At 64.5% G+C, this 57,389-nt stretch carries 22 protein-coding genes and 3 pseudogenes (1 of these 25 running past the window's edge); 6 read left to right on the top strand and 19 right to left on the bottom strand.

The genetic code is table 11. The features are described from left to right. The 4 genes from GE253_RS06895 to GE253_RS06910 form a co-directional block, all read right to left on the bottom strand. Positions 1 to 1,049, bottom strand: the 5' portion of a protein-coding gene (locus tag GE253_RS06895; protein ID WP_153203370.1) for an ABC transporter ATP-binding protein. It extends 688 nt beyond the left edge of the window; only the first 1,049 of its 1,737 coding nucleotides appear in the window; the start codon lies at positions 1,047 to 1,049; its stop codon lies beyond the left edge, outside the window. Next, positions 1,049 to 6,520, bottom strand: a complete 5,472-nt coding sequence (locus GE253_RS06900; RefSeq protein ID WP_153203371.1) for a non-ribosomal peptide synthetase — start codon at positions 6,518 to 6,520, stop codon at positions 1,049 to 1,051. The genes GE253_RS06895 and GE253_RS06900 overlap by 1 nt, the downstream gene beginning before the upstream one ends. Before the next feature lie 119 nt (positions 6,521 to 6,639). Further along, entirely contained in the window at positions 6,640 to 8,151 is a 1,512-nt protein-coding gene (locus GE253_RS06905) for an MDR family MFS transporter (RefSeq protein WP_153203372.1), read from the bottom strand. 20 nt (positions 8,152 to 8,171) lie between these two features. Further along, positions 8,172 to 9,266 (bottom strand): HlyD family secretion protein, encoded by a 1,095-nt coding sequence (locus GE253_RS06910; RefSeq protein WP_153203373.1) that lies wholly within the window; start codon positions 9,264 to 9,266, stop codon positions 8,172 to 8,174. 214 nt (positions 9,267 to 9,480) lie between these two features. On the opposite strand from GE253_RS06910, the gene GE253_RS06915 reads away from it, so the two are divergent. Then, on the top strand, positions 9,481 to 10,362 hold the full coding sequence (locus tag GE253_RS06915; RefSeq protein WP_153203374.1) for an ABC transporter ATP-binding protein: 882 nt from the start codon (positions 9,481 to 9,483) through the stop codon (positions 10,360 to 10,362). After that, complete coding sequence (locus GE253_RS06920; RefSeq protein WP_211101371.1) at positions 10,359 to 13,508, top strand: hypothetical protein; 3,150 nt, start codon at positions 10,359 to 10,361, stop codon at positions 13,506 to 13,508. The genes GE253_RS06915 and GE253_RS06920 overlap by 4 nt, the downstream gene beginning before the upstream one ends. Here GE253_RS06920 and GE253_RS06925 read toward each other — a convergent pair. The 6 genes and pseudogenes from GE253_RS06925 to GE253_RS06950 form a co-directional block, all read right to left on the bottom strand. Continuing rightward, entirely contained in the window at positions 13,451 to 14,188 is a 738-nt protein-coding gene (locus GE253_RS06925; RefSeq protein WP_153203375.1) for an alpha/beta fold hydrolase, read from the bottom strand. The genes GE253_RS06920 and GE253_RS06925 overlap by 58 nt on opposite strands. Next, positions 14,185 to 15,390: an MFS transporter gene (locus tag GE253_RS06930; RefSeq protein ID WP_153203376.1), complete on the bottom strand. Its 1,206-nt coding sequence runs from the start codon at positions 15,388 to 15,390 to the stop codon at positions 14,185 to 14,187. Before GE253_RS06930 ends, GE253_RS06925 begins: the two co-directional genes overlap by 4 nt. Before the next feature lie 10 nt (positions 15,391 to 15,400). Then, complete coding sequence (locus tag GE253_RS06935; protein WP_153203377.1) at positions 15,401 to 17,548, bottom strand: TonB-dependent receptor; 2,148 nt, start codon at positions 17,546 to 17,548, stop codon at positions 15,401 to 15,403. Positions 17,549 to 17,598: 50 nt separating this feature from the next. Continuing rightward, positions 17,599 to 24,108: a non-ribosomal peptide synthetase gene (locus GE253_RS06940; RefSeq protein ID WP_211101372.1), complete on the bottom strand. Its 6,510-nt coding sequence runs from the start codon at positions 24,106 to 24,108 to the stop codon at positions 17,599 to 17,601. Beyond that, positions 24,108 to 27,119, bottom strand: coding sequence for a salicylate synthase (locus GE253_RS26470; RefSeq protein ID WP_153203378.1), 3,012 nt, complete (start codon positions 27,117 to 27,119; stop codon positions 24,108 to 24,110). Before GE253_RS26470 ends, GE253_RS06940 begins: the two co-directional genes overlap by 1 nt. A gap of 442 nt (positions 27,120 to 27,561) precedes the next feature. Next, positions 27,562 to 28,524 (bottom strand): annotated as a pseudogene (locus GE253_RS06950) (IS481 family transposase). A 236-nt stretch (positions 28,525 to 28,760) separates the two neighbouring features. On the opposite strand from GE253_RS06950, the gene GE253_RS06955 reads away from it, so the two are divergent. Together GE253_RS06955 and GE253_RS26475 are read left to right on the top strand one after the other, a co-directional pair. Beyond that, complete coding sequence (locus GE253_RS06955) at positions 28,761 to 29,882, top strand: phosphatidylinositol-specific phospholipase C1-like protein (RefSeq protein WP_153203379.1); 1,122 nt, start codon at positions 28,761 to 28,763, stop codon at positions 29,880 to 29,882. Between the two features lie 13 nt (positions 29,883 to 29,895). Next, complete coding sequence (locus GE253_RS26475; RefSeq protein ID WP_153203380.1) at positions 29,896 to 31,677, top strand: metallophosphoesterase; 1,782 nt, start codon at positions 29,896 to 29,898, stop codon at positions 31,675 to 31,677. A 726-nt stretch (positions 31,678 to 32,403) separates the two neighbouring features. Here the strand turns inward: GE253_RS26475 and GE253_RS06965 are convergent. Both GE253_RS06965 and GE253_RS06970 read right to left on the bottom strand, forming a co-directional pair. Next, positions 32,404 to 42,825, bottom strand: a complete 10,422-nt coding sequence (locus tag GE253_RS06965; RefSeq protein ID WP_173012536.1) for an Ig-like domain-containing protein — start codon at positions 42,823 to 42,825, stop codon at positions 32,404 to 32,406. Positions 42,826 to 43,327: 502 nt separating this feature from the next. Then, complete coding sequence (locus GE253_RS06970; protein ID WP_153203382.1) at positions 43,328 to 45,181, bottom strand: tetratricopeptide repeat protein; 1,854 nt, start codon at positions 45,179 to 45,181, stop codon at positions 43,328 to 43,330. A gap of 220 nt (positions 45,182 to 45,401) precedes the next feature. Here GE253_RS06970 and GE253_RS06975 point away from each other — a divergent pair, with 220 nt between their 5' ends. Both GE253_RS06975 and GE253_RS26480 read left to right on the top strand, forming a co-directional pair. Beyond that, the gene (locus tag GE253_RS06975) at positions 45,402 to 47,135 is read left to right on the top strand and encodes a methyltransferase domain-containing protein (RefSeq protein WP_153203383.1); all 1,734 of its coding nucleotides are present in this window, start codon (positions 45,402 to 45,404) and stop codon (positions 47,133 to 47,135) included. A 216-nt stretch (positions 47,136 to 47,351) separates the two neighbouring features. After that, positions 47,352 to 47,633, top strand: a pseudogene (locus tag GE253_RS26480) (transposase); the annotation flags it as partial. On the opposite strand, the gene GE253_RS06985 reads toward GE253_RS26480, so the two are convergent. The 7 genes and pseudogenes from GE253_RS06985 to GE253_RS07015 form a co-directional block, all read right to left on the bottom strand. Beyond that, entirely contained in the window at positions 47,563 to 48,423 is an 861-nt protein-coding gene (locus tag GE253_RS06985) for a hypothetical protein (protein WP_153203384.1), read from the bottom strand. The pseudogene GE253_RS26480 and the gene GE253_RS06985 sit on opposite strands and share 71 nt — an antisense overlap. Further along, positions 48,423 to 48,770, bottom strand: a pseudogene (gene trxA / locus GE253_RS06990) (thioredoxin); the annotation flags it as partial. The gene GE253_RS06985 and the pseudogene trxA, both read right to left, overlap by 1 nt. Positions 48,771 to 48,783: 13 nt before the next feature. Continuing rightward, complete coding sequence (locus tag GE253_RS06995; RefSeq protein ID WP_153203386.1) at positions 48,784 to 50,244, bottom strand: metallopeptidase TldD-related protein; 1,461 nt, start codon at positions 50,242 to 50,244, stop codon at positions 48,784 to 48,786. Next, on the bottom strand, positions 50,241 to 51,593 hold the full coding sequence (locus GE253_RS07000) for a metallopeptidase TldD-related protein (protein ID WP_153203387.1): 1,353 nt from the start codon (positions 51,591 to 51,593) through the stop codon (positions 50,241 to 50,243). Before GE253_RS07000 ends, GE253_RS06995 begins: the two co-directional genes overlap by 4 nt. After that, positions 51,590 to 53,389, bottom strand: a complete 1,800-nt coding sequence (locus GE253_RS07005) for an ABC transporter ATP-binding protein/permease (protein ID WP_153203388.1) — start codon at positions 53,387 to 53,389, stop codon at positions 51,590 to 51,592. Before GE253_RS07005 ends, GE253_RS07000 begins: the two co-directional genes overlap by 4 nt. Positions 53,390 to 53,405: 16 nt before the next feature. Further along, positions 53,406 to 55,736 carry a TonB-dependent receptor gene (locus tag GE253_RS07010; RefSeq protein WP_153203389.1) on the bottom strand — a complete coding sequence of 777 codons (2,331 nt, stop codon included), beginning with the start codon at positions 55,734 to 55,736 and terminating at the stop codon, positions 53,406 to 53,408. Positions 55,737 to 56,021: 285 nt separating this feature from the next. Further along, positions 56,022 to 56,969: a LysR family transcriptional regulator gene (locus tag GE253_RS07015; RefSeq protein ID WP_211101373.1), complete on the bottom strand. Its 948-nt coding sequence runs from the start codon at positions 56,967 to 56,969 to the stop codon at positions 56,022 to 56,024. Positions 56,970 to 57,389: the final 420 nt, after the last annotated feature.

Here is a 57,389-nt window from a genome sequence, read left to right on the forward strand (position 1 = left end):
CCGTCTGGATACTGGAAACTGACATTTTCAAAACAGATGGTGGCATCGCGTGGCAGCTTGGGATGCACTGCCCCCGGCAGTTCCGGCGTGAGCAGCAGCGTATCGATGCGGCTGGCCGCTGCGGCGGCCTTACGCTCGGCCATCAGGCCCTGGTTCAGGGTCAGCAGGCTTTGCGGCAGGATCACCGCCACCATGATTTCGGCCATCAGGTCCATCGGCGCGATCTGACCATTGGCCAGCAGCCAGGCCCCGCCCGACAGGCTGACCAGCAGGATCACCGGCACCGACAGCGCCATGGAGGTCAGCGCCTCCAGCCGCAGCAGCGGGCGTACCCAGCCGGCATAGCGGTCGGAAAAACCATCCACCGCCGCGCGATAGGCGCTGTGCGCCTCACCCGCGCGACCGAAGCCTTTCACCACGACGATGCCATGGACAAATTCCACAATGGCGGCGTTCACCTGGGCAAAGCTGGCATCCAACTGCGCCATCTTGGCCGCGAAACCGCGCATCATCCAGCCATAGGCGAGCGCATAGATCGGAAAGCTGGCCACGGCCAGCAGGGCCAGCCGCCAATCCAGCCAGACCAGATAGGCGATACCCCCCAGCGGCAAGGCGATGGCGGCGGTCAGATCGACATAATGATGGGCCACCATATGGTGCAAATCTTCCAGATCGCCCTGCACCGCCTTGCGCACGGCCCCGGTGGTATTGTCCGCGTACCAGCCCAGCGGCACCCGCCCCAGCTTGGCCACCAGGGCGCGGCGCACATCGGCCTGGATGCGGTGGTCGGCAATATGGGTCAGCCACAGGGCAGCCCCATTGGCGGCCCAGCCGATGAACAGGCCCGCCACCACCAGCGCCCCCAGCCCGGCCAGGGCCGCCCTGTCCGGTGGGGAACCCGCCAGCAGCAATTCCCCCAGCCGGGCGATGAAGATGAAGGGCAGCAGTTGCGACAGTGCCCCCACCGCCCCCAGAACCATGCCCAGCCGCACCAAACCCATGGCAGGGCGGCGCAGGGCTGCCAGGGGGGAGTAAACGCCTGCCGCCATCACCGCCCCCGCAATGCGGCGGCCAGATGGGCGGTGACGATGTCCACATGTGGGGGTTCTACGACGCTGAAATGGTTGCCCGGCACATCGATCACCTTGAAATCGCCCAGGCACACCCCTTCCCAGAAGGGCACGGCCAGATGGCCCACCCCGGCGGTAATGCCGAAGGATTGCTGTTCCAGGCAGCGCAGATAGGTCATGTCGCCGACATAGGGCGGCGGGTCGAAACGGGCGGCGCGCATGGAATGGCGGCAGACCCGGAACAGGCCCGGCACCAGTTCCGGCCCCACCGGAACACCGGCCTGATTGCCGATGGCGGCGGCGTAACCAGCCAGCCGCTCGGCCTGTGGCACCGCCATGCGCCGCCGGGCGGCCGCCGCCACGGCATCCAGCCCCGGATCGCCGGTCAGGGCCGCCATGGCCCCGGCGGGGATGTGGCGCGCATGATCCAGCGTCAGCTTTTCAATGGCGCGATAGACATCGGTCGCTGGCACATCCGGGCCGAAGACGGCGGCCACCGGGTCCAGGTTCAGGTTGGGCACGAAAATGGCCTCAAAGGCCAGTTCCTCCTCCGTTTCGATGAACATGGGGATGCTGTCCACCAGCGTCAGGTCGCGCACATCCATGCCGCGATCCAGCAGGCGGCGCGCCACCTCCGTGGCCAGCAGCCCGCCCAAGCAATAGCCGACAAGCTGAAAATGTCGGTGTCCGGCGGCGATCAGCCGGCTGGCATAATCATCGGCCACCGCCTCGATCAGCTTTTTCGGCTCCAGCGCCAGATAGCGTTCAATATCGGCCACGGCGATGCCGATCACCGGCCCTAACCCTTGGGCCGCCATCGACCGGCCCAGATGCTGGAAATAATCCATGGTGCCCAAAGCCGCATGGAACATCACCCGCGCCACCGGCCCCTCGCCGCCGAACGCGATCAGCTTGGCGTTCGATCCTTCCACCTGATCCGCCGGCAGGGTCGGGCTGGCCGCCCCCGCTGCCGTGGTTTCCGCCAGTTCCCCCCGGCGCAGCGCCTGGACCAGGGCGGCCACAGTCGGTTCGTTCAGCATCTGGCGCAGCAGCGTGTCATAGGGGAAGGGGGCAGCCTCCGCCATCTCCTCCCGCAGCCGGCCAGCGACACGGGCCAGAATCAGGGAATCCGCCCCCTTGTCATAGAAATTATCTGTCGGTTCCAGCCGGGGCAGCCCCAAAGCCTCCGCCCACAAGGCACAAAGCTGGCTGGTCAAGCCGTCATCGCCATCGGCCCTGTCGGCCTCGCCTGCCGCCTGTGCCAAGGTGGCGGGGCGCCAGCCGGCCAGCCGCTTGCGGTCCAGCTTGCCATTGCCGGTCAGGGGCAGTCGGTCCAGTACCTGGATATGGCCGGGCACCATATGGGTGGGCAGGCGGCGGCCCAGGAAGCTGGCCAGTTCCGCCGCCTGCACCGGCATCCGGTCGCGCTTGAAGCGGGCGGCCAGCATCCGCATTCCGCAGGCGGCCAGCGCATCGCCCTCATCGGGCAGGCAAAGCGCCAGTTCGCCGCCTGCCGCCTCAATCACTTCGCGCCAGCCGGCGACATTGCGGAATTTGGTGCCGCCATGCCGGCGGTCATCGCCCGCCGGGTCCATCATGAAACCTTGGGTCAGCAGGATCTGCGGCAGGTCGGCCACCGGTTCGGTCAGGATCAGCCAGCCATCCGGGCCCAAGATTTCCGCCAGATCGGCCACGGCTTTCGCCGGGTCATTGGTGCTGTTCAACATGCCGGCGGCGATCACGATATCGGCACTGTTGGGGGCGATGCCCTGGTCGCGCGCCTCGCGGTTCAGGTCGAACAGGGCCGGGCGCACCCAGGGCCAGCGGGCAAAACGCCCCCGCGCATCGGCCAGGAAAAAGGGCGTCATGTCGGTGAACAGATAATCCGCCGACAAGCCATCCAGCAGGGGGATCACTGCCTCGCTGGTGGCACCGGTGCCGGCCCCCACCTCCAGCACCCGCAAGGGCGTGTCGGCGTCGCGGCTGCTGGCGATGCGGTTCACCAGGGCGGCGACGGCGTGGTTATTATGCCGGGCGATGGCATCATCACGATAAATCGCCCGCGCCAGATGCGGGCGGCCTTCCGGGAACAGCAGGTCGAACGGGTTCTGCCGTCCGGCCAGCAGGTCGGCCAGCCGTTCCACATGCGCGCGGTGATAGGCGATCAGGCTGTCATTGCCGCCGCCGGCCAGCGCATCCCAGGCGGCGTTGACGCTTTCGCCATCGACCAGCCGGCGGCGACGGTAAAGCCCGGCCCCGTCACGCGACAGCAGGTCCGCCGCCACCAGCAGCCCCAGCCAGCGCCGCACCAGCCAATGGTGCCGCTCCACGGCCCCCACTTGGCGGATGATGGTTTCATCATCATGGGCGGCCTGATCGCTGTTGAACAGCCCATGCCCGCACAGGCAACCCAGCATGGTCAGCAGTGATGCCTCCTGCAAGGCCCTGGCCTGGGAGGCGGCGGCATGGTCATCCGCCACCTGCCGGGCCGCAAAGCGCCGCACCGCCGGCACCAGCTTTTCCGGCGTCAGGCGCGGATCATCGGGCGGCACCGGGCGGCGCTTGGCTTCCACAAAGCCCAGCAGGGTGCGGTCCAGCCGGTCGGTACCGGCCACCACGGCCGCCGCCGCGCCCACGGCGGGGTGGGCCTGCAAGGCGGCCTCCACCTCCCCCAGTTCGATCCGGTGGCCACGGATTTTCACCTGGCCGTCTTCCCGGCCCAGGAATTCGATCTCCCCACCCGGCAGATAGCGGCCAAGGTCGCCCGTGCGGTAAAGCCGCTGCCCGTCAACCGGATGGTGGATGAAGCGGGTTGCCGTCAGGTCGGGGTCGCCCAGATAGCCCAGCGCCAGCCCCTGGCCGGTGATGCACAGCTCCCCCGCCGTCCAGACGGGCACATCCCGCATCTGCCCATCCAGCACCCGGAACCCCTGGTTGGCCAGCGGCACGCCATAGGGGATGCTGGTCCAGGCCGGGTCGATGCCCTCAATCCGGTGGAAATTGGACCAGATGGCCGCTTCGGTCGCCCCGCCCAGGCCGATCAACTCCAGGCTCGGCAGGTGGCGGCGGATCTGGCCGGGCAGGGAAAGCCCGATCCAGTCGCCCGACAGCAGGGCCAGCCGCAGGCTGGTCAGGGGCGACGGTTCGGCATCCAGGTATGAGGCCAGCATCTGCATCTGTGCCGGCACGGAATTCCAGAAGATCACGCCATGGCGGGCGATCAACCCGGCCCAGTGCGACGGGTCGGCCCCGCGTGCCGGATCGGGCAGCACCAGCGTGGCCCCGGTGCCCAGCAGGCCGAAAATATCATAAACGGAAAGGTCGAACCCCAGTTGCGCCAGCCCCAGCCCCCGGTGCTGCGGGCCGATGCCGAAACGGCGGTTGATATCCTGTATCGTGTTCAGCGCGGCGCGATGGCTGATCATCACCCCCTTGGGCGCCCCGGTGGAACCGGATGTGTAGATCACATAGGCCAGCGCGTCCGGGTCGCCCGTCACGACCGGGGGCATGGTGCTGGCCGGAGCCACGGTGGCCGGATCAATGGCGATGATGCCGGGCGGCAGGTCGGTGCTGCTGGCGGCCAGCACATGGGTGATGCCGGCATCGGCCAGCAGCCGGTCCCGCCGCAATGCGGGTTGCTGCACATCAATGGGCAGATAGGCCCCGCCGGCCAGCAATGCCCCCAGCACTGCGGCCACCTGTGCCGCCCCCTTTTCCAGAATGATGGCGACAGGGGCGGCACCCTGGTAGCCGCTGGCCGTCAGCGTGTCGGCCAGACCGGCGGCCCACAGCATCAGGTCGCGGTAACAGATGCTGCCGTCTCGGTCGATCACGGCCACCGCATCCGGCGTGGCCTGTGCCTGTTCCAGGATCGGGTGATGCAGCAGCCCATCGGGCAGGGGGGCCGCCGTTGCGTTCACCGCCGCCCGTTCCGCCCCCTGCCACGCCGGCAGCGGCACCGGTTCCCGGCTGTCCCATGCCGCCGCATCCCCGGCCAGCCGTTCCAGCAGGTCCATCAGGGCGGCGAACATGTCGGCTATCATGCCATCGGGGAAAATGCCCTGGCGAATGTCCCAATTCACCTCCAGCCCGTCGGCATCATCCATCACCTGGCAATCCAGCAGTACCTGCGGCGTCTGGGTGATGGCATGGCCGGGGCGGCGGCCGCTGACCGGATGCTCACGATTGCCCAGGCCGATGGCGCTGGTGAAGATCACCGGCATCAAGGCGGCTTCCCGTCCCCGGCGGCGGGTGATTTCGCGCAGCACCTCCACCCCGCTGAACAGCCGGTGGTCCAGATCGCTGAAAAGCTGCTGGCCGATGGCGGCCGCATGGTCGGCAAAGGGCCGGCCCGCCGCCGATTCCACCGCCAGCAGGCTGACGGCGGTGAAATCCCCCACCAACTGGTTGACCTGCGGGTGCAGCGGGAAACGGTTCAGCAGCGTGACATTCAGGCTGAATTGCGGCTGGCGCGCCCAGCGGCCCAGCACGGCGGCATAGGCGGCCAGCACCGGCGTGGTGGCCGTCAACCCGCGCGCGGCGGCCTGCGCCTTCAGGCTTTCCCAGGCGGCTTTTCCCAACCGGCCATGGTGACGGTGGAACCGTACCGCCCCACCTTGGGGGGCGGTGCGCTGGACCAAGTCCGGGGCGGCGGGCAGATCGTCGATCCGGTCCAGCCAGTAACGCCGGTCGCGCCGGTACCGGCTGGTCTGGCGCAACCCCTGTTCGGCCAGCAGATAATCACGGAAGGTGATCTCCAGCGCCGGCAGTTCATCCCCGCGACCGGCCAGGATCAGGTCCAGTTCATTGAACAGGATGCCAGCGCTGGCCCAGTCGGCAATCAAGCTGTCCAGGGAGACATGCAGGATATCCCCGTCATCCGTGCGGGTCTGGCGCAGGGTGAATAGCGGCCATCGGTCGGTCGGATAAATCTTGTGGTCCAGTTCGGCCCGTGTGTCGGCCAGGGCCTGATCCAGCAGGGCCGTCCCTTGGCCGCGCAGATCCTGCGCCGTGATCAGATAGGCGGGAACGCTGGGCAGCACCCGCTGCCAGCCATCGGCGGCGATGGTGGCGCGCAGCATGGGGTGGCGTGCGATCAACCGGTTCCAGGCCGCTTCCAGCGCCGCCGGTTCCAGGTTGGGGTAATGCATTTCCAGATAGCCATGGCAAGCGACGCCGCCATAACCGAAACTATCCCCCCGGCCCAGCAGATAGGCCGCCTGCACATCGGTCAGCGGGAATGGTTCATGTGTCTGGGCCGGGTCGGCGGTGACGGCGGGCAGTTCCGGGCCGGCCAGATGGTCAAGCAGCGCCTGCTTGTGCTGGCGCAACTGCTCCCGCCGTTCTTCCGTCAAGGCCCCTTTCGGTGCCCGGAATTTCAGTTGCCCATCCTCGGCCCAAAGCTCAACCCCCAACAGGTCCAGTTCGGTGATCAGCGTGGCGACATCCATCAGGCAGCTCCGGTGCAGGTATGCGATTGCAAGCGGTTCGCAAACGGGATGCGCAGCCTATGGCGACAGGGGGGGCGGTCACTCGCCCAACCCGTATGGCGATGGCCCGGATCGGGATTTTATTGGGCGGACCGTTGCGGGCGCAGGATGAAGGCCAGCAGGCTGACCGCGCCAGCCCCGGTGCCCAGCAGCCAGAACAGGTCGTTGAAGGTCATGACCAGCGCCTGCTGGCGGATGATGCCGCCCAGCAGGCGCATTCCCAGGGCGAGATTCCCGTTGCCCAGATGGCTGATATAATTGCCCGTGGCGGGGGCGTTGGCGGACAAGGTCTGTTCCAGATGCCGGCTGTGCAGCCACATCCGCTGATCCTGCAGCATGGCGATACCGGCCAAAGCCAGGGAACCGCCGATGTTCCGGGCGGCGTTGAACAGGCCGGCGGCATCGGCGGCCAGATCGCGCGGAACCGACCCCATGGCCGCCTGGTTCAAAAACAGGATGGCCAGCACCTGCCCCACCCCGCGCATGATCTGCGACAGCACGAAATCGGCCCCCACCGCATCCGCCGTCAGCTCTGATTCCAGCCAGCAACTGGCGGCCATGATCATCATGCCGGTGAATACCGCCACCCTTGCATCGAACAGGCGGAACAGCAGGGGGGCCATCGGCATCATGATCAGGCTGGGCAATCCAGCGATCAGAACGATGCTGCCAGCCTGGAAGGCATTGTAATGGGCCAGGGCCGCCAGGAACTGCGGGATCAGGTAGGAGGTGCCGTACAGCACCATGCCCATCAGCACCCCCATGGCGGCCACCGCCCCAAAGGCGCGGTCGCGCAGCAGCGACAACCGGATCACCGGCCGCACCGCGTGTTTCTGCCCCAACAGCAGCAGGACCAGCCCCAGCAGGCTGGCGACGGTCAGCCAGCGGATCAGGCTGGATTCAAACCATTGTTCGCGCTGCCCTTCCTCCAGCACCAGGGTCAACCCGCCCAGCGCCAGGGTCAGCCCCGCCACGCCCAGCCAGTCAGCCTCCCCCAGCCGGTCCAGTTGGGCGCGTTCATGGTGCAAGGCCGTCAACAGCAGGAACAGCAGCACCAGCCCGATGGGCAGGTTGATGAAAAAGGCATAGTGCCAGGACAGATATTCCGTCATCAGGCCACCCACCAGCGGCCCCAGCACCGGCCCCAAAATGGCCGTCATGCCGAAAATGGCATTGCCGATGGGCTGGCGGGCCGGTGGCAGGCGGGTGGCGATGATGGTCATGGCGGTGGGGATCATCGCCCCGCCGGTAAGCCCCTGACCGGCACGGGCGAACACCATCAGCCCCAGACTGTCCGACACGCCGCACAGCATGGAAAAGCCGGTGAAACCAAGGGTCGCCCCCAGCAGGAAACTGCGCAGCCCGAACAGACGCGACAGCCAGCCGCTCAGCGGGATGATGATGATTTCCGCCACCAGATAGGCGGTGGCGATCCAGGTCGCCTCTGTCGCCGTGGCCCCGATTTCCCCCTGGATGGTGGGCAGGGCAGCATTGACGATGGAGATATCCAGCGTCGCCATGAAACTGCCCAGCGCCCCGGCGATAACGGCCAGCCAGGCCCCCGGCTCCACCGTGGCGGGTGGCGGGGCCATGGGATCGGCTATCCCCCCGCTCACGGTGCCGCCCCGCTGGCGGCCACCTGCGGTGCGGGGTTGGTGGCGTTGCGCGTGTCCACCGATACGGTCACCGACATGCCGGGCACCAGCCGGGCGGCCCCGGCGGTATCGGTCAGGGTGATGCGCACCGGCACGCGCTGCACGATCTTGGTGAAATTGCCCGTGGCATTCTGTGGCGGCAGGATGGAGAATTCAGCTCCCGTACCGGGGGCAAAGCTGGCGACACGGCCCTGGACCGGCTGATCGGGGAAGGCATCCACCATCACCCGCACCGGCTGGCCCGGCTGCATATGTGCGACCTGGGTTTCCTTGAAATTGGCTTCCACATAGCGCTGCCGGGCCGGCACCAGCGTCAATAGCCGCTGTCCTGCCTCCGCATATTGGCCGGGGCGGGCGGTCAGGTCGCCGATAATGCCATCGATCCCGGCGCGGATCAGGCAGGCCGCGACATTGATTTCCGCCGCCCGCCGTTGGGCCTGGGCGGAACGGGCCTGGGCTTCGGCCTGCAAAATGCCGGCTTCCAGCGACTGGATATGCTGCTCTGCCCCGGATACTGCCGCCTGCCGGGCGGCCAGGGTGGCGCGGGCCTGGCGTTCCTGGTTGCGCAATTGGTCCATCTGCTGGCGGCTGCCGGTACCGCTGGCGGCCAGCGGTTCATAGCGGTGCACCTCGGCCTGGGCGAAATCCAGTTCCTCCCGCGCCACGGCCAGTTCGGCCGTGGCCTTCTCCACCAGCGCCTTCTGTTCGCCCACCTGGGCGCGCAGGCTGTTGGCCTCGGCCTCTGACACGGCGATCAGGGCCTCCGCCTCCGCCATCTTGGCCTCGTGATCGGCACTGTCGATGCGGGCCAGGGGGCTGCCGGCGCTGACTGTCTGGTTGGCAACCACAAATACCTCGGCCACGATCCCGGCCACCTTGGGCGCGATGATGGTGAAATCCGCCTTTACATAGGCATTGTCCGTCGTCTGTTGAAACCGGCCATAGTGCAGATAATCCCAACCCAGCCAGCCACCACCGGCCAGCAGCGCGCAGACGACCCCCAGCATGATGATCTTGCGGCGGCGGTGATTGGGTCTGGTGTCACTGGCCATGGGGCATCCGGGGGAGAGAGGGCAAGGGCCGGAGTGATAATCACCCGTAATCTTACCGCTACCCCGATCGGGGTAGTTTTCACTCTGATCGGGTCAATTTTCCAGCCGCCACGCAGTTTCAGCCCGATCCGGGTAGCGGTCGCACCGAACCGGGCAGCGGCTGGCGGGAAAGCCCCTATCGTCAGCCGCTTCACCATTCTGGGGGAGTATCGGCATGGCACTACCCGGCCTGCATATTGTCGATCTGCACAAGACCTATCGCAACGGCGTGAAGGCGCTTGACGGGGTGTCGCTGCATGTGCCGCCCGGCATGTATGGGCTGCTGGGGCCGAACGGGGCGGGCAAAAGCAGCCTGATGCGCACGCTGGCGACGCTGCAGCGCCCCGATGCCGGCCAAATCCTGCTGGATGGGGTGGATGTGCTGGCCGATCCCCAGCATCTGCGTTGTCGCCTGGGCTATCTGCCGCAAACCATCGGTGCCTATCCCGGCGTTTCCGCCCGCGACCTGCTGGACCGGTTCGCCTGGCTGAAGGGCCGCACGGACAAGGCCGAACGCCGGGCAGAGGTGGGGCACCTGCTGGAAAAAGTGAACCTTGCCGAGGTGGCACATCGGGCGGTTTCCACCTATTCCGGTGGCATGTTGCGCCGGTTCGGCATCGCCATGGCGCTGATCGGCCAGCCGCGCCTGTTGATTGTCGATGAACCCACCGCCGGGCTGGACCCGGCGGAACGCAACCGCTTTCACCATGTGCTGGCCGATGTGGCGGCGGATGCGGTGGTGTTGCTCTCCACCCATATTGTGGAGGATGTAGAGAATCTCTGCGCCCGCGTCGCCATCCTGGCCGGCGGGCGCATCCTGGCCGAAGGCACGCCGGATGAGCTGGCGGCGACCTGCGCCGGTCGCCTCTGGTCCCGGCTGGTGCCACGCGGGGAGGCGGTACCACCGGCCCTGCATCTGGTGGCCACCCGTGCCGGTACGCGGGTGGTGGCGCTGGCCGACACCCCGCCCGACCCCGCCTTCACCCCGCACTCGCCAAGGCTGGAGGATATTTATTACATGGCCCTGTCGCAGGCCGGTTGGGGGGAAGCGGCATGAGTGGCTGGGCGGTCGTGCGGCGGGAAGCGGTGGCGGAATTCCGCGCCGGCCTGCACAGCGGCATTGTGCCGCTGATCTTCATCGGCCTGACGCTTTATCTGCTGATGTGCCTGACCAATGCCGGCTATGTGGAGAAGATGGGCGGCGGGGAAATCCCCCGCAATGCCGCCAGCCTGATCTATCTGATGGCGTCGGGCTGCATGTTCTTTCTGTTCTTCGCTTGGGCCTGGGTCTTTGCCCGCCCCCTGCTGCGCGACCGGTCGGTGTTCCTGCATGAGGTGGTGCTGGCCCTGCCGGTGAACCTGACGGCCCTGCTCTGGGGCCGCTATCTGGGGGCCGCACTGCTGGCGGTGCTGCTGTCAGCGTCGATCCTGGTCGGGTTCCTGGTGACGCCGGTGCTGGCATGGCTGTCGCTGGTGCCCGAGGGTGCCATCGGGCCGATGCCCTGGATGGCGCTGGGCTTTGCCTTTCTCTGGCTGCTGTTGCCGGCGGCCTGTGGCTTGGGCGCGCTTTACTTTCTGGCAACGCTGCGCGGGCGGGGGCTGGCTGCCCCCTTTGCCGTGGCGGCGGGGTTGATGCTGCTCTGGATGTTCGCCGTGGCGGTGCTGAAGGAAGGGCATATCAACCCGGTGCTGGGGGCTTCCATCGACCCGTCCTTGTTCACCCATGCCTTGCAGACGGTGGAAGGCTGGGGGCCGGCGCAGAAATCCACCGGCCTGTTGCCGCTGGATGTGCCGTTGCTGGTCAACCGGGCGCTCTGGTGCCTGTTGCCGCTGTTGGCCCTGGCCTGGGCGTTGGCCCGCACAGGGCGGGAGGATCTGGCGCTGGAACGCCCCAGCCGGCAGCGGATTGGTGGCAAGGTGGCGGCGCTGTCGCCAGCCGGGTCGCTGCCCCCGCCTTTGCACCGGGAGGGCCGCCTGCATTGGGGCCGCGCACTGTTGGCCGAGGCGGTCTGGCAGGGGGGCAGGCTGCTGCGGGGGCGGGCGTTCCGGGCCGGCGCCCTGTTGCTGCTGTTGCTGGGCGTGCTGTCTGCCTTCATCCATGTCGTCTGGCACGCCGAAGGGCCGATGGTGCCCCGGCTGGAACTGTCGCTGCCGCTGTTGAAAGGCGCCATTTTCCTGGTGATCGCCTTTGCCGTGGCAGCCCTGGCCGGGCTGCTGGCGCGGGCCGATGATCTGCCCGGTTTCGGTGAAATGCTGGATGCGGCCCCCGCACCCGACTATGTGCGCCTGTTTGGTCGTGCGCTGGCGGTGTTGGCGGTCACGCTGGTGCTGTCGCTGCTGCCCGGCTTGTCGGGCCTGATCGTGGCGCTGCTGGCGGCCCCCTGGGCTGCGGCCGATCCCGGCTTTGCCCTGCTATATCCGTTATTGCTGCTGGCCCCGCCGCTGCTGGAACTGGCGATGCTGGCGCTGTTGCTGCACGCCGTCTGCCGGCGGGCGGGGCTGGCCTATGCCGCCTCCATGCTGCTGACCTTCTTCCTGGTGCTGAACCACGAGTTGGAACTGGTCAGCTTCCCGCTGGCGGAAATCGGCATTGCGCCCAAGGCCAGCCTGTCCGGGCTGACCGGCTGGGGGCCCTGGCTTTCCTACCTGCTGGCGCTGGATGGGTTCAAGCTGGCGCTCTGCCTGCTGCTGGTGGCGCTGGCCGGGCTGGCCCTGCCGCGTGGGACGGAGGAACGGCGCCTGTCGCTGGCGGGCGTGCGTCTGCGCGGGCCGGTGGGGCTGATGGGGGCGGGGGCGTTGCTGCTGCTGGTTGGCATCGGCCTGCCCTTTGCCAGCCGGCTGGCGGCCGATGATGGCGGCCATTCCCGGCACAGTGCGGAAGGGGAGGGGGCGGCGTGGGAACGGCTATGGACGGCCGATCTGCTGCCATTGCGCGTGGCCGGCGGCGAGTTGCGCCTGGCCATCGACCCCACCAGCCGCCTGGTGCGGGGGGAGTGGCGGCTGCATGGGGTGCAGGGCCGGCGGCTGGATGCGGAATTGCCGCCTGGGTTCCAGTTGCAGGCGGCCAGTATCGGGGGCACCCCCGTGCCGGCGCGGCAGGAAGCCGACCATTTAGTTCTGGAGCTTGGGGATTGCAGCGACTGCAGCCTGGAACTCCGCTGGACGGTGCAGGTGCCGCAATGGTCGGCAGAAGGGAGCCCCACTTGGCTGACGGGGGCCGGTCTATGGCTGCGTGAAAGCGATATCGCCCCCCGGCTGGGGCTGGACCCGGCCCGGCTGCTGCGGGCCGCCTTGCCCCGCCAGCGCCAGGGGTTGCCCGCTGATATCCCGTCGTTGCCTGCAGCCCTTGCCGTGCCGGCGGCGGGGCTGGCACCGGCGGGCAACTGGCGCTGGCAACTGCTGCTGGGGGAAGAACTGATCGGTCAGGGGCGCAGTAATGGTCCGCTTGCCTTTGCCGCCCTGTGGGCACCGGGGGCCATCACCCAGCGGCTGGACGGGGTGGAAGTCAGCCATGATGCCAGCCGTACCGGCATGGTGCCGGCCCTGATACAGGATGTTGCCGCGATGCGCGCCTGTGTCGCCAGCCGGTTGGGTGGGGTGCCGCCGGTCACCCGGCTGGCACAATGGCCGCGAGGCCTGGGGCAAACGGCGCGGGTGGATGATCTGCTGCTGCTGGCCGAAGCACCGGGCTGGGATGTGGCCGATCAGGGCACCGGTCGCCTGTTGCGCCGGGTGGAGATCGCCACTGCCCTGGCCCGCGCTGAACTACTGGCCCGGTCCGACCTGCGGCGGGGGCAGGGTTCCGTCTGGCTGGCCGATGGGGTGGCCGGTGCCATCGGCCTTGCCTGCCTGCGGGAAACAGACGGCGCAGAGGCCTTCGCCCAGGTGCTGACCCGCCAGCAGGAAAAGGCCCGGCTGGCCGTGGCCGGCAGCGATGTGCCTGTTGGCCCGCTGGACAGTGCCGCCCCCAACGGTTGGGCCTCTGCCTATGCCCCGCTGGCGGCGCTGGATTGGCTGGAAGGGCAGGGGCCGGACGGTCTTGCCCGGCTGCTGGATCTGGTTCGCCAGGGGGCAACGGTGCCGGCAGCCCTGGAACAATTGCTGGGGCGGGAAGGGGCGACCCGGTTGCTGGCCGCCCCCCGGCTTCAGGATAAGGCGGTGACCAATGCCGCCGCCACGGGGGCCGGATCATCCAGCAGATAGAAATGGCCACCGGCAAAGGGCTGGATGTGGAAGGGACCGCTGGTCCATTCCCGCCAGTCCTTTGCCTCCACCTCTGTCAGGTCAGGGTCATCCAGACCCCGGAAGATGCTGATCGGGCAGGTGACCCGACCGGCGGGGCGGGCATCCCAGGTTTCGATCAGCCGGTAATCCGCCCGCACCGCCGGCAGCACCAGGGCCAGCAACTCCGGCATAGCCAGGATTTCCGGGGCCGTGCCGCCCAGGCGCAGCAATTCCCGCCCCAGGGCCGCATCATCCAGCCGGTGAACCCCGCCGCCGCGATGATGCTGCGGTGCCTCCCGCGCAGAGAGGAACAGGTGCTGCGGCGGGCGGGGGCTGCGCAGCGCCAGTTCAAAACCCAGTGCCGCCCCCATGGAATGGCCGAACAAGGCCCAGGGCTGGGCCAGCAGTGGGGCGGCGGCATCGGCCAGATCGTCGGCCATGCTGGTCAGATCGGCATGGAACGGATCGTTCAACCGGTCCTCTCGCCCCGGCGGGCAGACCAGCACCGGTTCAATCCAGTCCGGCAGCAAGGGCAGCAGGTGGCGAAACAGGCCCGGCGTGCCGCCGGCATGGGGCAGGCAGAACAGGCGCAGGCGCTGCACCGGGCTGGCGGGCCGGGGCCGGCGCAGCCAGCCCCGGAAGGGTTTCGCCCCCTTCATGCCACCACCGCCACATCCCGGTAGTGCCGGGACAGTAACGCCGCTGCCACAGCGGCCAGCACGGCAATGCCCAGCAGCCCCAGATAGCCGATTGACGCCGCCAGCCAGGCGGATGCCGACATGGCCGCCATGGCGAACAGCATGTTCACGCTATATTGCATGGTGTAGTCCGTCGCTGGCGTTTCCGGTGAGACGTGATCCATCATCAACGTTGCCAGCACGGTGGCGGCCGGATTGTACAGCAGGAAGAACAGGCCGGTGGCCAGACTGACGGCCACATCGCCATTCCAGCCCAGCACCGGGGCGGCGATGACGGCCACGCCCGGTATCTGCACCAGGGCCGCCCCCAGCATCACCCGCCGGCGCGGCCATTTCTGCAACAGCCAGCCGGTGGCCATGGCCGCCGCAATGCCCAGGGCCGAGCCGATGACATTGACGAAAAAGCCGATCCGATCCATGCCCCAGCCGGCTTCCACCAGGATGGGCGTGATCAGTGCATAGCCCAGGCTGCTGCCGATCGGGTAGATCAACAGCAGCAGCAGCCAGCGCCGCCCGCCCGGTCGTCGCCAGAAGGCAGCCAGACAACGGAACGGGTTGGCGTGCACCACCCCCACCACCGCCAGTACCGGTTCCCGGAAGAAAACAAGCTGCACCAGGGAGATCAGCGTACCGCCGGCCAGCAGCAGCATCGCCCCCTGCCAGCCCAGCCACGGATAGGCCAGCAGCACCAGCCCGCCACCCAGCATATTGCCCAGCAGGTTGCCGGAAATCTGGATGCCATTGCCCAGGCCCCGGTCAGAGGGGGCCAGCAGCCGGAAGGCCAGCCCATCCACCGCAATATCCTGGGTGGCGGAAATCACCGCCACCCCCAGGCCCAGCAGATAGACGGTGGTGAAATCCGTCTTCAGATCCACCTGTCCCATCAGGGCCAGCACCAGGGCCAAGGCCGTCTGGGCCACAATCAGCCAGACCCGGTAATGGCCGTGCCGGCCAAAGCTGATCTTGTCCACCAGCGGGGCCCAGATGAATTTGAAGGGCCAGACCATGCCCAGCATATAGACCATGCCGACCTGTTCCAGGCTGGCCCCCTGTTCCATCATGATGGCGACCAGCGCCACCACCAGGAAGCCCAGTCCCAGATATTGCGTGGTGTAGAGGCTGGCCAGCAGCGCCCAGGCCGACGGCGTGGTTTTCGTTATCATATCGCCGCCCTTAGAAACTGTGTGAAGCGCCGACACCGATCACCCGGCCCCGCGCCGGGGCACCCAACTGGTGGATGCGGAAATCGGAGAAGGCCAGTTCGCCATAGCCATAGACATCATGCTTGCTGTCGAACAGGTTGGAGGACCAAAGGTAGAATTCGCTGCCGCCGCTGGACAGGCCGATACGGGCATCCACCTCCCCATAGGCGTCCAGGTCGAAATTATTCTGGGCGTCGGCCGGGCGGCTATCCACCCAGCGATAGCCGACGCGCGCGTTCAGCAATGTGGGCTGGCCGGCCAGCCCCGCGTCGGAAACCTTTCCCTCATAGGCAAGGCTGCCATTGGCACTCCAGCCCGGCACATCGGGCACCTTGTTGCCGGCGCGGATATCGCCCGCCGTCAGGCCCAGCACGTTGTCGCGGATTTCCGAATTCACCCGCGACAGCCCGGCATTCAGCACCAGCCCCTTGGTGATGCGCCAGCTTCCTTCCAGTTCGGCCCCGATGCTGCGCACATCAGCATTCACCACCGACATGGCAAAAGTGGTGCTGTCATATTTCAGGATATGGTCATCCTTGATCTGGTTCACGAAAACGGCCCCATTCAGGCTGAAATTCCCCCCGACCGGGGCGGTCTTGAAGCCGATTTCCAGGCTGTTCACGGAGGCGGCCTTGTAGGGCTGGCTGTCCGAAACGTTGGTCGCCATATAGGAAATGCCGCCCGACTTATAGCCGCGCGCCAGCGTGGTATAAAGGTTGGTATCCTTGGCCAGTTCATAGGACAGTGCCAGCCGCCCGGTGGTGTAGTTATCGGACAGGTCGCGCTTGTCGGGCGTGGTGGTCCCGGTGAAGCTATTGATATAGCGCGCCTTGTAATCCTTGCTTTCATGCGACTGGCGGATGCCGCCGGTCAGCTTCAGCGCATTGGTCAGCGGATAGGTTGCTTCGGCAAAGACGCCGATGCTCTTGGAGGTGAAATCGCGGAAATATTGCTGGCCTACCAGCGGGCTGCGCGTGTCGAAGGACAGATCGCCATGGGTGCCCAGCAGGCCCGCTACCCAGAACAGGCGTGAGTCCGGCAGGGAGGCCAGCCGCAATTCCTGGCTCAGGCCGGTTTCCTTGGAACTGTCGCGCACCAGATATTCCACATTTGGCATCCCGTACATGGCCTGGTAGGTGACCGTGTCATAGGCCTTCCAGCCCACATAATCCGATGTGGTGGCCGCCGTGACGGAGGTGAGGCGGGCGAAGCTGAAATCATGATTGATTTCAGCCGAATAGCGCCCGGCCGTGCGCTTGTTCTCATCAAAGGCGCCGGGCTTCAGGTCCAGCGCCGGATGATCGCCATAGGGGCGCAGCAGGATCATGTTCAGATAGCCCTTGGCCCGCTGCCCCTCCACCGTCAGCAGGGCGTCGGTGCCATTGCCATTGTCCCAGACCAGACTGAAGCGCCCAGCCAGATCGGAAATGCTGGTTAGCGGCTTGCCATCGCGGGCATTATCCACCCAATTGTCAGCCTCGTTATAGCGGACGGCGATGCGGGCGCTCAATTGATCGCTGATGGCGCCGCCCACGGCGGCCTCCCCCAGCCGGTGCCCTTCCTGCCCGATCTCCCCCCGCACATAGCCTTCGGTATTCTGCTTCGGTTTGGCTGTGATGACGTTGATGGCGCCGGCCTCGCTGTTGCGGCCGAACAGGGTGCCTTGCGGGCCTTTCAGCACTTCCACCCGCTCAATATCCAGCGTGCCCAGGGACAGGAAGGCGGTGGACAGGGCCACCCCGTCAATATTCAGCACCACCGAATTGTCATCGGCACTGACCTTGTAGAGCGAGCCGACACCCCGGATACGGACATTATAATCATTCGGCCCGCCAGAGGCGTTGATATCCACCCCCGGTACCGACAGCAGGGTTTCCGACAGGTTATGCAGCCGTGCCTCGGTGATGTCCTGCCCGCTGATCACACTGACGGCGAAGGGCACTTCCACGGCCTTTTCAGCGCTGCGGCGGGCGGTGACGACAATCTCCTCCCCCACGCGGGCCATGTCCGCCACCTGGGTGGCGGTGCTGGTGGCCTGCTGCGCGCCGGCAGTGCCGGTCAGGGCCAGAACAAGGGACATGGCGGTCAGGCAGCGTGGGCTGAACAGGCGCGTGGACATGGGAAGGATGCTTTCTGATGGATGAGACGGTTGTGGGGTGGGGGGAGGGGTCATAATTCCCCGGTTTCAAAATCCGCCTCCGGCCCGTCATGGGCCTGGAGGGCGGTGGCGAAGGCGGCAAGCTGGGGCGTGGTGAATAACAGCCGCAGGGGTGGGGCCTGACGGGTGATGTGCTGACGGGCGAGCTGTTCCATGATCTGTGTGGCGCGCAGGCTGTCGCCGCCCAGTTGGAAGAAATCATCCTGCCGGCCGACCTGTGGACAACTCAGTACCGCCTGCCAGATGCCGGCGATGGCCTGTTCCAGCCCTGGCAGCGGGCTGTCATCGCCGCCCGCATCCGCGTTCGCCGCCTGTTCTGCCAGCCGTTTCAGGGCGTTGCGGTCCAGCTTGCCGTTGGCGGACAAAGGCAGGGTGGCAAGGGGCAGGTAACGGCTGGGGATCATGTAATCCGGCAACAGCCCGGCCAGCCCGGCGCGCAACGCCGCCTCATCCGGCGGGGGGATGCCCTCCACGCTTACGATAAAGGCAACCAGTCCCGGCGGGCTGCCGGCCAGCAGGGCGACGGCCTGTTTCACGCCGGGCTGGCGGGCCAGGGCGGCTTCCACCTCCCCCAGCTCAATCCGGTGCCCGCGCAGCTTCACCTGCTGGTCGCGGCGACCCAGAAATTCCAGCAGCCCGCCGGGGCGATAGCGGCCCCTGTCGCCGGTGCGATACCAGCGCCCGCCGTCGGCCTGGACGAAACGATCCCGTGTCAGCTCGGCGGCACCGCGATAGCCGGTGGCAACGCCAGCCCCGCCGATCCATAATTCGCCTTCCACCCAATCCGGGCAGTCGCGTCCCAGGGTATCGACCACCCGATATTGCTGGTTGGCCAGCGGCCAGCCATAGGGAATGCTGCTCCAGCCCGCCGGCAACGGGCCTGTGACCGGGTAGAGGTTGGACCAGATCGCCCCTTCCGTGGCCCCGCCCATGGCGGAAAAGGCGCAACCATTGCCCGCGATGGCGGCCAAGCGGGCCGGCAGGCCGGTGCCGATCCAATCGCCCGACAGCAGGGCCACCCGCAGCGGCAGGGCGGTTTCCCCCTGTCCCTCTGCCGCTGTCAGCAGCATATCCAGCAATATCGGCACGCTGTTCCACAGGGTGACGCCATGGCGGCGGATCAGGTCCAGCCAATGGGCCGGTTCCCGCCGCTGATCCTGGCCGACCAGCACGATACCGCCACCCACCTGCAACAGGCCGAACAGGTCATACACGGACAGGTCGAAATCCAGCGCTGACAGGCCCAGCACCCGGTCATCACGGGTCACGCCATGGCGACGGTTGATATCGTCGATGGTGTTGCAGGCACTGTGATGGGTGATTTCCACCCCCTTCGGCTCCCCGGTGGAACCAGAGGTGAAGATGATATAGGCCGGCCCCTGGGGGGAAACGGCCAGCGGTGTGGCCAACGGCGGCAGGCTGGCGCTGTCGGCCAGTGTTTCCAATGTCACCGTATGGCGGATGCCGGCGGTGGCATGGATGCGGGCACGGCGTTCGGCGGGCTGTTCTGGGCTGATCGGCACGTAGCAGCCCCCGGCGGCCAGTACCCCCAGCACGCCCACCACCTGTGCCACCCCGCGCGGCAGGCTGACGGCGACGGGTTCCCCCACCGCCACCCCTTGTTGCTGCAACAGGGCGGCCAGACGCAGCGACCGGTCGCGCAGCGCGCCGTAATCTACCACCCGGTCACCCGCGAACAGGGCGGGGCGGCTGGGCTCCGCCAGCGCCTGATCAAAAAACCCCTGATGCAGCAGCCGTTCCGGCTGGGGCCATGCGGTGGCATTGGCGCTGTTACGGTCGGTTCGCTGGGTGGACGGCAACAGATCGGGCAGCGGGCTTTCCAGCCCACCCGCCGGCCCGGCCAGCCAGCCCAGCAGGCTGCCATAGGCGGTGAACATCGCGTCGGTCAGGCCGGGCGGGAACAATGCATCCACACTGTCCCAGGTCAGCAGCAACTCGCCGGCCAGTTCATAAACCTGATGATCCAGCCAGACCTGCGGCGTTTCAGAGAAACCATCCCCCAGCGCACCGGGGAATCCCGCCGGCAGATCGTCGAACAGGTTATCGGCCAGCCCCAGCGTGCTGGTGAACACCACCGGCAGCGCGGCGGCAGTCAGACCCACACGCCGCGCCCGTTCCCGCTGCACCCAGATGGAGGAGATGCTGCGATGTTCCAGGATGGCGGCCACCTGATCCTGTGCCTGCCGGGCCAGGGACAAAAGCCCGTCCTCGCCCGGATGCAGCGCCACCGGGGCCAGGCTGGTGAAATCGCCCAGTACCCGGTTGATATCGCCATGGACCGGCTGCCGGTCGAACAGGGTCAGGTTCAGGGTCATTGCCGCCCCGCCGCACCAGCGGGACAGGATGTCGCCATAGGCGGCCAGCAGCAGCACGGAGGGTGTCACCCCCGCCGCCCGCGCCTTTTCCCGCAGGGCCGCCCATGGCGCACGCCCCAACCGCAGCGCCCGGCGGGTGAAGCGGACGGGGTTGATGCTGGCCGGATCAGCGGCCAGCGGCAGAGCAGGGGCTGGTGGCAGGTTGTCCAGCCGGCCCCGCCAATAGGCCTCATCCCGTGCCAGGGTGGCGGGATCGGGACGCACCTGCTGGACATAATCGCGGAAGGACAGGGCCGGCGGGGGCGGCAGGCTGGCCGGGTCACGGAAGGCGGCCACCAGCTCGGCCAGCAGCAGCTTGACGCTGAAACCATCCAGCAGCAGATAATCAATCAACAAACCCAGCCGACAGCGCCCGCCGCCATAACGCACCGCCTGCAAGGCGAAAAGCGGCCATTGCGTGCGGTCCTGTTGGTGGGCCTGCCACCAATTTTCCAATGCGGCGTGGGCGCTGTCGGCATCCGCCGCGCCGATATCGCTGACAGCGATGCGCAAGGGCGGCACATCGGGCAGGATACGTTGCCGCCCTTGTTCATCCAGGCAGGCGCGCAGCATTTCATGGCGCTGGATCAAAAGGTTGAAGGCGGCCTCCAACCGGGGCAGATCAACATCCACCCCATCCAGTTCCAGCACATAGGAGGTGGCGCAGCCCAGCGGCAAGCCGGACACCTGCCCCATGCGATAGGCCTGCTGCACCTCTGTCAGCGGGAAGGGTTCATGGCGGTTGGCAAGGTCGGGCGTGATGCTGGCCAGCGTCCCCGCGTCCCGCCTTGTCAGCCCGGCGGCGAAATCCGCCAGCACGGGATGGGCGAACAGCCGGCGCAGCGGTTCATCCGCCCCCAACCCGCGCTGGCGCAACAGGGCGACGGCGCGGGTGGCCAGCAGACTGTCACCGCCCAGCAGGAAGAAATCATCCTGCCGGCCGATATGGGGACGGTTGAGGATTTCCGCCCAGATGGCCGCCACCGCCTGTTCCACCGGGCCGGCGGGTGCCGCCCCCTGAACGGGGGTGCCGCCGGTGCTGGCGGCCAGCAGGGCGGCCACGGCCTTGCGGTCAACCTTGCCATTGGCGGAAAGCGGCAATTCACTCAATGGCAACAGCAGGCCCGGCACCATGTAATCCGGCAGGCGTTGGGCCAGTTCAGCGCGGATATCCGCCAGAATATCGGCGGGTGCGTCGGGGGCCAGCACCAGAGCGGCGCCCAGGGCCGGCGGCTTGCCGATGGCGGCGGCCACGGCATGGCGCACCAAGGGGTGCGCCTGCAACGCGGCCTCCACCTCCCCCAACTCAATCCGGTGGCCGCGTACCTTCACCTGATGATCGATACGGCCCAGAAATTCCAGCGTGCCATCGGGCCAATAACGACCCATATCGCCCGTGCGATACCAGCTACGCCCCCGATGGTTGACAAAGCGGGCCGTTGTCAGTGCCGGATCGCCGCGATAGAAACTGGCCAGCCCGTCGCCGCCGATCCACAATTCCCCCGGCACCCAATCCGGGCAGTCGCGGCCCAACGCATCGGCCACGCGATAGCATTGGTTGGCCAGCGGCACCCCATAGGGGATGGAGGTCCAGTGCGCCGGCAGGGGGCGCTTCACCTCCCAGATATTGGACCAGATGGCCGCTTCCGTCGCCCCGCCCAGGGCCAGCAGCCGGCAGCCATCCCTCGCCGCTGCCGCCAGCCGGTCGGGCAGGTCCAGCCCCACCCAGTCGCCGGATACCAGGGCCAGTCGCAGGCCCAGCCCTTCGCCCTCTGCCGCGGCGGCCACCAAGGCCATGTCCAGCAGGATGGGAACGGAGTTCCACAGCGTCACACCATGATCGCGCATCAGCCGCAACCAGCGTGCGGCATCGCGCCGTTCCGCCTCCGCCAGCAGCACCAGGGCACCGCCGGCCCCCAGCAGGCCGAAAATATCATAGACCGACAGGTCGAAATCCAGGGCAGAGACGGCCAGCACCCGGTCCCTTGGCCCCACGCCGCAACGGCGGTTGATGTCATCAATGGTGTTCAGGGCCGCCCGATGGGTGATTTCCACCCCCTTCGGCTCCCCCGTGGAGCCGGAGGTGAAAATCACATAGGCGGCCGCATCCGGCGCCACCGGCATTGGGGCTGACAGGGGCGCGTGGGCCAGGGCGGCCGCCATCTCCCCCGCCCGCAGCGCCAGCCTTATGCCGGCGGTGGCGTGGATGCGGGCCTGCCGGGCGGCGGGCTGGTTGATGCCCACCGGCACGTAACAGCCACCCGCCGCCAGCACGCCCAGCACGGCGGCAATCTGGTCCGCCCCGCGCGGCAGGGTGACGGCCACCGCTTCCCCCGCCACCAGCCCTTGCGCCTGCAGCCATCCGGCCACCCGCAGGGCCCGCCCGGCCAGGGCGGCATAGGTCAGGCTTTCCGGGCCATTCAGCAGGGCCGGGCGATCCGGGGCCACCAGGGCGTTATGGAAGAAATCGCCATGCAGGGGGCGGGGACGGAAGGGCACTTGCGTGGCGTTCACCCCCGCCCGGATTTGGGCCTGGGGGGCTGGCAGCAGGTCGGGCGCCGGGCGTTCCCATTGGCCCGGATCGGCGGCCAGCAGGTCGATCAGCGCCGTATAGGCGCCGAACATGGCCCCGATCAGGCCGGGCGGGAACAGTGCATCCACACTGTCCCAGGCCAGCAGCAGCCCACCATCCTGTTCATAAACCTGATGATCCAGCCAGACCTGCGGGGTCTGGGAGATCATCCAGCCCAGCCTTCCCAGGCTTTCCTGACAGGCCGGCGTCAGCAGCGGCTGGCCCAGATTGCAGGCGAAGACCACGGGCGCGAAATCCCGCTCCCCCGGTCGCTGGCGGGCCAGATCGCGCAAGACCCGCACACCCGGATAGGCCGCATGTTCCATATCGCGGCGAAGCTGGGCCTGGATGGTCTGGGCGCGGGTGGCAAAACCCAGCGGCTGGCCGCAATCGACCAGCAGGGGCAGCAGACTGGTGAAATCGGCCACCACCTCCGCACAGGCGGGATCGGTCAGGTCGCGGTCGAACAGCGGCAGGTTCAGCAGGAACCGCGATGTGGCGCTCCACCGCGCCAATATTTCGGCATAGGCGGCGGCCAGCACCATGGCAGGCGTCAGCCGGTGTTGGCCGGCCAGCCGCTTCAGCCCCTGCCAGGCGGCGGGGGCAAGCAGATGTGTGCGGCGGGTGAAATGCGGTTTGCCGATGCTGGCGGGCGATGCCGCCAGCGGCAGCGCGGGGCCACGCGGCAGATCGGCCAGCCGTTCGGCCCAATAAAGCCGGCCCGCTTCCAGCGCATCGGCGCGGCGGATGGCATCATTCGCCAGATAGGTGCCGAAATGCCAGCCGGCCTGGGCCGGCGGGTTGGCATCGGCGCGATAGGCCATGGCCAGATCGCGCAGGATGATACGCAGGCTCTGCACGTCAGCGACCAGCAGGTCGATATCCAGGCACAGGCGCGTGGCCCCGCCGGGCAGCAGGCAAAGTTCCAGCCCGGCAACATGGCCCGCCGCCACATCCAGCCGGCGATGGGATAGCCGCGCCCGGATATCGTTCAGGGCTATATCGACGGCAGCGGCGTCCAGCCCGCGCCAATCATGCGTTACCAGCCGGCAGGCGGGGCAGGGCGCATCCTCCACGCGCTGGTGCCCCTCCGCATCAAACCTTGCCCGCAACATGCCATGGCTTGCCAACAGCCGGTCCCAGGCACGGCCCAGCCGGGTGGGGTCCACCCCGTGCCCATCCAGTTCCAGATAGGCATGACAACCGACACCGCCCAGCGGCTGGTCATCGCGCCGGCCGATCCAATAGGCATGTTGCATGTCCGTCAGATCGAACGGCGCGTCCGGGTCCGGGGTGGGGATTGCCCCCACCATTGCCGGCGGGGCGCTGCCCGCCACCAGCTTGTACCAGGCGGCCAGGGTGGGGTTTTCGATCAGTTGGGCGAAGGTGACATCGGCCCCCGCCTGCCGCCATTGCGCCATCAGCCGCATGATGTGCAGGGAATCCAACCCCAGTTCGATCAGATCGGCCTGATCGGCGGGAATATGCTGCGGGTCCAGCAACAGGGCTTGAACAGACGCGCGCATGGCGGCAGCCGACAGGATGTCGGCACCGATCTTGGTGTTGTCTGGCATTATGCGCGCGTCCTCTCCGCCCGTTCCCCCTCGTCCGCCGCAGCGACCAGGAAGGGGGAGACGCTGTGCAGCTTCTCGCAGGTTTCGCGGAACTCCCGCTCCGGCGTGGAAAGTGAAACCAGCCCGGCACCGGCCTGCAGCCAGACACGGCCCTGCTGCTCATAAAGCGCCCGCAGCACCAGGGCGGCATCCAGCATCCCGTCGGCATCGGCCACCAGCACGCAGCCGCTGTAAAGTCCGCGTGGCCCCGGTTCGTGCCGACCGATGGCCTCAATCGCTTCGCGTTTGGGGATGCCAGACGCGGTGACGGCGGGGAACAGGGTGCGCAGCGCATCCCAACCCTGTCGCCCGGCGGCCAGCCGGCCTTTAACACGCGACCCCAGATGCTGCACCGATCCGCGCCGGCAGACGGACATGAAATCCACCACCTGCACCGTGCCCGGTTCGCAGATCGCCGTCAGTTCCTCGCAGGCCAGTTTCACCGACACGGCATGTTCGGCGATTTCCTTGGTGTCGCTGACCAGTTCGGCGCGCAAGGCCGCCTCTTCCACCGCATCGCCCCCCAAGGCGCGGGTGCCGGCCAGCGGCTGGGTGTTGACCCAGCCATCGCTGGAGACTTCCGCCACCGTTTCCGGGCTGTAGCCGATGGCGCGCAGCCCGTCGCGGAACAGGATGAAGGAACGGGCGGGGTTATTGGCCTGCCGGCCCAGCCGGTAACTGGCCGTCGGGTCGATAGCGGCATCCACCGGCACCCGGCGGGACAGGATCACCTTCTGATAATGCCGGTCGCGGATTTCCTGTACGGCGGCGGCTACCCGGCCCTTATAGCCGATGATATCCGCCGTCTCCACCGCCGGGACGCACAGCCGGCGGTTGCCATGCGGCTTGCTGGCCGTATCGCTGGCGGCTTCGGCAAAGCTGGGACCATCCAGCGCCTTCAGCCGCTGGGCGCGCAGCGCCAGGGCCTCGCCATCCAGGCAGCGCAGCAGGGCCTGGCCTTGCCGTAACCGGATTTCCACCAGCGGCGCCACCAGATGCACCAGCCGACCGGTATCGGCGGCAAGGTCCAACCCATGGATCTGCCGCGCCAGTTCAAAATCAGCCGATCCGTAAAGCCGCCAGCCCTGCAGGGGCAGGCTGGCCAGTGTCTGGGGCAGGGTGGTGCAGATATCCGTGGTCGGCCAATGGCGTGGGCCACCCAGGCCGGACAGGGTGATGCCGGTGGCATCGGCGCTGATGCTGGCCGCCTGCCCGATGGCGACGGACCATTCGCCCTCGCGCTCATACACCATCAGGAAATCGGCCTTTTCATGCGCGGCGATGCGCGTGGCCAGTTCCATCGGGTCGCTGCTGATGGTGAGTTGCGTTTCGCTGTAACTCCGGTTGCCGCTGGGCTGGGTTTTCCCTGCCGCCGCCTGCGCGCGGTCGACCAGTTGCTTCTTGTCGATCTTGCCGATGGCGGTCAGCGGCCAGCTTTTCACCTGTTCCAACTGGTCGGGCAGCTTGTGCCGCGCCAGCCCCTGCTGGCCCAGGAACCGGTGCAGGGCTGCCAGATCAGGCGCATCCGCACCGGGAATGATGAAGGCGCAACTGCGCTCCCCCAGTCGTGCATCGGCCACGGCCACCAGTGTCGCGTCGCGGATGCCTGGATGCTGGCGCAGATGCTGTTCAATCTCCGCCGTGGCGATCTTCTCCCCGCCCCGGTTGATCTGGTCCTTCACCCGCCCTTCCACCACCAGATTGCCATCGGCCATGCGGCGGGCCAGATCGCCGGATCGGTAATAGCCATCGGGTGTGAAGACCCGCGCATTATGCGCCGCCGCCCGGTAATAGCCCCGGATGGTATAGGGGCCGCGCACCAGCAATTCGCCCGTCTGCCCGTCGGGCACGTCGCGCCCGTCGGCATCGACCAGCCGCACATCATCATCGGTGCAGAGCGGTCGGCCCTGGCTGTTCTGTACCACCTCTTCCGGGTCATCGGGACGGGTATAGCAAAGCAGGCCTTCGGCCATGCCGAACACTTGCTGCAACTGGCATCCCAGGGCCGGACGTACACGGGCGGCCAGTTCCGGTTCCAGCCGGGCACCGCCCACCTGCAGCAGCCGCAGGCTGGACAGATCGGTCTTGTCCCAATCGCGCGCCCCGATCCATAGTGGCAGCAGGGCCGGCACCAGGGCGGTGATGGTCACCCGCTCCCGTTCGATCAGGGGGAATGCCTCATCAAAGCCCGGCGTGCGGGCCATCGCCACGGTGCCGCCGACGGAAAAGGTGCCGATAATGCCGGGACAGCAGAGCGGGAAATTATGCGCCACCGGCAATGCCGCCAGATAGACACTCTCCGGACCCAGCCCGCACAACCGGGCCGAGGCAATGCCATTATAGGCGTAATCGGCATGGGTGCGCGGGATCAGCTTGGGCGTGCCGGTGGTGCCGCCGGACAGCAGCAGCAGGGCCGGCTCAAATGCATCCGGGGCGGGCAGGGGCCGGGGATCGGCGTCCAATGCAGCCAGAGCCAGCCCATCGCCCGCCACGACCTCCCCATCCACCAGAATATGCCGCAGACTGGCGCAGCGCTCGGCCAGGTCGCGGGCAAGTGGCCGGTAATCAAAACCCAGGAACCGGTCAGGGATGATATGGGCGACCGGCTGGGCCAGTTCGCACAAGGGGGCCAGATCGGCCAGCCGCTGCGCCGGCATCACCATCACCGGCAGGGCACCCAGCCGGAACAGGGCAAAAAGGGTAACAACAAAGGCAGCAGAGTTGGGCAACTGCAACAGCACCCGATCACCGGCGAGAATACCCAGATCAGCAAGCCCCGCCGCCCGCTGGTCAATCGCGGTGGCCAAGCTGGCATAGGTCAAACGCTTTGGCCCATCCACCAGGGCGGTCCGGGTGGGATGCGTGGCCGCCCAATTGCGAAACAGGTCGCCCAGCGGTTCCGGTTGCCAATACCCTTTTGCCTGATATGTCTGTGCGATATCGGCGGGCCAGGAGTAAAAGCTCTGTTCCATCAAGGCATTATTCCTCGACTGGTCTGGGATATGGCCCGGATTGCGCCCTGTCCCAGACAGTTTATTAGGAATAATTATTATTTTCTGTCGACGTCGCGCCTACTCCCCGAACCGGTCCGTAAACTCCCCCAATAGGGATTATCCTGACCCGCTGGTGGTCGTGATCGTGCCCCATGTTGTGATGTAGGAGAGGTGTGATCATTGCGCTCTCGGCTTGTCTGGCCTTTGTCTCAGGCGACCATGGCGGGGAGCATGATGCCGACTCTTAGCAGGCTGCGGAAAAACCTTTGAGCTTGGCCCCTTTCCCCCTCTGCCAGCGTTTTTTTGTGGCTGGTATGGGGGTTACGGTCCGTATTTGCGGCCAATTTGCCGGTTTCCGCCGATTTGAGGCGGAGTCCGGGTGTGATCAGGCTGCTCGCATTAGTTGTGGGGTCCGGGGACATCATTTCAACTGGACGAGAGCAGTGTCGAGACGGTCATCGGCAATCCTGATCCGCTCTCGGCTACTGTCGTAGGCTCCATCAACGGCTTCGCGGAGAGGTGTTTTTTCAAGCAGTTCGCAGACGCGGTCTATGGGTGACATGCCTTTCAGAGCCGTGTGGGGCCTATTCCAGTTCCAATGATGCTGTCATTCGGCCAGCTTAGCCTCAATCTCTGGATCCTTGGGATCGATCATGTCCCAGAATTCCTCCCGGTCAGCCCGATGTGTTCGCTCGACCTTGCCGTTCAGATGGGGAGAGCGGGGCGGGATCGGTCGGAACTTTATGGCCCAGTCCATCAGCCGTCGCTGGACGGTTTCGGCAAAGAATTCACGCCCACGATCCGTTTGGATCCGTTGGATCGGGAACGGCATTTCCTCAATGAGGCGTTCAAGGAAATCCAACGTATTGGTGGCTGTCGCTCTGTTGTAGACGCCGAGTATCTTATATCGACTGCAGTCATCAATTGCAGTGTACTGGTAGATGCTGGGTCTGATTTTACAGACATCCATTTGAACACGATCGCCTGGTCTTGGGCGATTATACCGCCGCTCGTCTTTTCGCCATCGTCGCGGTCGCTTGAGAACCTGTTCGTTATGGCGAATGAGCGTCCGATGAATAGTGTCAAGCGCAAGATGCAGGTCGTGCTGCCGGATAAGCTCATTGCGCAGTTGTTTGACCCCGAGCCGACGTTCCCGACGTAGTGACAAGATCAGGGCCTCCTGATCAGCAAAAACCTTCTGGGTGGCCAGTCGGTGTGGACGGCGACTGCGCTCGACCAAAACAGCCTCGCCATCAGCTTGGTAGCGACGCCACCATTTGCGTAGCGTAGGCCGCGAGATGCCACAACGGCGGCAAACGAAGCCAGCATCCCCTGTTTTGGCGTAGAGTTCCACCCACGCAAGACGGGCCTTGGTCAGATCCATGATTGCCCTTTGCCCCAATGCTGTTGACCTCAGGGTAGCGCTTGAGCGCTACCCTGAGGTCAACAGCAAACACCGCAGCGTTATCGCATCTGAAAAAGTAAGCGGCGATTACAAAGTTGAAAGGATGTCATCGGATCTCACATTTCATCCCTGGATCTGTCGACCATCACGGAACTGTCATCCAAATATTGTCTTATGCCGACCCTTGGCTTCCTTGGTCTCTGGAGAGACATCCGATGCGTACGATTGCCTGTTCCCTGGCCCTGGCCTGTCTGCTGGCTTCTCCCGTGATGGCGGCTGATCTGCCAGCTGGTCTGGCTGTATTGGATAGCCATCTCCGCATGAATGACATCGTCGCCATCGGCACGCATAACAGCTACAAAAAGTCCTTGTCGCCAGCCGAATGGGGGCTGTTGGCCAGCCGGAACCAGAAGGCAGCGGATTCCATTGATTACGGGCATCGCAGCCTGACGGAACAGCTGGATGCCGGTGTCCGCCAGCTGGAGCTGGACGTTTATCATGATCCGGCCGGCGGGCGCTTCACCGACCCCAAGGGACCGGCGCTTGCCGGACAGAGCCTGCCGGATGGTTTCAAGGAGGCACGGTCGCAGCCGGGCCTGAAGGTATTTCATATCCCTGACATTGATCCCTATAGCCAGTGCCAGCCCTTCACCGCCTGTCTGGCGGAAATCCGCCGCTGGTCGGATGCGCATCCGAACCATCTGCCCCTGATGATCATGGTTAACACCAAGCAGGATCGCTCTCCCGTCCCCGGTGGTACCGACGCCCTGCCCTTTAACGAAGCCGCCTTCGATAATTTCGATCGGGAAGTGCGCAGCCTGCTGCCGCCGGAAAAGCTGGTCACCCCTGATGATGTGCAGGGCCGCTATCCCACCCTGCGCGCAGCGGTGTTGGCCGGCAATTGGCCGACATTGGCGCAGGCGCGCGGCAAGATCTGGTTTGCCCTGGACGAAGGGCCGTCGGTGGTGGCGGTCTATCGCGGCAAGCGGCGGTCGCTGGAAGGCCGGGTGATGTTCATCAATACCGATGAGAAATCGCCGGCCGCCGCCTATCTGACCCTGAATGAACCGCTGAAGGATGCGGCCCGCATCCGTGCGGCTGTCACCGCCGGCTTCATGGTACGAACGCGTGCCGACGCCGATACGGTGGAGGCGCGCCGCAATGACACCGCCCCCCGCGACGCGGCCCTCAGCGGGGGTGCCCAATATATTTCTACCGATTATATCTGGCCGGACACCCGCTTCAGCAATTATCAAGTCCAGCTGCCGGGTGGTGCCGTCGCCCTGTGCAACCCTGTCCGCGCGCCGGGTGCGTGCGGTGGTATGGCCGTTGAGTAAAGGTTCTCGCGTGATGCGCCCCTCCCTGTTTCTGGCCCCGCTGCTGACCTTGATCTTGCCCCCGGCCGTTGGGGCGACGGATTTCAAGCTGGCCTTCATGCCCGACGTGCATTTCCAAGATGTTTACGGGCAGTTTGGGGGAAATGCCTTTCCCGGTATCCCAGATCCGGCGGGCGGGCCGCCGGCCACCATCCGCACCATGGCAGCCCAGCTCACCTCCACCCGGCTGTTCAACGAAAACTACTTTGCCTTCCGCGCTGCCCTGGATGATGCCGCGCGGCGCGGGGTGAAGCTGGTGGTGATGAACGGGGATTTCAGTGATGATGGCCAGCCCGTGCATCTGCGCGGGCTGAAGCGCATTCTGGACGAGTATGAAACGCGGCACGGGATGCGGTTCTTTCTGACCAATGGCAACCACGACCCGGTGAAGCCGGGCGACACCCCCTCCGGCAAGGCGGATTTCCTGGGCCGCGACGGGCGGCCGCAGCCGATCTTCAGCCCCGGCACGACCGAATGTCCGCAGGAGGGGACGCCCAAGCCCGGCACGATCTGCACTCCCGATATCGCCGCCATGGGCTATCAGGGCATTCTGGACCTGTTCGCGCGGGACGGCTTCGCCCCGCGCGCCGATGATCTTTACTGGGAAACCCCCTTCTATCGCCCGCAGGGTCGCTTTGATGCCGCTGCCGCCGCCCCCCATGCGGCTCCGGCCGAGCGGCAATATCAGGTCTGTGTGCTGGAAAAGACCGATTGCCGTCCGGTGATCGACAGTTCCTATCTGGTGGAGCCGCTGGCGGGTCTCTGGCTGCTGGCCATTGATGCCAACGTCTACCGTCCCACCCAGGAGGGCGGTTTCAAAGGCTCCGGTGATGCCGGCTGGAATGAGATCGCCAACTGGAAGCCGCATCTGCTGGCCTGGGTTGCCGACGTGGCCAAACGGGCACAGCAGCAGGGCAAGGTGCTGGTGACCTTCAGCCATTATCCGGCCGTGGACACCAATAACGGCACCACGCCGGAGATCGCTGCCCTGTTCGGCGCGAAGAAACTGGACCTGCACCGGATGCCGACGGCGGACACCTCCCGCCGGTTGGCCGAGGCTGGCATCCGTTTCACGGTGGGCGGGCACCTGCACTTCAACGACACGGCGGAATGGCGCGGGACCGATGGCCGCTATCTGGTGAATATCCAGTCCCCACCACCCGCCGCCTATATCCCCGCCTATAAGCTGATGACGGTGAACGGGGAGCGGGTGGAGGTGACGACCCCCCGCCTTGACAAGGTACCCGATTTCAACCGGCTGTTCGGTTTCTACCGCATGGAATGGCAGCGGTTGAAGGATGATGGCGCGGCTGATATCTGGAATCCCGCCATTCTGGAAAGCCGCGATTATCGCCAGTTCACCGACTGGCATCTGCGGGAACTGGTGCGGCTGCGTTTCCTGCAGCGCGACTGGCCGGCCGATCTGCGTGACCTGCTGCTGGCGCAGGACGCGGCGGGGCTGGGCAAGCTGGCCGGGGTGAAACTGACCGGCGGCTGGCTGGGGCTGGATCTGGCGGTGGATTTCCACCGCCTGTTGAATGACGGCGATCTGGCCCTGGCCGATATTCCGAAGGCCCGGCGGGCGGATTACCAGAAGCTGCGACGGGCCCTGGCCGCCAGAAAGGCGGGACCGGAAACGCCGGAGGGGCGGCTGGCCCGACTGCTGGCGGTGATGCAAAAGCTGGCCAACGGCTCGCCCAGCGACCATTTCCGCTTTGATCTGAAAAGCGGCACGCTGACCAATTTGGCGGGATAATATACCTAAATTCCGGAAGAATTCCTGGGCTATGATTTCCCGATGAGGTGGAATCTATGGGTTAGAAAGGCTTGGAGATCGTCTCGATAGGAGCCGATATTCTGGAGGAATATTTCTATCGCATCTTTGAATTCTGCGAATGTTGGGTAGTAATGGTTCCAGAAGACATTTTTCTTCAGGAAGCATCGCGTCCGTCAAGGTGGTGTAACATTGTGCTGCGTATGAGGTGGCCAATGGTCAGTCGGCTTTTGTTGGCAAAGTGATGGTTTGAATGTTTTCATCGGGGCTTGATATCTCAGCCATGGCCTCGACCTGCATGTAAATGATGGCCCCGGACCCGACAGATGAAGCTCATCAACCGCACCATCGGCATCAAATGCCTCAACTCAAGGCGGTTATCACAGTCGCTGTCATGGCCTACAACATGAAACGATGGGTGTCTGGTTCGATAGGAGAACTCCATCCGCTTGAGGCCAAAACCGCCCGGGAATGCGGTCTCTGCAGACCACGACACGCTGGGAAACCGCCATGGCGCGTCTTGATAACCCGAATTCCTCTCCGGGAACACCGTCACCAAGGGTTCCCGGAGGCGTCCAATTTTCTAAGGCCGTTCCACCCGCTGCGCTTCAAGGTCACGATCAGCGTGCGGCAAGCAATGCCGAAGGTCCGGCACAAGGCGGCCTTGCTAGATCAGCCGTACTGGGCAGCCAAGCGTGTTACCCGCCATCACTCACCCGCAAACCAACTGGCGACGTCACCAACAGCACCGATCACGGTAATGTATTGGCCACCGCCTAGGTCTAGGCTGGTGCTACCGTTAACGACCCGCACCGAGGCAATGACCGCGCTAAAGTTTACACTGGCGTCATAGATCGACAGCCGGTCAACGCCGACCTCGAAATCGGCAATCACAGTGCCGCCGGACGTGGCCCCGACCGCAAACGTATCCTGGCCAGATCCACCCCACAGGGTGTCACTGCCCTCGGCGAAGATCAGGTCATTACCGGCACCGCCATTGATCTGATCGTCACCCACCCCACCAAACAGCGTATCGTTTCCGTCTTCGCCAAACATGATGTCGGCACCGGCACCACCGTTACCAACGTCATCGCCGGCACCCAGTCCGATCAGATCGTTGCCATCCCCGCCCGACACAGTGTCATTGCCGGTACTGGCCACAAGCGTGTCATGGCCAGCTTCTCCAAACAGTTGGTCATTGCCATCCTCACCAAACAACACATCGTTTCCATCACCGCCACTGATGGTATCGTCACCCTCATTGCCGGTGAGTGTGTCGTTGCCAGCTTCCCCAAACAAACGGTCGTTGCCGCTGCCACCGAACCCACGATCATCGCCGGTGCCGCCACCGACTAGGTCATTGTCGGTACCACCCAGCACCCAGTCATCGCCGTCGCCGCCATGCACGACATCGTCGCCGGCATCGCCGGAAAGCGTGTCGTTGCCAAAGGTCGAGGCGACCGTATCATTGCCGCCGCCGCCCGACAGCACGTCATCGCCTTCACCCAGGATCAAGGTCTGGCTGCTGGTATCTCCGAAGACAATCTGATTGCCTTCGCCACCGACCACAGTGGCGCTTCCGATGATCGCGGCGAACTCGACATTGTTCAGGTTGATGAGAATAGAGCCTTGAACCGCCGTAGTGTTAAGGACCAGGGCCGTTGGCACCGCCGAACCCAAGGTGTTGCCAGTGACCTGGGTGACGATTGTCTCGCTTCCACTGCTGGCGTCGGGGGTCGTGTAGTCGATACTGCGCACCAGCAACTGGGTCTGCGTCGATAGCCCCCCCATGAAACTGGTGCCGCCATTTGTCAGATCGTCTTGTGATTGCGAGCCGGCATCCGTGCGGGCACCGATTTCCTGGATCAGGTCGGTCAGCGACTGAGTGGGGTTCGTCCGGACGGCGTTGCCCGAGGCCGTGACTGAAACGCCGATGGGAACACTCACGGTCAGCGTGGTGACCGTGTTTACCGCGCCGGTTGCCGGGTCCACTACCTGCTCGCGCACCACCGGCACATCGGCCAGACTGGCATTGGGCGTGGTCGGATCTTCCTGTCGGCCTTCTGATGGCGCCGTGACCACGATTGTGCTTGTCTGGCTGCCATCCACTTGCGTTTCCGTCTTGCCTTGCACAGTAGCACCATCGACGGTTTCCTCCGTTGGCGGCCTGACAGGCACCGGCTTTTCAACGGTCGCCGGAACTTTGGTGGCGCTGGCAGTCGACGAAGCCGAGACATTTCCAGCGGCATCCGCCAGCGTCACGGTCAGACTAAGGTTACCGTCACCCAGACCAGACAGGTCCAGCCCCGTGATGCGCGCGTTGGACGCGTCCATGGTGCCGCTGCCGGTCAATCTCCCCCCGCCTGATGAGGTGATTGCCCAACTGTAACCGGCACCCACTTCACCATTGCCAATGATGAAGGCAACATTGACCTGCTCGCCGGCATCGATAGTCGTGTCCTCGAACGCGGCAGTCACAGCTATGGGTGCGGTTGTATCCAGGCTCAATGTCTGGCTGCCGGGTTGGGAAACATTTCCTGCGGCATCGGTTGCCGTTACCGAAACGGCATTGGTGCCGTTGGCGTTCAGGCTCAGCGCACCACTGGTCGGCGTGGCTGTGCCGGTATCAATGCTCCAGGCACCGCCTGTGGCCGTGGTGCTGTAGGTGGCACCGCCCACCGTCAGGGTGATGGTGCTGCCGGCCTCCGCCGTACCGCTGATCGTGGGCGTGGTGTCATTCGTCAGGGTGGCAGAGGTGACAACCGGCACAGCCGGTGCCGTGCTGTCCAGATTAAGGTTCAGGGTCTGGGTGCCGGCGGTGGACGCATTTCCCGCAGCATCGGTGGCCGTCACCGAAACGGCATTGGTGCCATTGGTGTTCAGGCTCAGCGTGCCGCTGGTCGGCGTCGCCGTGCCGGTATCAATGCTCCAAGCACCGCCCGTGGCGGTTGTGATATAGGTCGCCCCTGCCACCGTCAGGGTGATGGTGCTACCGGCTTCTGCCGTGCCGCTGATCAATGGCGTGGTGTCGTTGGTCGATGCGGCAGAGGTAACAACCGGCGCGTTGGGGGCAACGGCGTCCACCGCCAGGGTCTGGGTGCCGACGGTGGAAGCATTTCCCGCAGCATCGGTGGCCGTCACCGAAACGGCATTGTTGCCGTTGGTATCCAGGCTCAACGTGCCGCTGGTGGGCGTCGCCGTGCCAGTATCGATGCTCCAAGTACCGTCCGTGGCCGTGGTGCTGTAGGCGGCACCGCCCACCGTCAGGGTGATGGTGCTGCCGGCTTCTGCCGTGCCGCTGATCAATGGCGTGGTATCGTTGGTCGATGCGGTAGAGGTAACAACCGGCGCGTTTGGGGCGACGACGTCCACCGCCAGGGTCTGGGTGCCAGCGGTCGAAGCATTTCCTACTGCGTCGGTGGCGGTCACCGAAACGGCATTGGTGCCGTTGGTATCCAGGCTCAACGTGCCGCTGGTCGGCGTCGCCGTACTCAGGTCAATGCTCCAGGAGCCACCCGTGGCTGTGGTGGTATAGGTCGCACCCGCCACCGTCATGGTGACGGTGCTGTCGGCCTCTGCCGTGCCGCTGATGGTCGGCGTCGCATTGTTGGTCGATGCGGCGGAGGTGACAACCGGCGCGTTGGGGGCGACGACGTCCACCGCCAGGGTCTGGGTGCCAGCGGTCGAAGCATTTCCTACTGCGTCGGTGGCGGTCACCGAAACGGCATTGGTGCCGTTGGTATCCAGGCTCAACGTGCCGCTGGTCGGCGTCGCCGTACTCAGGTCAATGCTCCAGGTGCCACCCGTGGCTGTGGTGGTATAGGTCGCACCCGCCACCGTCATGGTGACGGTGCTGTCGGCCTCTGCCGTGCCGCTGATGGTCGGCGTCGCATTGTTGGTCGATGCGGCGGAGGTGACAACCGGCGCGTTGGGGGCGACGACGTCCACCGCCAGGGTCTGGGTGCCAGCGGTGGAAGCATTTCCTGCGGCGTCCGTCGCGGTCACCGAAACGGCATTATTGCCATTGGTATCCAGGCTCAGCGAGCCGCTGGTCGGCGTCGCCGTGCTCAGGTCAATGCTCCAGGTACCGCCCGTGGCCGTAGTACTGTAGGTCGCCCCCGCTATCGTCAGGGTGACGGTACTGCCGGCTTCCGCCGTGCCGCTGATGGTCGGCGTCGCATTGTTGGTCGATGCGGCAGAGGTAACAGCAGGCGCGTTCGGTACCGTGCTGTCGATGGTCAGGGTCTGGGTGCCGGCGGTGGAGACGTTGGCGGCGGCATCGGTGGCCGTCACCGAAACGGCATTGGTGCCGTCGGTATCCAGGCTCAGCGTGCCGCTGGTCGGCGTCGCCGTACTCAGGACAATGCTCCAGGTGCCGCCCGTGGCTGTGGTGGTATAGGTCGCACCCGCCACCGTCAGGGTGACGGTGCTGCCAGCTTCCGCCGTGCCGCTGATGGTCGGCGTCGCATTGTTGGTCGATGCGGCAGAGGTGAAAACCGGCACGTTGGGGGCGACGGCATCCACCGCCAGGGTCTGGGTGCCAGCGATGGAAGCATTTCCTGCGGCGTCCGTCGCGGTCACCGAAACGGCATTATTGCCGTTGGTGTTCAGGCTCAGCGTGCCGCTGGTCGGCGTGGCTGTGCCGGTATCGATGCTCCAGGTGCCGCCTATGGCCGTGGTGCTGTAGGTCGCCCCCGCCACCATCAGGGTGACGGTGCTGCCGGCCTCCGCCGAACCGCTGATGGTCGGCGTCGCATCGTTGGTGGACGCAGCAGAGGTGACAGCCGGTGCATTCGGTGCCGTGCTGTCGATGGTCAGGGTCTGGGTGCCAGCCGTCGAGACATTGGTGGCGGCATCGGTGGCCGTCACCGAAACGGCATTGGTGCCGTTGGCGTTCAGGCTCAGCGTGCCGCTGGTCGGCGTCGCCGTGCCGGTATCGATGCTCCAGGCACCACCCGTGGCTGTGGTGCTGTAGGTCGCCCCCGCCACCGTCAGGGTGATGGTGCTGCCGGCTTCTGCCGTGCCGCTGATCACCGGCGTGGTGTCATTCGTCAGGGTGGCAGAGGTGACAACCGGCGCGTTGGGAACGACGGCGTCTACCGCCAGGGTCTGGGTACCAGTGGTGGAAGTATTTCCTGCGGCGTCGGTCGCGGTCACCGAAATGGCATTGGTGCCGTTGGTGTTCAGGCTCAGCGTGCCGCTGGTTGGCGTGGCTGTGCCGGTATCGATGCTCCAGGCACCACCCGTGGCCGTGGTGCTGTAGGTGGCACCGCCCACCGTCAGAGTGATGGTGCTGCCAGCCTCCGCCGTACCGCTGATCACCGGCGTGGTGTCATTGATCAGGGTGGCAGAGGTGACAGCCGGCGCAGCCGGTGCCGTGCTGTCGATGGTCAGGGTCTGGGTGCCGGCGGTGGAGACATTGGTGGCGGCGTCGGTGGCGGTCACCGAAACGGCATTGGTACCGTTGGCGTTCAGGCTCAGCGTGCCACTGGTCGGCGTGGCTGTGCCGGTATCGATGCTCCAGGCACCACCCGTGGCCGTGGTGCTGTAGGTGGCACCGCCCACCGTCAGGGTGATGGTGCTGCCGGCCTCCGCCGTACCGCTGATCGTGGGCGTGGTGTCGTTGGTCGATGCGGCGGAGGTGACAACCGGCGCGTTGGGGGCGACGGCATCCACCGCCAGGGTCTGGGTGCCGGCGGTTGATGCATTTCCTGCGGCGTCGGTCGCGGTCACCGAAACGGCATTATTGCCATTGGTGTTCAGGCTCAGCGTGCCGCTGGTCGGCGTGGCTGTGCCGGTATCAATGCTCCAGGCACCACCCGTGGCCGTGGTGCTGTAGGTGGCACCGCCCACCGTCAGAGTGATGGTGCTGCCAGCCTCCGCCGTACCGCTGATCACCGGCGTGGTGTCATTGGTCAGGGTGGCAGAGGTGACAGCCGGCGCATTCGGTGCCGTGCTGTCGATGGTCAGTGTCTGGGTGCCAGCGGTGGAGACATTGGTGGCGGCGTCGGTCGCGGTCACCGAAACGGCATTGGTACCGTTGGCGTTCAGGCTCAGCGTGCCGCTGGTCGGCGTGGCTGTGCCGGTATCGATGCTCCAGGCACCGCCTGTGGCCGTGGTGCTGTAGGTGGCACCGCCCACCGTCAGGATGATGGTGCTGCCGGCCTCTGCCGTACCGCTGATGGTGGGTGTGGTGTCGTTGGTCAGGGTGGCAGAGGTGACAGCCGGCGCAGCCGGTGCCGTGCTGTCGATGGTCAGGGTCTGGGTGCCGGCGGTGGAGACATTGGTCGCGGCATCGGTGGCCGTCACTGAAACGGCATTGGTGCCGTTGGTATCCAGGCTCAGCGTGCCGCTGGTTGGCGTCGCTGTGCCGGTATCGATGCTCCAGGCACCACCCGTGGCTGTGGTGGTATAGGTCGCACCCGCCACCGTCAGGGTGATGGTGCTGCCGGCCTCCGCCGTACCGCTGATCGTGGGCGTGGTGTCGTTGGTCGATGCGGCGGAGGTGACAACCGGCGCGCTGGGGGCGACGGCATCCACCGCCAGGGTCTGCGTGCCGGCGGTTGATGCATTTCCTGCGGCGTCGGTCGCGGTCACCGAAACGGCATTATTGCCATTGGTGTTCAGGCTCAGCGTGCCGCTGGTTGGCGTGGCTGTGCCGGTATCAATGCTCCAGGCACCGCCTGTGGCCGTGGTGCTGTAGGTGGCACCGCCCACTGTCAGGGTGATGGTGCTGCCGGCCTCTGCCGTGCCGCTGATGGTCGGCGTCGCATCATTGGTGGACGCAGCAGAGGTAACGGCCGGCGCAGCCGGTGCCGTGCTGTCGATGGTCAGTGTCTGGGTGCCGGCGGTGGAGACATTGGTGGCGGCGTCGGTCGCGGTCACCGAAACGGCATTGGTACCGTTGGCGTTCAGGCTCAGCGCACCACTGGTCGGCGTGGCCGTGCCGGTATCGATGCTCCAGGCGCCACCTGTGGCTGTGGTGGTATAGGTCGCACCACCTACCGTCAGGGTGATGGTGCTGCCGGCTTCTGCCGTGCCGCTGATGGTGGGTGTGGTGTCGTTGGTCAGGGCGGCAGAGGTGACAGCCGGCGCATTCGGTGCCGTGCTGTCGATGGTCAGTGTCTGGGTGCCGGCGGTGGAGACATTGGTGGCGGCATCGGTTGCCGTCACTGAAACGGCATTGGTGCCGTTGGCGTTCAGGCTCAGCGTGCCACTGGTCGGCGTCGCCGTGCCGGTATCAATGCTCCAGGCACCGCCTGTGGCTGTGGTGCTGTAGGTCGCACCGCCTACCGTCAGGGTGATGGTGCTGCCGGCCTCTGCCGTACCGCTGATCGTGGGCGTGGTGTCGTTGGTCGATGCGGCGGAGGTGACAACCGGCGCGTTGGGGGCGACGGCGTCCACCGCCAGGGTCTGCGTGCCGGCGGTTGATGCATTTCCTGCGGCGTCGGTCGCCGTCACCGAAACCGCATTATTGCCATTGGTGTTCAGGCTCAGCGTGCCGCTGGTCGGCGTGGCTGTGCCGGTATCAATGCTCCAGGCACCACCCGTGGCCGTGGTGCTGTAAGTGGCACCGCCTACCGTCAGGGTGACGGTGCTGCCGGCTTCTGCCGTGCCGCTGATGGTCGGTGTCGCATCATTGGTGGAAGCGGCAGAGGTGACAGCCGGCGCATTTGGTGCCGTGCTGTCGATGGTCAGTGTCTGGGTGCCGGCGGTGGAGACATTGGTGGCGGCGTCGGTGGCCGTTACCGAAACGGCATTGGTACCGTTGGCGTTCAGGCTCAGCGTGCCGCTGGTCGGCGTGGCTGTGCCGGTATCGATGCTCCAGGCACCACCTGTGGCCGTGGTGGTATAGGTCGCACCGCCCACCGTCAGGGTGATGGTGCTGCCGGCTTCTGCCGTGCCACTGATCGTGGGTGTGGTGTCGTTGGTCAGGGTGGCAGAGGTGACAGCCGGCGCATTCGGTGCCGTGCTGTCGATGGTCAGTGTCTGGGTGCCGGCGGTGGAGACATTGGTGGCGGCGTCGGTGGCCGTCACCGAAACGGCATTGGTACCGTTGGCGTTCAGGCTCAGCGTGCCACTGGTCGGCGTGGCTGTGCCGGTATCGATGCTCCAGGCACCACCCGTGGCCGTGGTGCTGTAGGTGGCACCGCCCACCGTCAGGGTGATGGTGCTGCCGGCCTCTGCCGTACCGCTGATCGTGGGCGTGGTGTCGTTGGTCGATGCGGCGGAGGTGACAACCGGCGCGTTGGGGGCGACGGCATCCACCGCCAGGGTCTGGGTGCCGGCGGTTGATGCATTTCCTGCGGCGTCGGTCGCGGTCACCGAAACGGCATTATTGCCATTGGTGTTCAGGCTCAGCGTGCCGCTGGTCGGCGTGGCTGTGCCGGTATCGATGCTCCAGGCACCGCCTGTGGCCGTGGTGCTGTAGGTCGCACCGCCCACCGTCAGGGTGATGGTGCTGCCGGCCTCTGCCGTACCGCTGATGGTCGGCGTCGCATCGTTGGTGGACGCAGCAGAGGTAACGGCCGGCGCAGCCGGTGCCGTGCTGTCGATGGTCAGTGTCTGGGTGCCAGCGGTGGAGACATTGGTGGCGGCGTCGGTGGCGGTCACCGAAACGGCATTGGTACCGTTGGCGTTCAGGCTCAGCGTGCCACTGGTCGGCGTGGCTGTGCCGGTATCGATGCTCCAGGCACCGCCCGTGGCCGTGGTGCTGTAGGTGGCACCGCCTACCGTCAGGGTGATGGTGCTGCCGGCTTCTGCCGTGCCGCTGATGGTGGGTGTGGTGTCGTTGGTCAGGGTGGCAGAGGTGACAGCCGGCGCAGTCGGTGCCGTGCTGTCGATGGTCAGGGTCTGGGTGCCAGCGGTGGAGACATTGGTGGCGGCATCGGTTGCCGTCACCGAAACGGCATTGGTGCCGTTGGCGTTCAGGCTCAGCGCACCACTGGTCGGCGTGGCTGTGCCGGTATCGATGCTCCAGGCACCGCCTGTGGCTGTGGTGCTGTAGGTGGCACCGCCCACTGTCAGGGTGATGGTGCTGCCGGCTTCTGCCGTGCCACTGATCGTGGGCGTGGTGTCGTTGGTCGATGCGGCGGAGGTGACAACCGGCGCGTTGGGGGCGACGGCGTCCACCGCCAGGGTCTGGGTGCCGGCGGTTGATGCATTTCCTGCGGCGTCGGTCGCGGTCACCGAAACGGCATTATTGCCATTGGTGTTCAGGCTCAGCGTGCCGCTGGTCGGCGTGGCTGTGCCGGTATCAATGCTCCAGGCACCGCCTGTGGCCGTGGTGCTGTAGGTGGCACCGCCCACCGTCAGGGTGATGGTGCTGCCGGCCTCTGCCGTACCGCTGATGGTCGGCGTCGCATCGTTGGTGGACGCAGCAGAGGTAACGGCCGGCGCATTCGGTGCCGTGCTGTCGATGGTCAGTGTCTGGGTGCCAGCGGTGGAGACATTGGTGGCGGCGTCGGTGGCGGTCACCGAAACGGCATTGGTACCGTTGGCGTTCAGGCTCAGCGTGCCGCTGGTCGGCGTGGCTGTGCCGGTATCGATGCTCCAGGCACCGCCCGTGGCCGTGGTGGTATAGGTCGCACCGCCCACCGTCAGGGTGATGGTGCTGCCGGCCTCTGCCGTGCCGCTGATCGTGGGTGTGGTGTCATTGGTCAGGGTGGCAGAGGTGACAGCCGGCGCGTTGGGGGCGACGGCGTCCACCGCCAGGGTCTGGGTACCAGCCGTGGACGCATTTCCTGCGGCATCCGTCGCGGTCACCGAAACGGCATTATTGCCATTGGTGTTCAGGCTCAGCGTGCCGCTGGTCGGCGTGGCTGTGCCGGTATCGATGCTCCAGGCACCACCTGTGGCCGTGGTAGTATAGGTCGCACCCGCCACCGTCAGGGTGACGGTGCTGTCGGCCTCTGCCGTGCCGCTGATCGTGGGCGTGGTATCATTGGTCGACGCGGCGGAAGTGATGGCGGGTGCGTTCGGTGCCGCGGTATCAATCGTCACGGAAAGGGCGGTCGATGCCGACGAGGTGACGCTGCCCGCATTGGTCAGTTTGGCGGTCAGGTTATGAACGCCATCCGTCAGCGCCGTGGGCGTGATCGACCAAGACCCTGCCGCAGCAACCACAACGGAGCCGAGCGATGTGGTGCCGTCGCTGTCATAGAGTGTGACCGTGCCGGCCTCGGTCACCGTGCCGGTAATGACGGGCGTTGTCGCACTGGTAATGCCATCGCTTGACGAACTGCCGGTGTCCGACGCCGTGGCCACGGCCAAGCCCGCGGGCGCGACGATAGACTGAAGGGTAATCGTGGTCCTTCCGAGACCGAGATCATAGATCGCCGAAAAGGATCCGGTCACCGAACTCAAGGTCAGCGTACCGCCCGTTACCGCGATATTGCCGGCGGCGGTGCTGTTCAGCGCTGTATAGTCACCCGTCAGGATAATTTGATCGCCGACAGCGAAATCGGCCACCGTATCACCCACGGCATCCGCGTCCGAAGTCCATATGAATTGATCGTTTCCAGAACCACCGCTCAGCGAGTCCGCGCCAGCCCCGCCGTACAGGATATCCGCACCGTCACCACCGAACAGCGTGTCATCGCCGGCATTGCCGTACAGCTTGTCATCGTCCGCGCCGCCATCGATGCTGTCATTGTCGGCATCGCCCATCAGGCTGTCGGCGCCATCTCCGCCAAAGATGGAGTCCGCCCCGGTACCGCCCAAAATTGTGTCGGCGCCGTCGTTACCGTATAAGGTATCATTGCCGTCATTGCCGTAAATCCGGTCGTTATCGGCATCCCCGTAGATGACGTCGTCGCCGGCATTGCCGTAAACCGTATCCGCCCCCTCGCCGCCATAGATGGTATCCAGCCCCTCATTGCCAGCCAGCCTGTCATTGCCACCACCGCCAGTCAGGCTGTCATCGCCCTTGCTGCCGTAGAGGGTGTCCGCGCCAAGACCGCCCTCGACCGTATCGTTCGCGTCGCCACCCAACAGAAAGTCGCCCAGATCACCGCCGGTAAGATTGGCTGTTCCCGTTTCACCGACCCACGATAAGCCAACGCCATACGTGGTCGACGACAGCGCCGTTCCAGAGGCGTCCAGCAAGGTCGTTGCGGTACCGCCATTCACGCCATCATTGGTGATTTGAAATGTGCCGTTAACAACCTGAACTGTAACGGATTTTGTACCATCACCGACACTATCTACATTGACAAGGCCGGATGCATTGACCTTGATGGAAGCATACCCACTTCCGAAGTTACCAATTTTTTGTGTAAATTGCATTTCCGCCCCCATGAACTGACCGCGCCCCAAAATCAGCGCCATGGCCATGACGCTGCGGGCGCGCAAATTTGCATTTATCGCCGCTGAAATTTATTACTGCAATTCCGATGCAGAACGCAACAAAATAATATTTTATCTCCCAATAAATCCTCTTATTATTTCTAATAATAATCCACATATAATGAAATTGATGTATTTTTTTGAGTAAATATCAATTTTTTTGATTAATTTTTTAGAAAAAAAATAAATTAACTTAGTAAGTTAAAAAATATACCAACAAAATTGTTTATAGTTCACAAAAATCGCATAGCAAAAAATAATTTCCCAATTATATTTATTACTGTTTTCAGATTAAGTATCCATTCATCCGAACCCGATCTTCCAACAATCGTTCAAGCGTCCTTATTGGCCTTACATCCCCGTACAATCCCGGTAGGCCGCGCAGGGTTGCCTGCCGCACGGACGCACGGAAATCCGGATCGTGGCCGAGACGTACAGCGATATCGACATAGCGATCAGCGCTATCGGCCAGGGTTGCGGTTGCGCCCAAGGCCGTCAGGATCGCGGCGCTGTGCCGTCCGCGCATCAACCCACGCGGCCAGGTCACGACCGGCAATCCCTGTGCAACCGCTTCCAGCGTCGTATTGCCCCCGGACCAACCGACACTGTCCAGATAGACATGGGCCTGGGCGTTCAGCGAGGCGTAACGTCCGGGCGAAAGATAGGGCAGAAACGTCACCCTTCTATCCGCGTCAACCACCCCGGCCCGGCCAAAGGCCAGCCGCAACCGCGCACGCAGACGGTTGGCCAGTAGTTCGGAACGCGGGGTGATGAACAGGAAACGTGCCGTCGGCACTGCCGCCGCGATGCGGGCGATGAGGTCGTCATCATCAGGCAAGTATTTTGACAGATATTGACAGCAGAGATACAGGATGTCGTCCGGCCCGACCCCGAACGACGCCAGGTCCAGCGGCTCCTCCGGCACTGGCAGTGCTGGATAATGGATACCGAGGCCGGGCAGCCGGACCAAGGGCTCGGTGTAGTCCCCCTCCGCGCCCGGTGGTTCCATAAGATCGCTCGACAGAAAAGCGTCAATGGTGGGCAGCCCGGTGGTATCCGGATGCCCCCAGGCCACACATTGAAACGGCGCCAGACGGATTGCGGCCAGCCGCGCCGTCAGATTGTCCATGCCGATTTCAGGAAAAAGCACGACATGCGGCCGGTCATCGCGGATACGCCGGGCCAAAGCCACAAAATTGGTCTCGCCTTCGACGAAGCGGTCGAAGCCGTCGCGGGCCAATGCCGTCACCGCGTCCGACGCCGTTCTTGTGTGATACCCGAACAGTTGGAACCGCTGACGGTCAAAGCCCGCCATCCAGCCGCGGATAAAAAGCTTCCAGATGGTGTGCCAGCAGAAGAAGCCCGACACCACGGCCACCCGTATCGGCCCTTCCAGTGGCAGGACGGGGGCGGACGCGAATTCAGGATGGCGACGGGCCAGGATATCCACGGCCATGCGACCATGCCGGGCTTGCAGCGCGCGATCCGATTGCCCTTGATAGGCAAGATAATAGGGCAGAAAAGAGCCGTAGGCATCAGCCGCCGCCGCCGCGCCATCCGGTGTATCCAGGCGCAACGAGGCCGGCAGCGCTTCCAGCGCCGTCGTATAGGCCGCGCGCGCCTGGGCAATATCATCCTGCCGGTCGTAGAAGGGTGGCAACAATGCCATGACGGCCCCGAAACGGGAGGCACCATCGCGTGGGTTGAGCGCTGCCGCACGCGTGAACGCGGCGACGGCGCTTGCAGATTCTCCCAGCCCCTTCAGCAGCAGTCCGAGCATCCGCCAGGCGCTGGCGTGATCCGGTTGCCTCTCCAGCAACTGTCGGACATGGCGCACCGCCTCGCCAGAGCGGCCCTGGGATTTCAGTACCTCCGCAAGCGAGAGACGGCTTGTTTCAAGGGAAGGATCAAGACGGATCGCTTCGATAAAGTTGCTTGCCGCCGCCCCTAAATCCCCTTTGCGCTTCAACGCCATGCCAAGGTTGTGCCGAGCCTGGGCATGGTCGGGACGCGCGGCAACCGCACGGGTCATGACAATGATGGCTTCATTCACCCGTCCACGGCGCAACAGGTCAGCGCCCCCTTGAAAATCATGTTCGAAATCGGAAGCCACAGCAAGGGTCACACTGGTTTCGGGCACGTAGCGGACAACCGACGGGGCTGCGCATTGCGACCAAGGATAGCCACCCCAAGGGCGAGGTCAAGCGAATGGTCTGTCGGCACGCCGGGCGCGCGGGTTCCATTGGACAGCCATCCCAATGCTGCATACGATGCGCCGCGCCAGCGGAACTGTCGATGCGATGGAGCGGAAGATCGAGGCCGATGGGGCGTATGGCCGGCAGTGACATAACAGGAATTCGATGACCAAGCCGCCCGATCAGCCCCCTCCTGACCATCTCGACCGCTTCAATCCCGCCCTGCTCCGGCTTATGCCACGCGACGCGCAGGTCGTGCTTGAGGCGGGGTGCAGCGCCGGGAGGTTGGGGGCCGCCTATCTTCCCTTTAATCCGACATGCCGCTATATCGGCATCGAGGTTGATCCGGTCGCGGCTTCCATGGCCCAGTCCCGCCTCGGCCATGTCGTGGAAGGCGATGTCGAGGCCGTCCGGCGGGAGGATCTGCCCCTCGGGCCGGATGAAAAGGTCGACGTCGTCGTCTATGGCAACGTGCTTGAACATCTGCGCGCGCCATCGCGTCTGCTGGAAAGCCATGCCGGCTGGCTGGCGGATGACGGGATGGTGCTGGCGTCCATCCTGAACGTGCAGCATTGGTCGATATTGGCCAAACTTCTGAACGGCCAATGGCCGTATCAGGATGAGGGGTTGCCGGACCATGGCCAATTGCGGTTTTTTACCCTTGATACCATCCGCGAGCTGTTCACCAATGCCGGCCTGATCGTGCATGACATCACGCCGCGACCATTCACCCCAAAGGGCTTCAGCGATTTCCAGCAGGCAATCGAGCCAACGCTGGCGGCGTTGAACATCGATAGCGCCCGCTTCGCCACGCAGGCCGGTGCGCTCCAGTATGTGGTAAGGGCCGGACGGGCACGGGCTCCACGGCGGCTCTGCATCAACGCCCTGACGCGCAAGCCTATCGGTGGGATCAATGATGTCCGCATCAATCTGCCGCTGCAGTTCCAGGCGACGATTCCGGGGACGCAGGTAAGCGTTCAGAGCGCATCGTCCAAGGGAATCGTGTTCCCGCCCTGCCCCGAAGGGGGCCAAGTGCTGGTCTGGCAACGTCCGATCCTGACCCGCTCGCAGAGTACCCAGATATTACGCCAGATGATTAAAAAGAAGACAGTCCTGGTGGTGGAATTCGATGACCACCCGGAGCCATTCAGCGAGATTGCAGCTCATGATTATCTGACCTTCCGGGCCGCCCATGCCATCCAGACTTCCACCGAGCCGCTTGCCGCCCTTCTGCGCCAATGGAATCCCGAAGTGGCGGTGTTTCCCAATTGCGTATCCGATCTGCCGCCGCCCCGTCTGCAAAGGCGATCAGCGGCAGACGAGACGGTGATTTTTTTCGGTGCCCTGAACCGCGAAAACGATTGGGCATCCATCATGCCCGCCCTGAACGCGGTACTGGCCGACATGGCCGATCTGCGGGTGCGGGTCGATGTGGTGCATGACCGCGCCTTTTTCGATGCCCTGATCACCCCGCACAAGCGGTTCACTGCCACCTGCCCCTACGCGCAGTATCTGGAACAGTTGCGCAATGCCGACATTGCTCTCCTTCCGCTGGTGGACACAGCGTTCAACAGGGTGAAATCGGACCTGAAATTCATTGAGGCCGGGGCCCAAGGGACGGCGGTCCTGGCTAGTCCCGTGGTCTATGGCAACACGGTCCAACCGGGCGTAACAGGCCTGATTTATACCAGCACTGCAGCGTTTGCCGAAAATCTGCGTGCATTGATCACAAGCCCTGACTTACGTCGCCGGCTGGCTGATGCCGCTTATCGATACGTCGCCAATGAACGACTGCTATCCCAACATTACCGCCGCCGGCAGGAATGGTACAAACATCTCCTCACTAATCGCGTGCCTCTCACCGCTGCATTGCGGCGACGGGTGACAGAACTATTTTAAGAGCAGGTCCCCCGTGAGCGGACAGTTTGCTAAGCTTGGTTCGGCCTTATACCAGCGGCTGAAAATATTGACCGTCAGTCAATATTTTCAGCACCTCAGGCGCCGGTGCCAACATCCGTTGGCTTGGCTTCACGCGGCACGTGCCGCGCGGCGGCAGTCGCCGCCGTACCAACGGTCATGAATTATGACCGTTGGTATTATTGAAGGATGACCGACATGACGGGACAGAGGAAGCGATATTCAGCTGATTTCAAGGCGAAGGTGGCACTGGAGGCGATCCGGGGCGAGTTGACGATGGCGCAGCTTGTGTCGAAGCACGGTGTTCACCAGACGATGATCAGCGCTTGGCGCAAGCAGGCGATCGAGGGGATGGCCGCGTCGTTTTCCGGCAAAGCCGAAGCCACTCAGGAAATACGCAACTGTAACGCTAGGAACGAACCGGTGCTTGTTCCAGAAACTTTACGATCTTCCAACCGATTGCCTTATAGGCGGCACCTAACTTCTCATACTGCCGCACCCGTTCGCGGAAACGGGGGGGCAACTTGGGATCGTCGGCTTCCAGCAGCGCATAGACCCGTTCCAGACCAGACAGTTCCGTCAATTGCCCCTCGGCCCCGGACACGATCTTGAAAACGCGGCTTTCGTCAGCCTCGGTCCAGTCGATCTCCTGCATAACCTGTTTGGTCTCCAGCCCGCCACGGGCTCCCAGCGTATCACGCAGAACCGTGCGCATGGTGCCGGGCCAGGCCGCTGCCTCGATGATGGCACCAGCGGCACGCAGGAAACTGTCGTCGGTGACAGTATCGGTGGCAGCGACGGCGGCCAGGCGGGCCAGCTTCCATTCCCGACGGTCAGGTTCTTCACCGGCAAGCATCCGGCGATGCAGGGCGATGACAGACAGCCGGCTTTGCTCCAACCCTTCATGGCCACGGGTCAGCGCGACAAGGGCCGGCTCTTCCAGAATGCTGGCCAATATTTGCGCCACGACCTGGGAGAGATCGGCGCCAACCGGTGTCTGTTCCAGCCAAGCTTCGGCAAATTCCGCGCCTTCTTTCATCCGAAAGGCGTTGACGATGGATTCTACCGCCATGACCAGCGGCAATGGATAGCCCAGCATTTCCGCGTAAAGCTGGTGGTCATCCGCCTCGACCACCGCGCCGATTATATTGGCCTTGCCCTCTGCCCAGGCGGGATAGATGACAAAGGTGTCGGCTGTAATGTGATGGCGCAGACGGGACAGCGCCAGTTGCTTGATTGCCGGGTCACCCTGGAAAGCAATGTTCGACATCAGAGTGTTCCCACATTGGCTTCCAGGAACGCATCCAGCCGGCTGCGCGACACGGTGCCGAAGGTGCGGGCCAGTTCCTTGCCATCCTTCACGATCAGCAACAGCGGGATGCCGCGTACACCAAACCGCTCGGCCAGCTTGGGATTCTGGTCGATATCGACCTTCACCACATTCATTTCCGCCGCGTACTCCTTCGCCACCTCTTCCAGCGTCGGGGCCAAGGCCTTGCAGGGACCGCACCAGGGGGCCCAGAAATCAACCAGCACCGGCTTGTCGCTGTTCATGACGACGTCTTCGAAGTCCTGTTCGTTGGCATCACGCATGGTCAAATCCTTTTCCATTGCTTTGTGGGAAACCGGCTCAGGTGCCCTGGCCGCCCACCATCATCTGGTCGATGCGCAGGCTGGGCTGGCCGACGCTGACGCTCAGCGTCTGCCCCTGCTTGCTGCATGTTGCGACGCCGGTATCGAGCGCCAGATCGTTGCCCACCATCGAGATATTCAGCAGGGCTTCATGCCCGACACCGATCAGGGTCGCACCCTGGACCGGGGCCACCAGCCGACCCTTTTCCACCAGCCAGGCCTCGCAGGTGGTGAAGTTGAAACGACCGGAAACGATATCGACCTGTCCACCATCGAAGGCGGTGGCATAGATCCCCCGATCAATGGAGGCGAGGATATCGGTCGGATCATCCGTGCCATTGGCCAGGAACGTGTTGGTCATGCGCGGCATCGGCAGATGCGCATAGGATTGCCGCCGCCCATTGCCGGTGGATCGCTGGTTCATCAGCCCGGCATTCAACCGATCCTGCATCAGGCCGGTCAGCACCCCGTCTTCCACCAGAACCGTGCGGTCAGCGGCACTTCCCTCATCATCCACGCCAAGGGAACCCAGCCGGTCGGGCAGCCCGCCATCATCGATCACAGTGACGCCGGGGGCGGCGATGCGCAGGCCGACCCGGCCATCAAAGGCGGACAGCCGCTTGCGGTGATGGTCGCCTTCCAGCCCATGGCCAACGGCCTCGTGGAACAACACGCCGGGATAGCCCGGCCCCAGAACGACGGGCATCTGACCGACCGGGGCAGGGATCGCCTCCAGATTATTCAGCGCCATCCGTACCGCCGTCGAGACCATGCTTTGCACTGCCGCAGCGTCGAAGCCCTGCAGGCCCAGCCTGCCGCCCAGCCCCGCCTGACCACGGGCCCGCTTTCCGTTCTGTTCAGCGACCAGCCTCACCCCGATGATGGTCAGCGGGCGGATATCCGCCGCCAGTTCACCATCGGCATTGGCGATCAGCACCTGCGTGTCATTGGCCCGTACATTGGCTTCGACGCGCACAATCCGGGGATCGGCTGCCCGGGCAAGCTGATCGATCCGGCCCAGCAGGTCGATCCAGGCCGCCGCATCTTCGAACGCAACCACATCAAGGACCGGATAGAGCGCGTGCTCGCCGGCGCGGCGGGTCATCGCCACACCCTGCGGATGCCGCAATGTGTCGCCATGCCGGGCCAGGGTGCGCACCGCGCGCACCGTATCCAGCAGGGGTTGCGGCCGGATATCGGCGGAATGGGCGAAGCTGACAGCGGCGCCATGCGCCGCCCGCGCACCCACACCCTGGCGCATGGCAAAACTGCCATTAGTGACGCGGCCATCCTCCAGCCGCCAGGTGCGGGTGCTCGTCGCTTCGAAAAAAAGGTCGGCCAGATCGGCACCGCCACCGGCCAGCTCGCCCAGGGCGCGACCGATCACCGCCTCATCCAGTCCGGTCGGACCGAACAGCCTGGCACCCACCCGCTGGATTGCGCTTTCACCGCCATTCATGCGCCGCCTCCCACCTGCATTTCATCAATCAGGATCGAACCGGTGCTGATGGCGCCTTGCCGTTCGATATCACTGCCCACGGCCTGGATGCCGGTCAGCATGGCGGGCATCGACCCCGCCAGGGTCACGTCGTTTACTGCGTGAACCACCATCCCCTCTTCCACCCACAGCCCCTTGACCGCATGGGTCCAGTTGCCGCTGGTCGGGTCGATGGAGCCGCCTTGAAGGCCGGTGACCACCAGTCCGGTGCCCAGGCGCCGCAGCATTGCCAGCCAGTCACCCCCCGGTGCATCGCTGACCAGCCGCAGATTATAGAAGCCATCCGCATTGCCGGTGGATCGCATACCCAGCTTGCGGGCGGAGAAGGTGGAAAGGAACAGGCCTTCCGCTACGCCCTTGCGCAGGATCGCCCGTGTCGATCCGGCAATCCCCTCACTGTCAAACCCACCGCTGGCCATGCCCAGCGGTTCAAACGGGTCTTCGATCAGGTCAAGATGGGGGGCGGCAACAGCACGCCCCAGCGGATTGGCCAGAAAGCTCATCTTCCGGTGCTGTGCCATGCCGGTCAGCGCACCGGCCAGCTCCCCCACCAGGGAATGGGCGGTGCGGGCATCGAACAGTACCGGGTAGCGACCACTCTTCACCGTGCGGGCACCCAGTGCGGACAGCGCGCGTTCAGCAGCCCGTTCCGCGATGGCCTGTGCTGGCAGCAGGGCATCAGCCCGGCGTCCCTGCGACTGGCAGTAATCGGAGGTGCTGCCGCCCCCATCTTGCGCCAGCATCGCGCACCAGCGCCCATCCTGGGAGGAACGCGCGCTGCGGCAAAAGCCGTCACTGGTGGCAAGCGCCCAGATATTCTCACTAGCAAGTGCCACGGATTCACTGACCCTGAGCCGCCCTTGAACAGCATCGGCAACCGCCACCGCGGCGCGGTCGATGGCGCCGGCCGCTGCCATCAGCGTGTCGGTACCGCGCGGCCCCTCGGCGTAGAGTTCTGGGGCTGGGCCGGTGATGGCGAGCCAGTCGGCAGGCGGCAAGGCCGCATCGGGATCGGGCTGGACATGGCCGGCAATCAGCATCGCCTCCTCCACCACCCGTTCGATGGCGGCGCGGTCCAGCGACTCGGTGGAGGCCGATCCGCGCCGCCCCTCCCGAAAGACAGTAACGGAAAGGGATTGGCCGCCGCTGCGCTCCGCCGTTTCCACCACCCCGTCGCGTATGACGATCCGGGCAAAGCCGTGATTGCTGGCGGTGGCGCGTGCCGCCGCCCCCCGCTGAACCGCCAGCTCAACGGCCCGGGCGGCTGCCACGCGCAGTTCCCCTTCGCTACGGGTTAATAGTTCGCTCATTGGGGTGCCCCGATTGCCATGGTGTGCCCCTGTCCAGCCGACAGCAGCAGACGGTGCGTGTGGAAACTGGCGAGCTTCTCGTTATGCACAACGCTGATGATGGTGGTGTCCGGCATCGCCGCCAGCACCGAGCTGTAGAAATGATCCGCGTTGCTGGCATCCAGGGCGCTTGTCGCCTCATCCAGCACCAGCAGGCTGGGACGTTGCAGCAGGATGCGGGCCAGGGCCACGCGCTGCTGTTCACCCGGCGACAGTTCGTCCTGCCACATCCGCTCCTGGTGCATGGCGGGGATATGCTGCTCCAGGCGCACCTTCTCCAGCAGTGCGGCAACGGTGGCATCGTCATGATCTTGCGCCCGGTCGGGGAAACAGATCGCGTTCTTCAGGCTGCCCAGCGGCAGGTATAGGCGCTGCGGCACCAGCATGGCGCTGCCGCGCCGTGTCATCGCCACGCTGCCCGCCCCATCGGGCCAGAGCCCGGCGATGGCGCGCAGCAATGTCGTCTTGCCGGCCCCCGACGGACCTTCGATCACCCAGCGTTCCCCGTCGCGCACCGTCCATTCATCCATGGCCACCAACGGTGCCCCATTGGGACGGCGCAGGTGCAGACCGGTTACTTGGATCGATACGCCCTCCAGGGTCTCACCCGGCAGAAACCGGATACCGCGGGGACGCTCATTGTCGATGGAATCGTCCAGCGCCTTCAGACGGTTGATATTGGCAATCTGCCGGGCAATGCCAGGATAGACCTGGACGAAATAGGACAGGGAAGTAGTGAACATGGTGAAGGCATCGCGCGCCGCCATGACCTGGCCGAAACTGATCGTTCCGGCGAAAAACTTGGGCACGGTCAGGAACAGCGGGACCACGCCGATCACCCGTTCATAGATGCCGGTCCCCAGGCTCAGTCCGATATTGGCCCACATCAGCCGGTACCAATTATGGCGGATATTTTCGAAGGCTTGCCTCAACCCGTCCTTTTCCAGCCCCTGGGTGCCGGAAAAGGCGATCTGTTCACCATTGCGGCGGACATGGATAAGGCTGGAACGGAAATCAGCTTCAAAATGCTGTTCACGCATCCGCCGCCGGATAAAGGGCTTGCCGATCCAGGTGATGACCACTGAACCGAACAGCACATAGAAGATCGAGAACCAGATCAGATCGCCACCCGGCAGCCAGAGATCATAGCCGAACAGGGTGAATTCCAGCGGGCTGGACATCTGCTGCAGGATAACGCCGAAGCTGATGGCACTGACCAGGCTGGAACCGATGCCGATGGCAACGCCGATCAGCGAATTACCGCTGATGATCGAGGTAAAATCCCGGATATCCTCAGCAATGCGCTGATCGGGATTGTCGATCATCCGCAACCGTTCAATGTCATAGAACCGGTCGCGGGCGAACCAACGGTCCATGTACCAGTTGGTCAGCCACCGCCGCCAGCGCATGGTCAGGGTCCAGCCGACCAAGCCATTGGCCAAAGTCACGCCAACCTGCAGCGCCGCGATCATCAGGAAGCTGACGATCAGCGAGAGGAAGAGGCCGGCTTGACGCTGCTCAATCGAGTCGAAAAATTCCCGCTGCCACTGGTTCGACCAGATGAAGGAATAGATCGTGCCGCCCTGGATGCCGATATAACAGAGCACCAGAAACCAGGCTGCCTTCCAGTCTTCGGAGACGAAATACCGGGTCGTCAGCCGCCAAGCATGACCGATTCGCTCGCGCTTATCTTGCTTGGCGTAGCGGGGGCCCGCCTCCAGGCGGGCCTCCTCAATGTTGGATTGGCTGGACATCATGGCTGTTTGGAACCTGTCAGAACAGACGCTTGCTGATGCTCAGCCGTACATTACGCGGTTCATCGACAGGTACGAAATCCGGCACCGTGGTGACGTTGTAATTCCGCCGGTCGAAGAGATTGCGGATACCGAGATTGACATCGAACCCGTCGAAGGAGAGGAAGCCGTTGACATCCACCTGACGGGCACCCGGCACGACATAGGCCCCCAGATTATCCGCGTATGAATGCGTGCGCCCGAACAAGCCCACCCCAAAGCCGCCGGTCAACTCATCGGTAATCTCGGTGCGATAGTTGCTGTAGAGGCTGTAGGTAACGCGCGGCTGCCGGAATACAACCTTCCTGAACGCGGTCGGTGTCAGTTGAACATAGTTGGTCCGGGTCAGGGATGCCTGAACCGTCCAGCCAGACATAATCTGCCCAACGATATTCAAGTCGATCCCCCGTCCGCGCTGCCCAGGGGCGGGGAGCGAAAAGCCTGGATGCTGTGTATCCGGGACCAGCGTATTGTCCTGCTGAATATCGAAATAGGAGGCGTTGATCGTTGCCCGTTCATTGAACAGATCAAGCTTCACCCCCGCCTCCTTGTTGGTGGAGGTGATGTTGGGCAGCGGATTGCCCGTCACGTCCGTCGATGTGACGGGTGAATTACCCTTCACATAATTGGCGAAAATGGAGAAATTGTCCGTCGCATCGTAGATGATGCCGAAATTGGGGACATCCGCCGAATTCTTCGTGGGTGGCGGCTTGCTAAAGCCGAACATCTCGAAATTGGTCTCGTACCAGTTGCGACGCACGCCGCCCAACAGCTTCAGCTTCCCGATTTCGACGAGCATCTGCCCATAAATGCCCTGCTGCTGGGATTTCAGCCGGAAGGACTTGTTCGTCGCCTCGGGGCGCGGCGGCACCGGAATGCTGTTATTAGCGCCCAGGGGGATATTGGGGATCACCGTATAGGCGCTGCTGCTCAGAGGCTCAAAGTAGCCGCTGCTGTAATTATACCCAACATTGAGCCGGGCCTTCACCAGGCTGCCAATTGCCGTGTTGAACCGGAAGAAGGCATCTGCCGCATTGGACTTACCCTGTTGGCCGGAACCGCGCACCGCCGCCACAAGCTGGCCCTGCCGGTTGCGGCCGAGCGGGTACACATCAAGCCCCAGCTTATTGTCATCATGCAGGCCACGGGCGACGAACGCGATGTTGGGCGTGAATTCATGCGTCGCGTCGAGGTAGACGCGCTTCGTTTCGATATGGACGGACTGATCACCGGAAAAGATTGGCGTGCTCAGGCTACGCTCGATGATTTTCTTTGTATTCGGATCGAACAGGGTGAACGGAACGATGCCGGTTGTGGCCTCCGTCAGGGTGGCGCCCAGGATAATGTCGCTTTTGGCATCCTTGAAACGCAGCGATGGGGCGAAGAGATATTCCTTGTTGCCCGTATAGCCGCCGTAATTGCGGTCCGCCCGCTGCGCACTGGCAATCGCACGGGCCGTGAACTTGTCATCTTCCGTCAGCGCGCCGTTGGCATCAATGACACCGCGCAGCAAACCATAGGAGCCGGTGTCGACGCTCATATCCACTCGCGTGTTCGCGCTTGGCTTCTTCGTCACGACATTGACATTGCCGCCCAGATTGTCGAACCCGACCAACAGGGCATCTGGCCCTTTCAGAATTTCCACCCGCTCGATGCTGGCGACGGGCTGGCTGGCTCCTGCTGTAACACCATAGGTTGAGGAACCGGAAAGACCGTTGATCAGGCCACCACTGTTGAACCCGCGCACCGTATAGCTCACCCCCGCATTGGGGTTGTTCAACTGCGCGGAGACGCTGCCGGCGTTGCGCAGCACGTCGGTGATGGACAGCGCCTGCTGGTCCCCGATGGTCTTGGCGGAGATCACCTGCGTGTTGCGCGGCTGTTCGCGCAGCGACAGGCCGCTGCGGTCGGAGGTGGAGGCTTGTCGCACCAGCGCATTGATTTCCGCCTCATCACGGCGGGCCGTGACCGTGATGGTGCCATAGATATCGAAGCTGCCATCCTTCTGCTCATCAACGATCAGGATCGCACGGCCGATTGCGGTTTCAATGGCCTGGAGCGGGGTCGCCGCATGTTCAACCGGACGGGCAGCCACATTTTCTACGGCGTCAGGATCATATCGGATCGCCTTACCGCTCATCGCGGCAATCTTTTGCAGGGCCTGCGCCAACGGCATGGACGGCAGGGTGTAATCCTGAACGCGTTCCTCTTGGGCAAGAGCAGGCATCGTCGCCGCCATGATCATGGTGGACAGCAACCCGAAACCGGCAGTCTTGCGGAAGCGACGCGCATTGGCCGTAACATTGAACATGTGAACCCCCTTTCTGCGGCGCGCACTCCCCTCGCCACGCGCAGCAACAGCCACGCGCCCTGGTGAATGTCGGCCCTTATGAAAAAACAGCCCCGCCTGGCAGCGGTGATGGCATCCCTTTGCCCAAGCGGCTCCAGGATAGCGGCCGTCCCCCTGTTAACCAGCGTTCTTGTCTCATGGCCTGGGCCATGGCCGAACTTCCCGGTCAGTGTTGAGGCTATGCTACGGCTTCGTGACGGACAAATTAGAACTGTTCATGCACGGCATGAATAGCGGCAATGGCCATCATCGGCCCATCAGCTGCCGTCCCCGCTCTTCCAGGCACTTGATGAACCAGGCCAGCATGGGGTCTCGCCGCCGGTGGCTGCCCCATTGGGCCACAATGCTGGTCCATTGCGAAGCGAAGGGCACTGGGATCACCTTCAGCGGCATCATTGAGGCATAAGACTGGAACAACCAGGAGCTTCCGGTGGCCACAAGGTTGCTGCCGACGACCAACATCGGCAGGGTCGCCTGGGAACTGGCGCGAACACAGATCCTGCGGGACTTCAGCAAATCGGCCCCCTTCGCATCCAGGGGCTGGAAGGGGGGGGCCTCGCCCTGGACCGCGATATGGCGGGCGGCACGATAGTGCGCCTCACTGATCTCAAATTGGTCCAACAGGTCGGGATGCTCGCTCCACACCATACAGGAAGCATGGTCGCTCAGGATTGGGCGCGTCTCCAAGCGGTCAACAGCGGTCGAGGCCGGAAGCAGCAGCAGATCGGCCCCATGCTCCAGCGCCTGCTGGGGCATTGCCATGTCCAAGGGCATCAGGTTGATGCACATGTTCGGCGCGTCGCGCGACAGGTGCCGCAATACCGGTCCCAGCAGCATCTGCTCAACCCCCTCGGAGGTGGCAATGGTGATACTGTCCTGGCTGGTCAGAGGATCGAAATCCAGGGCGTAATTAAAGGTTCCTTCCACCTCCCGCATCACCCGGCGAACTTCCCCTCGCAGTGCCATGCCCAACGGGGTGAGAAACTGGTCGCCGCCCGCATGGGTGACCAGATCGTCACCGAAATGGTCGCGGAGTTTCTTCAGCGCATGGCTCATCGCGGACTGGCTGAGATGGACCCGACGCCCCGCCTCCGTCAGGGTGGGGGCGTGCAGAATGGCATCAAGCGGATAAAGAAGATTGAGGTTCAGTCGGCGGACAAAGGCGTCGTCGGTGGAAACCCGGTTCGAACTCATCACCTTTGGCCTTTGCTGAATTGAACTGACTGAACTGTACCTCAATTGCCGGCGGCACATGCCAACGGCGCCGACCGGGGTCCGTTGGCTTCCTCAAGCAATACAGCGACATCTTCGCCCACTGCGCATCCGTCAGTATCAAGCGTTTCATCAGAAGCTTGAACCACATCAACCCAGATTTGGGAATCATAAATCTCAACAGGCCCTATAGCGGATGCAGGCTCCTCCAGCGCCACCTGCGTTCGGCTAAACGCAGGTGGCGCTATGCTATGATTTGTTAGCCGAACCATCCCGCTACGTCGCCGGTCTGGCCCAGGATGGTGATGGTTTGGCCGGCGGCAAGGGTCAACACGGTGTTGCCGTTTACCACCGTGGCGGAATTGATGATCGCCGCCATATCCATGCTGGGATCGTAAAGGG

Source organism: Niveispirillum sp. SYP-B3756 (assembly GCF_009495745.1).
In the GTDB taxonomy this organism is placed as follows: Bacteria; Pseudomonadota; Alphaproteobacteria; order Azospirillales; family Azospirillaceae; genus Niveispirillum.

Excerpts from the sequence above, each read along its gene's own strand:
- GE253_RS06995 (WP_153203386.1), bottom strand. The coding sequence starts at position 50,244 with ATGAATGGCGGTGAAAGCGCAATCCAGCGGGTGGGTGCCAGGCTGTTC.
- GE253_RS06920 (WP_211101371.1), top strand. The coding sequence starts at position 10,359 with ATGAGTGGCTGGGCGGTCGTGCGGCGGGAAGCGGTGGCGGAATTCCGC.
- GE253_RS07000 (WP_153203387.1), bottom strand. The coding sequence starts at position 51,593 with ATGAGCGAACTATTAACCCGTAGCGAAGGGGAACTGCGCGTGGCAGCC.
- GE253_RS06900 (WP_153203371.1), bottom strand. The coding sequence starts at position 6,520 with ATGGATGTCGCCACGCTGATCACCGAACTGGACCTGTTGGGGGTTGAG.
- GE253_RS06915 (WP_153203374.1), top strand. The coding sequence starts at position 9,481 with ATGGCACTACCCGGCCTGCATATTGTCGATCTGCACAAGACCTATCGC.
- GE253_RS06910 (WP_153203373.1), bottom strand. The coding sequence starts at position 9,266 with ATGGCCAGTGACACCAGACCCAATCACCGCCGCCGCAAGATCATCATG.
- GE253_RS06955 (WP_153203379.1), top strand. The coding sequence starts at position 28,761 with ATGCGTACGATTGCCTGTTCCCTGGCCCTGGCCTGTCTGCTGGCTTCT.
- GE253_RS26470 (WP_153203378.1), bottom strand. The coding sequence starts at position 27,119 with ATGGAACAGAGCTTTTACTCCTGGCCCGCCGATATCGCACAGACATAT.
- GE253_RS07005 (WP_153203388.1), bottom strand. The coding sequence starts at position 53,389 with ATGATGTCCAGCCAATCCAACATTGAGGAGGCCCGCCTGGAGGCGGGC.
- GE253_RS06935 (WP_153203377.1), bottom strand. The coding sequence starts at position 17,548 with ATGTCCACGCGCCTGTTCAGCCCACGCTGCCTGACCGCCATGTCCCTT.
- GE253_RS07010 (WP_153203389.1), bottom strand. The coding sequence starts at position 55,736 with ATGTTCAATGTTACGGCCAATGCGCGTCGCTTCCGCAAGACTGCCGGT.
- GE253_RS06930 (WP_153203376.1), bottom strand. The coding sequence starts at position 15,390 with ATGATAACGAAAACCACGCCGTCGGCCTGGGCGCTGCTGGCCAGCCTC.
- GE253_RS06925 (WP_153203375.1), bottom strand. The coding sequence starts at position 14,188 with ATGAAGGGGGCGAAACCCTTCCGGGGCTGGCTGCGCCGGCCCCGGCCC.
- GE253_RS06940 (WP_211101372.1), bottom strand. The coding sequence starts at position 24,108 with ATGCCAGACAACACCAAGATCGGTGCCGACATCCTGTCGGCTGCCGCC.
- GE253_RS26475 (WP_153203380.1), top strand. The coding sequence starts at position 29,896 with ATGCGCCCCTCCCTGTTTCTGGCCCCGCTGCTGACCTTGATCTTGCCC.
- GE253_RS07015 (WP_211101373.1), bottom strand. The coding sequence starts at position 56,969 with ATGAGTTCGAACCGGGTTTCCACCGACGACGCCTTTGTCCGCCGACTG.
- GE253_RS06905 (WP_153203372.1), bottom strand. The coding sequence starts at position 8,151 with ATGGCCCCGCCACCCGCCACGGTGGAGCCGGGGGCCTGGCTGGCCGTT.
- GE253_RS06985 (WP_153203384.1), bottom strand. The coding sequence starts at position 48,423 with ATGTCGAACATTGCTTTCCAGGGTGACCCGGCAATCAAGCAACTGGCG.
- GE253_RS06975 (WP_153203383.1), top strand. The coding sequence starts at position 45,402 with ATGACCAAGCCGCCCGATCAGCCCCCTCCTGACCATCTCGACCGCTTC.